47 protein-coding genes and 4 tRNA genes (2 of these 51 cut by a window edge) are annotated in these 57,671 nt (G+C 45.7%); 15 read left to right on the forward strand and 36 right to left on the reverse strand.

Features of this window, described 5'->3' with window-relative positions; genetic code table 11:
* The 3 genes from bamE to EYQ95_RS04820 all read left to right on the forward strand — a co-directional run.
* A protein-coding gene (gene bamE / locus EYQ95_RS04810) for an outer membrane protein assembly factor BamE (RefSeq protein ID WP_111913843.1) crosses the window boundary here: on the forward strand, positions 1-76 show its end. Its footprint begins 272 nt before the window's first position; only the last 76 of its 348 coding nucleotides appear in the window; its start codon lies off the left edge, out of view; the stop codon is at positions 74-76.
* A 57-nt stretch (positions 77-133) separates the two neighbouring features.
* Positions 134-2,875, forward strand: a complete 2,742-nt coding sequence (locus EYQ95_RS04815) for an insulinase family protein (protein ID WP_111913842.1) — start codon at positions 134-136, stop codon at positions 2,873-2,875.
* A gap of 167 nt (positions 2,876-3,042) precedes the next feature.
* A complete protein-coding gene (locus EYQ95_RS04820) occupies positions 3,043-5,223 on the forward strand; it encodes a bifunctional diguanylate cyclase/phosphodiesterase (RefSeq protein ID WP_207801065.1) in 2,181 nt (726 codons plus the stop codon).
* A gap of 326 nt (positions 5,224-5,549) precedes the next feature.
* Here the strand turns inward: EYQ95_RS04820 and fadJ are convergent, their stop codons facing one another.
* Together fadJ and fadI are read right to left on the reverse strand one after the other, a co-directional pair.
* Positions 5,550-7,676, reverse strand: a complete 2,127-nt coding sequence (fadJ, locus tag EYQ95_RS04825; protein WP_111913839.1) for a fatty acid oxidation complex subunit alpha FadJ — start codon at positions 7,674-7,676, stop codon at positions 5,550-5,552.
* Positions 7,676-8,989 carry an acetyl-CoA C-acyltransferase FadI gene (gene fadI / locus EYQ95_RS04830; RefSeq protein WP_111913838.1) on the reverse strand — a complete coding sequence of 438 codons (1,314 nt, stop codon included), beginning with the start codon at positions 8,987-8,989 and terminating at the stop codon, positions 7,676-7,678. The genes fadJ and fadI overlap by 1 nt, the downstream gene beginning before the upstream one ends.
* 239 nt (positions 8,990-9,228) lie before the next feature.
* Here fadI and EYQ95_RS04835 point away from each other — a divergent pair, with 239 nt between their 5' ends.
* The 6 genes from EYQ95_RS04835 to EYQ95_RS04860 are packed head-to-tail and all read left to right on the forward strand — an operon-like array spanning position 9,229 to position 16,161.
* Positions 9,229-10,188, forward strand: coding sequence for a MoxR family ATPase (locus EYQ95_RS04835; protein WP_111913837.1), 960 nt, complete (start codon positions 9,229-9,231; stop codon positions 10,186-10,188).
* Positions 10,185-11,138 (forward strand): DUF58 domain-containing protein, encoded by a 954-nt coding sequence (locus EYQ95_RS04840; RefSeq protein WP_111913836.1) that lies wholly within the window; start codon positions 10,185-10,187, stop codon positions 11,136-11,138. The genes EYQ95_RS04835 and EYQ95_RS04840 overlap by 4 nt, the downstream gene beginning before the upstream one ends.
* A complete protein-coding gene (locus EYQ95_RS04845) occupies positions 11,135-11,614 on the forward strand; it encodes a DUF4381 domain-containing protein (RefSeq protein ID WP_165831904.1) in 480 nt (159 codons plus the stop codon). Before EYQ95_RS04840 ends, EYQ95_RS04845 begins: the two co-directional genes overlap by 4 nt.
* Positions 11,607-12,590: a VWA domain-containing protein gene (locus EYQ95_RS04850; RefSeq protein ID WP_165831903.1), complete on the forward strand. Its 984-nt coding sequence runs from the start codon at positions 11,607-11,609 to the stop codon at positions 12,588-12,590. Before EYQ95_RS04845 ends, EYQ95_RS04850 begins: the two co-directional genes overlap by 8 nt.
* Positions 12,590-14,425: a tetratricopeptide repeat protein gene (locus tag EYQ95_RS04855; protein ID WP_111913833.1), complete on the forward strand. Its 1,836-nt coding sequence runs from the start codon at positions 12,590-12,592 to the stop codon at positions 14,423-14,425. Before EYQ95_RS04850 ends, EYQ95_RS04855 begins: the two co-directional genes overlap by 1 nt.
* Before the next feature lie 14 nt (positions 14,426-14,439).
* A complete protein-coding gene (locus tag EYQ95_RS04860) occupies positions 14,440-16,161 on the forward strand; it encodes a BatD family protein (RefSeq protein WP_111913832.1) in 1,722 nt (573 codons plus the stop codon).
* A gap of 56 nt (positions 16,162-16,217) precedes the next feature.
* Here EYQ95_RS04860 and EYQ95_RS04865 read toward each other — a convergent pair whose 3' ends face one another.
* The 6 genes from EYQ95_RS04865 to tig form a co-directional block, all read right to left on the reverse strand.
* The gene (locus EYQ95_RS04865) at positions 16,218-18,083 is read right to left on the reverse strand and encodes a SurA N-terminal domain-containing protein (RefSeq protein ID WP_111913831.1); all 1,866 of its coding nucleotides are present in this window, start codon (positions 18,081-18,083) and stop codon (positions 16,218-16,220) included.
* A gap of 164 nt (positions 18,084-18,247) precedes the next feature.
* Positions 18,248-18,520: a nucleoid-associated protein HU-beta gene (gene hupB, locus EYQ95_RS04870; RefSeq protein ID WP_111913830.1), complete on the reverse strand. Its 273-nt coding sequence runs from the start codon at positions 18,518-18,520 to the stop codon at positions 18,248-18,250.
* A 261-nt stretch (positions 18,521-18,781) separates the two neighbouring features.
* The gene (gene lon, locus EYQ95_RS04875; protein ID WP_111913829.1) at positions 18,782-21,136 is read right to left on the reverse strand and encodes an endopeptidase La; all 2,355 of its coding nucleotides are present in this window, start codon (positions 21,134-21,136) and stop codon (positions 18,782-18,784) included.
* Positions 21,137-21,252: 116 nt separating this feature from the next.
* Positions 21,253-22,530: an ATP-dependent protease ATP-binding subunit ClpX gene (gene clpX / locus EYQ95_RS04880; protein WP_111913828.1), complete on the reverse strand. Its 1,278-nt coding sequence runs from the start codon at positions 22,528-22,530 to the stop codon at positions 21,253-21,255.
* Between the two features lie 4 nt (positions 22,531-22,534).
* Complete coding sequence (gene clpP / locus EYQ95_RS04885; protein ID WP_111913827.1) at positions 22,535-23,155, reverse strand: ATP-dependent Clp endopeptidase proteolytic subunit ClpP; 621 nt, start codon at positions 23,153-23,155, stop codon at positions 22,535-22,537.
* An 83-nt stretch (positions 23,156-23,238) separates the two neighbouring features.
* Positions 23,239-24,543 (reverse strand): trigger factor, encoded by a 1,305-nt coding sequence (gene tig, locus EYQ95_RS04890; protein WP_111913826.1) that lies wholly within the window; start codon positions 24,541-24,543, stop codon positions 23,239-23,241.
* A 336-nt stretch (positions 24,544-24,879) separates the two neighbouring features.
* Here tig and EYQ95_RS04895 point away from each other — a divergent pair, with 336 nt between their 5' ends.
* Positions 24,880-26,457, forward strand: coding sequence for a diguanylate cyclase (locus EYQ95_RS04895; RefSeq protein ID WP_111913825.1), 1,578 nt, complete (start codon positions 24,880-24,882; stop codon positions 26,455-26,457).
* Positions 26,458-26,518: 61 nt separating this feature from the next.
* On the forward strand, positions 26,519-27,223 hold the full coding sequence (locus EYQ95_RS04900) for a hypothetical protein (protein WP_111913824.1): 705 nt from the start codon (positions 26,519-26,521) through the stop codon (positions 27,221-27,223).
* Here EYQ95_RS04900 and EYQ95_RS04905 read toward each other — a convergent pair.
* Entirely contained in the window at positions 27,220-27,825 is a 606-nt protein-coding gene (locus EYQ95_RS04905) for a YigZ family protein (protein ID WP_111913823.1), read from the reverse strand. The two genes, EYQ95_RS04900 and EYQ95_RS04905, sit on opposite strands and share 4 nt — an antisense overlap.
* Positions 27,822-28,985: a PLP-dependent aspartate aminotransferase family protein gene (locus EYQ95_RS04910; protein ID WP_111914817.1), complete on the reverse strand. Its 1,164-nt coding sequence runs from the start codon at positions 28,983-28,985 to the stop codon at positions 27,822-27,824. Before EYQ95_RS04910 ends, EYQ95_RS04905 begins: the two co-directional genes overlap by 4 nt.
* Positions 28,986-29,089: 104 nt before the next feature.
* On the opposite strand from EYQ95_RS04910, the gene EYQ95_RS04915 reads away from it, so the two are divergent.
* Positions 29,090-29,644: a DUF1415 domain-containing protein gene (locus EYQ95_RS04915; protein ID WP_111913822.1), complete on the forward strand. Its 555-nt coding sequence runs from the start codon at positions 29,090-29,092 to the stop codon at positions 29,642-29,644.
* 20 nt (positions 29,645-29,664) lie between these two features.
* Here EYQ95_RS04915 and EYQ95_RS04920 read toward each other — a convergent pair.
* From EYQ95_RS04920 to EYQ95_RS04935, 4 genes are all read right to left on the reverse strand, one after another.
* Positions 29,665-29,741 (reverse strand) — tRNA-Pro (locus tag EYQ95_RS04920).
* Positions 29,742-29,762: 21 nt separating this feature from the next.
* Positions 29,763-29,838 (reverse strand) — tRNA-His (locus tag EYQ95_RS04925).
* A gap of 26 nt (positions 29,839-29,864) precedes the next feature.
* Positions 29,865-29,941 (reverse strand) — tRNA-Arg (locus EYQ95_RS04930).
* 42 nt (positions 29,942-29,983) lie between these two features.
* A tRNA-Pro gene (locus EYQ95_RS04935) sits at positions 29,984-30,060 on the reverse strand.
* A gap of 232 nt (positions 30,061-30,292) precedes the next feature.
* On the opposite strand from EYQ95_RS04935, the gene folD reads away from it, so the two are divergent.
* Positions 30,293-31,156 carry a bifunctional methylenetetrahydrofolate dehydrogenase/methenyltetrahydrofolate cyclohydrolase FolD gene (gene folD / locus EYQ95_RS04940; protein WP_111913821.1) on the forward strand — a complete coding sequence of 288 codons (864 nt, stop codon included), beginning with the start codon at positions 30,293-30,295 and terminating at the stop codon, positions 31,154-31,156.
* Here folD and EYQ95_RS04945 read toward each other — a convergent pair.
* The 11 genes from EYQ95_RS04945 to topA are packed head-to-tail and all read right to left on the reverse strand — an operon-like array spanning position 31,153 to position 42,187.
* Positions 31,153-31,704 (reverse strand): TadE/TadG family type IV pilus assembly protein, encoded by a 552-nt coding sequence (locus tag EYQ95_RS04945; RefSeq protein WP_165831902.1) that lies wholly within the window; start codon positions 31,702-31,704, stop codon positions 31,153-31,155. The genes folD and EYQ95_RS04945 overlap by 4 nt on opposite strands.
* A 26-nt stretch (positions 31,705-31,730) precedes the next feature.
* Positions 31,731-32,651, reverse strand: a complete 921-nt coding sequence (gene pilV / locus EYQ95_RS04950) for a shufflon system plasmid conjugative transfer pilus tip adhesin PilV (RefSeq protein ID WP_111914816.1) — start codon at positions 32,649-32,651, stop codon at positions 31,731-31,733.
* Entirely contained in the window at positions 32,638-32,865 is a 228-nt protein-coding gene (locus EYQ95_RS04955; RefSeq protein WP_111913819.1) for a hypothetical protein, read from the reverse strand. The genes pilV and EYQ95_RS04955 overlap by 14 nt, the downstream gene beginning before the upstream one ends.
* 2 nt (positions 32,866-32,867) lie before the next feature.
* Positions 32,868-33,308 (reverse strand): type II secretion system protein, encoded by a 441-nt coding sequence (locus EYQ95_RS04960; protein WP_111913818.1) that lies wholly within the window; start codon positions 33,306-33,308, stop codon positions 32,868-32,870.
* Positions 33,309-33,337: 29 nt separating this feature from the next.
* Positions 33,338-34,396: a type II secretion system F family protein gene (locus EYQ95_RS04965; RefSeq protein WP_111913817.1), complete on the reverse strand. Its 1,059-nt coding sequence runs from the start codon at positions 34,394-34,396 to the stop codon at positions 33,338-33,340.
* Positions 34,393-35,916, reverse strand: coding sequence for a GspE/PulE family protein (locus tag EYQ95_RS04970; protein WP_111913816.1), 1,524 nt, complete (start codon positions 35,914-35,916; stop codon positions 34,393-34,395). The genes EYQ95_RS04965 and EYQ95_RS04970 overlap by 4 nt, the downstream gene beginning before the upstream one ends.
* Positions 35,916-36,470, reverse strand: a complete 555-nt coding sequence (locus EYQ95_RS04975; protein WP_111913815.1) for a hypothetical protein — start codon at positions 36,468-36,470, stop codon at positions 35,916-35,918. Before EYQ95_RS04975 ends, EYQ95_RS04970 begins: the two co-directional genes overlap by 1 nt.
* Positions 36,463-37,608 (reverse strand): hypothetical protein, encoded by a 1,146-nt coding sequence (locus tag EYQ95_RS04980; protein WP_111913814.1) that lies wholly within the window; start codon positions 37,606-37,608, stop codon positions 36,463-36,465. Before EYQ95_RS04980 ends, EYQ95_RS04975 begins: the two co-directional genes overlap by 8 nt.
* Positions 37,605-39,110 carry a hypothetical protein gene (locus EYQ95_RS04985; protein ID WP_111913813.1) on the reverse strand — a complete coding sequence of 502 codons (1,506 nt, stop codon included), beginning with the start codon at positions 39,108-39,110 and terminating at the stop codon, positions 37,605-37,607. The genes EYQ95_RS04980 and EYQ95_RS04985 overlap by 4 nt, the downstream gene beginning before the upstream one ends.
* Positions 39,107-39,475, reverse strand: coding sequence for a hypothetical protein (locus EYQ95_RS04990; protein WP_111913812.1), 369 nt, complete (start codon positions 39,473-39,475; stop codon positions 39,107-39,109). The genes EYQ95_RS04985 and EYQ95_RS04990 overlap by 4 nt, the downstream gene beginning before the upstream one ends.
* 24 nt (positions 39,476-39,499) lie before the next feature.
* A complete protein-coding gene (gene topA, locus EYQ95_RS04995) occupies positions 39,500-42,187 on the reverse strand; it encodes a type I DNA topoisomerase (RefSeq protein WP_111913811.1) in 2,688 nt (895 codons plus the stop codon).
* A gap of 306 nt (positions 42,188-42,493) precedes the next feature.
* On the opposite strand from topA, the gene astB reads away from it, so the two are divergent.
* The gene (gene astB / locus EYQ95_RS05000) at positions 42,494-43,834 is read left to right on the forward strand and encodes an N-succinylarginine dihydrolase (protein ID WP_111913810.1); all 1,341 of its coding nucleotides are present in this window, start codon (positions 42,494-42,496) and stop codon (positions 43,832-43,834) included.
* Positions 43,835-43,857: 23 nt separating this feature from the next.
* Here astB and EYQ95_RS05005 read toward each other — a convergent pair whose 3' ends face one another.
* From EYQ95_RS05005 to fabB, 11 genes are all read right to left on the reverse strand, one after another.
* Positions 43,858-44,721: a TraB/GumN family protein gene (locus EYQ95_RS05005; RefSeq protein ID WP_111913809.1), complete on the reverse strand. Its 864-nt coding sequence runs from the start codon at positions 44,719-44,721 to the stop codon at positions 43,858-43,860.
* 30 nt (positions 44,722-44,751) lie between these two features.
* On the reverse strand, positions 44,752-46,263 hold the full coding sequence (purF, locus tag EYQ95_RS05010; RefSeq protein ID WP_111913808.1) for an amidophosphoribosyltransferase: 1,512 nt from the start codon (positions 46,261-46,263) through the stop codon (positions 44,752-44,754).
* Positions 46,264-46,272: 9 nt separating this feature from the next.
* The gene (locus EYQ95_RS05015) at positions 46,273-46,767 is read right to left on the reverse strand and encodes a CvpA family protein (protein WP_111913807.1); all 495 of its coding nucleotides are present in this window, start codon (positions 46,765-46,767) and stop codon (positions 46,273-46,275) included.
* A gap of 61 nt (positions 46,768-46,828) precedes the next feature.
* Entirely contained in the window at positions 46,829-47,497 is a 669-nt protein-coding gene (locus EYQ95_RS05020) for an SPOR domain-containing protein (protein ID WP_111913806.1), read from the reverse strand.
* Positions 47,490-48,764 (reverse strand): bifunctional tetrahydrofolate synthase/dihydrofolate synthase, encoded by a 1,275-nt coding sequence (gene folC / locus EYQ95_RS05025; RefSeq protein ID WP_111913805.1) that lies wholly within the window; start codon positions 48,762-48,764, stop codon positions 47,490-47,492. Before folC ends, EYQ95_RS05020 begins: the two co-directional genes overlap by 8 nt.
* 14 nt (positions 48,765-48,778) lie before the next feature.
* The gene (gene accD, locus EYQ95_RS05030) at positions 48,779-49,654 is read right to left on the reverse strand and encodes an acetyl-CoA carboxylase, carboxyltransferase subunit beta (protein WP_111913804.1); all 876 of its coding nucleotides are present in this window, start codon (positions 49,652-49,654) and stop codon (positions 48,779-48,781) included.
* Between the two features lie 120 nt (positions 49,655-49,774).
* Complete coding sequence (truA, locus tag EYQ95_RS05035; protein WP_111913803.1) at positions 49,775-50,569, reverse strand: tRNA pseudouridine(38-40) synthase TruA; 795 nt, start codon at positions 50,567-50,569, stop codon at positions 49,775-49,777.
* Between the two features lie 81 nt (positions 50,570-50,650).
* Positions 50,651-53,482, reverse strand: coding sequence for a FimV/HubP family polar landmark protein (locus tag EYQ95_RS05040; protein ID WP_165831901.1), 2,832 nt, complete (start codon positions 53,480-53,482; stop codon positions 50,651-50,653).
* A gap of 192 nt (positions 53,483-53,674) precedes the next feature.
* Positions 53,675-54,691, reverse strand: coding sequence for an aspartate-semialdehyde dehydrogenase (locus tag EYQ95_RS05045; RefSeq protein WP_111913801.1), 1,017 nt, complete (start codon positions 54,689-54,691; stop codon positions 53,675-53,677).
* A 45-nt stretch (positions 54,692-54,736) separates the two neighbouring features.
* Positions 54,737-55,870, reverse strand: coding sequence for a 4-phosphoerythronate dehydrogenase (locus EYQ95_RS05050; RefSeq protein ID WP_111913800.1), 1,134 nt, complete (start codon positions 55,868-55,870; stop codon positions 54,737-54,739).
* Between the two features lie 46 nt (positions 55,871-55,916).
* Positions 55,917-57,131, reverse strand: coding sequence for a beta-ketoacyl-ACP synthase I (gene fabB, locus EYQ95_RS05055; protein ID WP_111913799.1), 1,215 nt, complete (start codon positions 57,129-57,131; stop codon positions 55,917-55,919).
* Positions 57,132-57,256: 125 nt separating this feature from the next.
* On the opposite strand from fabB, the gene mnmD reads away from it, so the two are divergent.
* Positions 57,257-57,671, forward strand: the beginning of a protein-coding gene (gene mnmD / locus EYQ95_RS05060; RefSeq protein ID WP_111913798.1) for a tRNA (5-methylaminomethyl-2-thiouridine)(34)-methyltransferase MnmD. 1,409 nt of this gene lie beyond the right edge of the window; only the first 415 of its 1,824 coding nucleotides appear in the window; it begins with the start codon at positions 57,257-57,259; its stop codon lies beyond the right edge, outside the window.

Below are 57,671 nucleotides of genomic sequence, written 5' to 3' on the forward strand. Positions count from 1 at the left end.
TGAAAATGGGCGTGTAGTAAGTATTTCAGGAGATTTCGAGACACCCGAAGATTTTAACGTACCGTTAGACGCCTAATTTAAGCAGTATTAACACCGGCGACTATATACTTTTCTGCTTAGCGAGGCTCTTCTCATGGTCACTACCAACAATTCTGAGGCGCAAAGCCAAGAATTTGTGATTGAGAAGAGTCCTTCTGATGAACGGGACTACAAATGGGTAACCTTACCGAATGGTCTTCCCGTTCTCTTGGTACATCAGCCAGACACCCCTCAATCAGCAGCTTCCGTCACGGTTAAAGCAGGACACTTTCAAGACCCGCCAGACACTCCTGGCTTAGCCCACTTTCTTGAACATATGCTGTTTTTAGGAAGTGATGCTTACCCAGAGGCAGATGCATATTCAGACTTCATGAGTTACTCCGGCGGCCACCATAACGCGTGGACAGGCACTGAGCACAGTAACTTTTATTTTGAAGTTCCTAATGAGCATTTCCACGAAGCATTAAAAAGATTCGCGCGAATTCTTATTGCCCCACAGTTGCATGAGGACTGGATAGAACGTGAACGCCAAGCTATTGAGTCTGAATTTAGGCTTAAGTTAAAAGACGAACTACGCCGATTATATGATGTGCACAAACAAACCAGTAACCCGTCGCACCCTTTCTCAAAGTTTTCTGTAGGCAACGCAGAAACACTACAAGACAAACCTGGGCTCACCATTCAAAATCAACTGCGCCAGTTTCACCAAGATTATTATCATGCTAGCAATATGGCGTTAACTTTGGTGAGTAGCGAGTCTATTGAAACCATGCAAGGTGACGTTGAACTGCTTTTTTCTGAGCTACCAAGCCAAGGGGTTGCACCGCCCGAAATCAGTGAACCGTTATACTTGAGCGACAACACCAGCCAATGGATTTACGTTAAACCGCTAAAAAATGCGAATCGTTTGTTTATAACGTTTGGCTTGGAAGAAATTAATAGCGACTACCTATATAAAACAACGAGTTTCATTGCGCATTTATTAGGTCACGAAGGAGAGTCTTCATTATGTGCGCAGTTACGCCACAAAGGCTGGATTCTTAACCTTTCTGCCGGTGGTGGCGCAAGCGGTAGTAACTTTAAAGACTTCACGATCAACATTCAGCTTACGGAAGATGGTCAGTCGCATATACAGGACATTATCCAATGGTGTTTTTCCTACATTCGGCTAGTCACAGCTGAGGGGATCAACGCAGCTCTATACAAAGACCGTGCTTCTATTGTAGGTTTGGCGTATCGCTTTCCTGAGCCTATTCAAGCCGTTGATTTAGCCTCACAACTCTCTGTAAATATGCTTCATTACGCACCTGAACATGTGGTTTCAGGTGACTACCGCATGGACGAACTGAATACTCTGTTTGCGCAAGACATTTTGGCTCGATTTATACCCGAGAACGCGCGCATTACTGTCGTTCATCCAGAGGTAGAAACTGACCAACATAGCCGTTGGTACGGTACCGAATTCTCAGTACGTAACATTACAGATTCAGAGGCAAAATTTTACATTCGAGAGCCAGAGCAAGTTACATTTAAACTTCCTAGCCGCAATGCGTTCATTCCGCAAAGAGACAAACCACTCCCTTTAGAAGGGCAAGCTGAAAGATACCCACAGCAAGTGGTACTAAATGAGGCATTTGACTATTGGCATTTACAAGACCGGGATTTCAGAGCTCCGAAAGGACACATCTATTTGATGTTGAAGCTTCCGTTTGCCAACGCTAGTGCACGCAATTACGCCTGTAGCCGTATTTGGTGCGAGTTAGGGCTAGAAACATTAAATGAACGCTTCTACGACGCTGAAATAGCGGGGGTTCATATTAACTTGTTCCCCCAACACGGGGGAATTACCCTTCACCTCACAGGTTTCTCGTGCCAACAGCCCAAGGTATTTAAAGAAGTAGTTAAAGCATTAAGTGAGGTGCGCGCCGACGAAGCTACGTTCGAGAACATTAAGCACTCGTTATCCAGCAATTGGGCTGCGGTTCACCAAACCAACCCGATTAACCACATGGTTGCCCTACTCCATCATCATGTTCAGCAAGGGGCACACACATCCAAACAGTTAGCCGAGAGTGTCTCCGACCTCGACTTTGACCATTACACCAATTTATTACCCGGCTTATTCAGAGACGCTCAAGCGACTTTGCTTGTTCATGGCGACTGGCCAGAAGATGAAGCTCGCAGCATGGCGCGTTACGCATCGTCGGTGTTACCTATAACCACAACACCTTCAACTACTTTGAGCCGATACGTTCGACGTATTTCTGAAGGCGTCGAGCGCGTAAGTTTTCCAAGTAGCCACCCAGACCACGTTGCAGCGTTTTTTATTCAAGGTGAACATACAGCACTTGCAGAAAAAGCTAATTTTCTGCTGCTTAATCATCTTGTGGGGCCTTTATTTTTTAACGAATTGCGAACTCGTCAGCAGTTAGGTTACTTAGTCGGAAACAGTTATATCCCTATGCATGGCTTACCCGGAATTTTGTTTTATGTGCAATCTCCACAATATTCCCCTGACGTTTTAGAAGGGAAAATTGTTGAGTTTTTACAAGAGTTTGCAGAGCAGGTTCAGCACATAAACAACGAGGAATGGCGCCGAGCCACGCAAGCTATTGCAGGGCACTTAGAAAATAAAGATCCAAGTTTACGCATTCGAGCTCAACGACTTTGGCAGTCAATAACCAAAAACCAAGCCGATTTCGAGTTGGCAAATACCCTTGCCCAAGAAGTCAGGAACGCACAACGGTCAGACTTCCTAGAATTTGTGCAACATCGCCTCACACAAGGGCTAGCCGCTATATCTTTATGTACGATAGCTTTGACAGAACCTGAATAATCCGTTAATTTTAGGTTCATAAATGATGCTATCCGTAATGGATAGTCTAATTCGAGGTGAGCGTGCGCTTCACAATAATAAATAAAATTAGTAGACGCATAACAACTCAATTCCCAATGTGGCTCACAAGCTGTTCTTTGCTCCTCTTAGCAACGGCAAGTTTACCTGTGTCTGCTACACAGCTCCCTCAAAACCTCGCGCCATGGTGGCGTTCAGGTTGGTCTATTGCAATTTTCAGCTTCTTTATTATTGTCTTACTTGGTTTGGGCTTTGAGATTTTCCGTGCACGACGAGAAACCATTCGGCACATAAAAGCCAGTGAGGAGCGCTTAAAGCTCAGTTTATGGGGAAGTGGCGATCAGCTTTGGGACTGGGAAATATCAAGCGGTGAGCTCTATTGTCAAAATGATTGGAATACCATTAAAGACTTTCCTCAAGACGGCATTCGTAACAAAAACGCCTCAGCCATTATTCATGAAGACGACCAAAGCAGAGTTCGAGACGCATTAATTCAGCACCTAAGTAATCATGTCGATCATTACGAGGTAACTTACCGCGTTAAAGACAAAGATGATGAATGGCGCTGGCTTCTTGACCGAGGCAAAGTTGTAGAAAGAGACGCAGATGGCACCGCGATTCGAATGACAGGTACCATCAAAGACGTTCATGAGCTATTTATGGCGCAAGAGCGAGTACGTTTATTCGCAGCCTCTTTCACCAATATCTCAGACGGTGTGTGTATTTACGACCGAGACTTCAAAGCGGTAGAAGTAAACGACGCCTTCGTTAGAATCACTGGAATTTCGCGAGAACAAACCACAGGTCGCCCTTTCAGGTTGGCGCTGTATTCCGATCAATTTACTGCTCATGTAAAAGAACAGCTTTCCTTAAGCGGAAGCTGGCGTGGTGAAGTGGACGACTTAAGAGCGTCTGGCGAGCGATACACCATCGATATTAGTATTGACGCCATCAAACGTGATGACGGTGTTATTACGCACTATGTGGCAAGCTTTGCAGACATTACACAACGGAAGGTTACCGAAACCGAACTGAGGCGTTTAGCCAACACCGATACCTTAACCGGATTACCTAACCGCTCCTACTTCCAGGTGAGTCACTCCACCCTTGTTCGAAAACGCATTCCACACGCACTTTTAATCTTTGATCTCGATAACTTCAAAAAGATTAACGACTCGCTTAGCCACGATATCGGTGACGTTCTACTTTGTCAGGTTGCAGAGCGCATTAATGAGTTAATTTCTCGCCAAGACTCACTTTACCGTTTGGGTGGTGACGAGTTCGCGATTGTTTTAGAACAAATATCCGACCTCAGCAGTGTGGCTAATATTGCAGAGGAGCTGGTTTCAGCCTTGCACGAACCTTTCTTAGTTGAAGAGCACGAGCTCGTGGTGAATGGCTCTCTAGGCGTAGTAGTTTATCCAGATGACGGCGACTCATCCTTAGAGTTATTGCAAAACGCAGACACCGCGATGTACCACGCCAAGTATAGGGGCGGAAACACTTATCAATTCTTCAGTGAGTCTATGAACGAAGCTGCGGTAAATCGCCTACAAATTGAAAACCAGCTTCGCCAGTGTCTGAAAGATGACCACCTACGTGTGCACTACCAACCGAAGCTGAATATTGCGACGGGCAAAATAGAAGGTTTAGAAGCGCTAGCACGCATATTTGTGCCGAATCATGGTGAAATGAGCCCTGCGGAATTTATTCCATTAGCTGAAGAAACAGGACTTATTTTAGAACTTGGTGAGCGGGTTTTAGAAAAAGCCTGTTTAGATGCAAAAGAGTGGCTACAGCGTGGACTGTTTCATGGCCGCGTTGCGGTAAACCTTTCTGCGAGACAGTTTAACCAACCTAACCTAGTACACAGCATTCTCGCTATTTTAGATAAAACAGGGTTACCTGCAGAAGCGCTAGAACTAGAAATCACTGAAGGGATGGTTATGACCAATCCCGAAAAAGCTATTCAAATCATGACCGAGTTAGCCAACTGTGGCATTCATTTGGCACTCGACGACTTCGGCACAGGCTATTCGTCACTAGCGTACCTGAAACGGTTCCCTATTCACTGCTTGAAGATCGATAAAGCCTTTATCGACGACATTCACACAAGTGCGCGAGAGCGTAATATGGTGGCGTCGATTATTTCTATGGCTCACAACCTCGACTTGAGCGTAGTTGCAGAAGGTGTAGAGTATGCGGAGCAACTCATGGTACTCAGCACCTTGAGATGTGAAACAGTGCAAGGCTTCTATTTTGCTAAGCCTATGCAAGGCGCCGACTTTGAAGTGTTCGCCGAAGAAAAAACTGCACTAAGCGTTAAATAAAACCCCTTCCCTACCCAGCGCTTTCAATAATCTAAATTGTTGATGCGTGCGAAACAGCGGCCATGCTAGTGGCCCTAAACATAAACCGATTAAACTCCACCGTCTTGGGCCCATAGCATACTGGTAAGCTTTAACGTAAAACATCACAGCGAAACACGCGCTTATCAAGAAGAACCAAAGCATGGCTTATCCTCATACAACTTAACTAAGGTAATTGTGGTTATTATAGCCAAAGCTTAAAGAAGGGTCATTTGCACGCTTGTTATGCAAAAAAGCCACGGAATAACAAATTCGTTACGCCGTGGCTTTGTTTCCAAAGGTTTTAATTAATCTTTGTAAAATTTCTGGTTTTCTTGTGCCATCGTCACTAGCAGTTCACAAGGTTTGAAACGCTCGCCCTCACTTGCTGCTAGAGCTTCAAGGCGCTCAACAATATGCGCTACACCGAGTGCATCCATGTATCGGAAAGGACCACCTCTGAACGGAGGGAAACCAATACCAAAGATCGCACCAATATCACCGTCGCGAGGCGAGCGGATAATATTTTCTTGTAAGCACCATGCCGCTTCATTCAGCATCGGCAATACGCAACGCTCTGAGATAGCTTTGGCGCTTGCTTGGGCATTAGGTTGAATACCTAAGACCTGATACACCGAGCTATCAACTTGCTTGCCCTTTGCTTTGCTATCGTAACGGTAGAAGCCTTTCTTGGTTTTGCGGCCTTTACGTCCGTCATCAATAAGTTTGCTAAACGCGTCTGGAGCTTCAAAGCGTTCGCCAAGTTCGTTACGCAAAATAGGCGCAACCTTACTAGCTACATCGATGCCTACTTCATCAAGCAACGCAACTGGTCCCACAGGGAAACCAAATTGAACCAACGCTTTGTCGATTGCTTCGACAGGCTCTCCGGCAAGTAACCAACGCGCAGCTTCATTCATATATGGCGCTAGAATACGGTTCACGTAAAAACCTGCACCATCTGCAACCACAATCGGCGTTTTACCTTGCTGCTTAGCAAACTGCACTGTCGTTGCAATTGTTTCTGGCGTAGTGCCTTCATGGGTAATAATTTCCGCCAACGGCATTTTCTCTACCGGAGAGAAGTAATGCAGCCCGATCACTTGTCCTGGACGCTTTGCTTTCGCTGCAATTTGAGTAATCGGTAACGAAGAAGTATTGGTAGCAAATATGGTGTGCTCAGCCGCATTTTGCTCGATGTCTGCAACCATCTTTTGCTTCAAGTCTAGGTCTTCGAATACTGCTTCTACAACGATGTCTGCGTCTTTGTAGCCACTGTAGTTTAAGCTTCCCGTAAGCATAAGTAACTGCTTCTCATAGTCCGCTTTCGTAATGTGACGTCGCTTTAACCGTGGTTGCAGTAATTTATTGTGATAAGCCATGGCGTTAGAAATACCGTCATGGTTAATATCTTTCAAGCGAACCGGTAACTTAGCTTTATTAATGGTGACATGCGCGATGCCGCCGCCCATTAAACCACCGCCTAGCACGCCAACTTTTTTCACTTCACTTGGTTTAGTGCCTTCAGCGCCAGTTTCTTTCTTCATCTCTGTGGTTGCGAAGAAGATATTACGAAGTTGCTGAGACTCTGGCGTCATCGCCAACTCACCAAACTTCTTAGCTTCAAACGCCAAGCCAGCTTTCATACCCTTTGTCACACCCGTTTTAATGGTGTCAATGATGCAATCAATAGCTGGGTAATTACCTTTCGCTTTCTTTTGAGCTTGTTCGCGAGCTTTACTAAACACCACACCTTTCATTGGGCCTTCAAGTACTTTACCCATGAAGTTCAATTTAGGTTTTGGTGTTGCAGGTTTGCCTTTCAGCGCCATTTCCATAGCCGCATCAAGTAATATCGACTCAGGCACAACCTCGTTCGCTAACCCTAACTTTTTCGCTTGTTTTGCACGTAACTGTTTGCCGGTCAGCATTAGCGTTAAACCTTGCTGAATACCTACAATACGCGGCAAGCGTTGCGTGCCACCAGAGCCAGGAAGTAGGCCTAGCTGTACTTCAGGAAGTCCAAGTACCGTTTTGGGTGAGTCTGATAGAACACGAGCATGACACGCCAGTGCCAACTCTAAACCGCCGCCTAAAGCTGGTCCATGGATAGCCGCAATCACAGGGATTGTCAGTGCTTCTAACTCATCAAATAAAGCCTGTCCTTGACGCGCTAAACTCTCGGCGTCTTCTGCGGTGCGGCATTCATTGATCATGCGAATATCAGCACCAGCGACAAACGAGCTCGGCTTACCGCTAATAAACACCAAACCTTTAAGGTCTTTATTGCCCTTAATTGCTGACATTAATTCAGAAACTTCTTCGACGAATGTCGCCTTAAGCGTGTTCATAGACTCGCCAGGAACATCGATTGTGACGACACCAATGCCGTTGTCGCGAATGTCTAAAGAAAATGCTTTCGCTGTATCAGTCATTATTCTGCCTCCACAATTACTGCTGCACCTAAACCACCTGCGGCACATGCTGTTGTTAGTCCTACACCACCGCCACGACGCTGAAGTTCACGAAGGGTTTGGGTTAGCATGCGTGTACCAGTTGCGGCAAAAGGATGCCCATAAGCGATAGAGCCGCCAAGTACGTTAAATTTACTTTCGTCAATTTCACCGATAGCTTCACTACGACCTAATTTTTCTTCTGCAAACTTTTTACTTGCGAACATCTTCTTGTTCGCCAGTGTCTGCGCTGCGAAAGCTTCGTGCATATCGATAAGATCTAAATCAGAAAGCTTCATTCCTGCACGGTCGAGTGCGATAGGCGTTGCGTACGAAGGTCCCATCAACATATCGGTATGTACATCTATTGCAGAGAATGCATAGCTCTTAATGTAACCCAATGGCTTATAACCTAACGCTTTAGCTTTACTCTCTGTCATCATGAGTACTGCAGACGCACCATCGGTTAGCGGCGTGGCATTTGCTGCAGTCACACTACCGTGCTTGCGATCAAACACCGGGCGTAATCTTGCGTAACCCGCTAAGTCAGAATTTTCGCGAATGTTGTTGTCTTTCTCATAATACGACTTATAAGGAGGCACATGAGCAGTCATCACTTCCTCGGTGAGCTTCCCTTCTTCCCACGCTTGGTGCGCTAAGGTATGTGAACGGTGCGCTAATTCGTCCTGTGCTTCTCGCGTAATACCATGCGTTTTAGCCATTTGTTCAGCGGTTTGTCCCATACTCAACCCTGTTGAATATTCTGCAACCGCTGGTGGCACAGGTAATAAGTCTTTCAGTCCTAAACGACGGAAAATAGCGATACGCTGACCTAAGGTCTTCGCTTTAGTCAGATCGACTAGCGCTCGCGCAAGCTTTTTAGACACGCCAATAGGCAACACCGACGACGAGTCTGCACCACCTGCGATACCAACATCGATAGTGCCAGCAAGCATCGACTCTGCAATATTTACAGCAGACTGGAAACTTGTAGCACAAGCTCTAGACACACTGTATGCATCGGTGCTTACGGGTAAACTCGTTCCTAATACAATCTCTCTGGCGATATTAGGAGCTTCTGGCATTTGTACGACTTGCCCAAAAACCAACTGTTGCACCCATGCTGGGTCTACGTCGAATCGTTGGATAAGCTCTTGAACTACCATTTTCCCCATATCGAGCGCAGGCACACCATGAAAAAAGCTCGCTTGTTTAGCGAACGGTGTACGTAAACCTGCCACGATTGCGATACGATCGCCGTTAGGCGTAATCAATCGTTGTTGCGGTGCTGACATATAAATCCCCTATCGAATACTGGTCTGACCACGAATTTCATCCCGATTCTAACGAGATCTGAGTCAGAAAGAAACCTTGCAAAGCAGATGAATAACCCCATTGTAAGAGTTACTATAAATCAAAATAACGAAGCCATTAGCATTTCCCTGCAAATACTTACTGTTGACGGGAACTGTAGAATGCATTCATGGTCGTAGCAAACGCCTTAAAAAATTATAAGAATCTGGGAGTCTTACAGATGCAACACGCAGCTCCATTTCAACAATTGCGCAAGTATTTAGAACAACAAGTATTGGGACAACCCGAACTTGTTGAGCACTTGCTTGTTACCTTACTTGCCAATGGTCATATTCTTGTTGAAGGTCCACCAGGCTTGGCTAAAACTCGTGCAGTGCAGGCACTCTCTCAAGGTATAGAGGGGGACTTTCACCGAGTCCAGTTTACCCCCGACCTCCTGCCTGCTGACCTCACAGGAACCGATATTTATCGACCTGAAACCGGCGAATTTCAATTTCAAAAAGGTCCTTTATTCCACAATTTAGTACTTGCGGACGAAATTAACCGTGCGCCTGCCAAAGTTCAGGCAGCATTACTAGAAGCCATGGCAGAGCGTCAAATTACAGTGGGCCAAACCACTTACCCATTACCCGAATTATTTACGGTTATGGCAACGCAGAACCCACTGGAACAGGAAGGTACTTATCCACTTCCAGAAGCTCAACTCGACCGTTTTTTAATGCACTTAGTGGTGTCGTATCCAGACAGTGAAATTGAAACCCAAATTCTGCGACTGAATAGAAATGAGTCGTTAGGAACACCTACCGTTGAGCCGCCTAAAATTTCGCAAACTGATATTTTCTCAGCGCGCCAAGAAGCATTAAATGTTCACATGGAAGAAAATGTGGAGCGCTATTTGGTTGCCCTTATTGTAGCTACCCGACAGCCGGGTGACTACGACGCTGAACTTGCACAATGGATAGAAATTGGCGCTAGCCCGCGAGCGACTATTGCACTAGACCGCTGCGCGCGAGCTAGAGCATGGTTAGACGGTCGCGACTTTGTAACTCCCGACGATATTCAAGCGATGCTGCACCCAGTACTTCGTCATCGTCTTATTTTAAGTTACGAAGCCGAAGCCGACGGAATTCAAAAAGACCAAGTTATCGATCAATTATTATTAAAGGTGCCTGCAACGTGAAGTCCACCCTTAAGCCGGAAGAATGGCTAAATAAGTGGAAATGTAATGGTGTGTCTTTGCAAGTCAAAGAGCTTCTCTATTACCGTTCGCGCCCGTTTACGCCTCCGTTTCGAGGTAAGCAAGGCAGCCATACCCAGCAAGGCTCTAAGCTAAGTAAACAACGTGGCAGAGGCATGGAGTTCGATGAAGTTCGCCATTACCAACCTGGAGACGATATTCGAGCTATCGATTGGCGCGTGACCGCTCGTACGGGAGACACCTACACAAAGCTTTTTCGAGAAGAGAAAGAGCGCCCTGTTTTTGTATGCGTCGACCTTTCTCACTCTATGCGGTTTGGTAGCCAGCTTCTTTTTAAGTCTGTGTGCGCAGCTCACATTGCCGCAGCAATCGGCTGGGCAGTAGCAAAACGAGGCGATAGAATTGGAGGATTAGTATTTACCGACTCTATTGCCCATGAAATGAAACCACAAGGTCGCGAAAAAGGTGTACTGCGCTGGTTGAAAATGATGATAAGAACAGAGCAAGAGTCAGCCTCTGAGGCGCCCGCTCAGCAAACTCTCTATAAACAATTACAACGGCTGCAAACATTGGTAACACCAGGTTCAGACGTTATTTTAATCAGTGATTTCTCGCAACTCGACCAAGCCTCTTTAACCCTTATACGTGGGCTACGAAGACATAACAGAGTTTTAGCCATCAACGTATATGACCCTCTCGAGATATCGCTACCGGAATTCAAAGGAGAGGCATTACGAGCTACCGATGGTGACTACGAAGTAGACTTTGACTTTTCCTCACCTCAATTTAAACAGGCCTATGAAGAAAACAGCTTACAGCTACAAGAGCAGCAACTTGAATACTTTAAATCGGCTGGCGTTCCTATCTTGAATTTTTCAGCTGGTTCTCCACCGGAAGAGCAATGGCAAGAGTCGAAGAGGCAATATGCATGAATAATCCTCTCGCTCAACTCAATGATATCCATGAGATTTCTACTGTAACCTGGTGGCCTTTAGGCTGGGGCTGGTGGGCACTTATAGCACTTTTAATCATTGCGATTACTGTAAGTATTTTAGTTTCGCGTAAACGTAAGCGCGACCAATGGGTATGGAGACAATGTTGCCAAACACTGCAGACGCCCCAGAACAGCATGGGTGACATTACGACCGTTTTGAAATTAGCCTGCCGTCGTTACCTTTCTGATGCTAACAACAGCGATGCAAAAGCTTTACATACGCTTACAGGCAAAGCATGGCTAGTGTATTTAAACAACCAGTTGCAAGAGCCCCTTCGCGCATCTGAGCAACACGTTGAAGCCTTGGCACTTAACATGTATCGGCAAACCGACGCGCAACATGTCGAGCAATACCAGCAATTCGCTTTAACTTGGCTTCATCATGCGTGTCCACGGAGGCCAAACTATGTTTGAGTTTGCTTGGCCATGGGTGTGGGTTCTTTTACCTGTACCGGTAATTTACTGGTTCATTAAGCCTTGGTCTCGTTCAGGTCAACGTTTTTCTTTTCCTAACATTAAAAAACGTGCTTTAGGAATCGAACACAACGTTGCCAGCCGCAAAATCAAATATCTCTTTCCATTATGGGTTTGGGCGTTACTCGTAGCGGGTATGTCACAGCCTCGATGGGTGGGAGAACCTATTCCAGTAGAACAAGAAGCGCGAGAGATTTTAGTCGCCATGGACTTGTCCGGCAGCATGCAAGTCGACGATATGGTTATGCAAGGACAACGCGTTACCCGACTTTATGCAGCGCACTCTATTCTCGCTGACTTTATTCGAAGACGTACAGGAGATCGCGTAGGTTTGGTGCTATACGCCGACTCGGCTCACTTATATGTACCCGTCACTTCAGACTTGGAAACGGTTGCTGAACTAGCCGAAGAAGCAGAAATTGGCTTAGTTGGGCAGCGCACCGCTTTAGGCGACGCAATTGGTATTTCTATTCGTTATTTCCTAGAAAGAGAAGCCGAACAAAAAGTTGTCATTATGCTTACCGACGGCATGGTAAATTCCGGCAACCTTGACGCTGAAGACGCCATACAATTGGCTCAAAGTAATGACGTGAAAATTTATACCGTCGGTATCGGCGCCGACGAGATGTTAGTGTCGGGGCTTTTTGGCAACCGACGCATTAACCCAAGCCAAGAACTGAATGAAGTATTCTTACAGCAGGTGGCTGAAGTCACTGATGGCGAGTATTTCCGGGCAAGAAGTGCAGAAGACATGGAGCGCATCTACGAAACTTTAGATCAACTCGAACCGGTTCAGTCTGACGAGCAATTTTTCAGACCATTTCAAAGCCTAACGCATTGGTTCATTATTTTAGCGTTAGTCAGCGTGCTTCTATTCGAAATGTTTCGAGCTATACGTTGGCGGAGGTTCAAGTAATGTTTGCCGAATTCCACTTTTTACGCCCACTATGGTTGTTATTACTACTGCCTTTATTTGTGCTCGTTCCGTGGTGGTTAAAACGTTCTTCTCAATCGGGTATTGCACGCCAAGTTATTGCCCCGCATTTACAGCAATACCTCGTGCAGTCCGCAGAGAAAGTTCGAAAATTTCCGTGGAAAATAGCTACTGCAATTTGGGTTATCGCAAGTTTGTCGGCAGCCGGCCCTGCATGGATTGAGCAACCAATTCCAGTAACAAGCCAAGACCGTGGCTATGTTATTTTATTCGACGCGAGCATGGACACACGCGCAACAGATTTAACGCCCGACCGCCATACAAGGCTTAAATATAAGGCTTTAGATCTCATTAATGCCTTAAAAGACGGCCAAACAGGCTTGGTGGCTTATTCAGGCGACGCATTTACCATCGCGCCCCTTACGCGGGATCCAGAAAACCTGCAAAGCATGATGCCAGCACTGACACCAGAAATTATGCCAGTACCTGGTCGTAACCCTTTAGCAGGTTTTCAAATGGCACACGACATGTTGACGCAAGCGGGATATTCACAAGGCGACATATATTGGTTCAGTGGCAGCATTGACCGCGCAGATATGGAAGATATTCGTCAATTCCTTCGAGAAGCCAACCACCGTGTTTCCGTGATCACAGCAGGAACAGAAGATGGAGCGCCGGTAAGAACTGAACAAGGCGAGTTACTTCGCACGCCGCAAGGTGACCTGGTTATTCCGCGCTTGTTTGTCGACTACTTCGAAAACATTGCGCAGCAAACAGGTGGCATACATCGCTCAATTTCGTCGAATAGCGGCGATATTGACGCACTTATATCACTTCCCGAACAAAGTGCAAACGCCACTGAACGCGAGTCAATTAATCATAATCAATGGCTTGATATGGGGCCTTACCTACTTTGGCTAATGTTGCCATTGCTATTCGCACTCGGTCGAAAAACACAAGTACTCAGTATTGCGGGAGTACTGCTTCTTTCACAGTTCCTGACCACACCACCTGTTTATGCTACGAACGCAGAAGATAGCGACTTAGTAATTGAGCGCGTATCTTGGTTCAACATGAATAGTGTGCGAAACGCATTTCGGAACAAAGAACAGAATGCTTTGAATGCATACCAAAGCCAACAATATGACCGTACCGAAGGACTGTCAGACGACCCTATGTTACAAGGAATGGCAGCGTATCGAGCCGGAGATTATGAACAAGCCGCACAATATTTCGGTCAGCAAGAAACCGCAGAGTCTTTTTATAATTTAGGTAACAGCCTAGCCCACTCAGGTCATTTAGAGGAAGCTATTGACGCTTACGATCAAGCCCTACAACAAAGACCTAACTGGCAGTCTGCGTTGGAAAACAAAGAAATTGTTGAGCAAATGAAGGAGCAACAATCTCAACAAGAAAATGAAAGCGGTGACAGTGACCAGAACCAACAAGGCGAAGATCAAGAGTCCAACGATGGGCAGGAGTCGCAAGATAGCAGCTCGTCTGATCAAAGCGACGCCTCACAAAGTGAGCAAGAGAACTCCGATACGTCGCCAAGTGAAGAGCAAAATGCCGACGGACAAAGCCAAGAGCAACAAGAACAGAATGATAGTCAAACGGCAGAGCAGCAACAACAATCCGCTGAAACCGAGGGCAACGAAGAGGCTTTAGAGATTCCAGAGGCTTGGCAAGACTTGTCTGAAGAGGAGCGTGCTGAACTTGAGCAATTATTACGCCGATTACCTAACGATCCCGCTCTATTGTTGAAAAACAGACTGTTACTTGAAGCAGAGCGCCGCCGTCTACAAAGATTTAACTAGGAGTTCAAACATCCATGCTGAAACCTTTCTACCTTGGTTTTGTCGCTGTGATACTCATTCTGACCAGCAGTAATGCTTATGGATTAGAAATTGACGTGTCAGTTGATCGCAATCCCGTCATTGTGAATGAGTCGTTTAACCTCACGGTAACAGCCGACGAAGACTTACCTCGTTGGGCATTTAGCTCTCGCCCGTTAATGCGGGACTTTGTGGTAGGTGCAACTTCCATTGATACCTCTAGCGTGACGAGTCAAGGCGTAACAAGAAGAACCACGCGTTGGACCGTAAGATTAACCGCCCGCGAACCAGGCCGCTACACAATACCCTCGTTCGATATTGAAGGCGCTCAAACACAACCCATTGAAATTGAGGTCATTGAAGTTCAGCGTAATCAGAATGGTGAAAATCGGCCGTTCTTTATTGAAGGTACCGTTAGTGAAGCTTCGCCTTACGTACAACAGCAAGTGACTTATACCGTAGACCTGTTTATTCACAGTGACATACCGCTTGAGAATGGCACTATAGCTCCCCCACTCGCGGACAACGCTAACGTTGAACAAATTACTCAGAACAGAGAGCGACAAGAAATTATAAATGGTCAACGTTACCAGGTGATCACGCAAGTTTATGCCATTACGCCGCAAAGGAGTGGCTCTGTGGAGGTTCAAGGAGTTCAGTTCGAAGGTATTTATCGTCAGCCCAACTCTCGAGGCTTTTCAGGCTTTTCCAGACCAGAACAAGTGTCGCTTATGACACCCAATGTAGAGCTTAATGTGCAGCCCATACCACAGCAATATCAGGGTCAATGGTTTGTGAGTGAACAGGTTGTCATTGAGCGACAAATCTCACCAGCATCGGGTATGGTTGCGGTCGGAGAGCCTATTACTGAAACTGTAACTATTACGGCTGAGGGAGTGCGCCCAGAGCAAATTCCAGAACTCGATATTTCCTCACCGGACGGACTTCGTGTGTACCCGGAAACGCCGCAGCAAGAAGTATTTGCCCGCCGCGACACACGAATTGGACAAGTAACCTATACCACGGTGTATATTCCAAGCCGAGAAGGTCAGTTTGAATTACCTCAAATTAATATACCTTGGTTTAATCCGAGCGCAGATCAAAGCAGGCAAGCTTCCACTGCTGCCGTTCAATTAACAATTACACCTTCTGCGTCTGAGCCTGAGCGTATAAGCCCGGTTGCAGAAACGGAAACAGAAGCTGAACAGCCATTAGATACTGCAACCCAGCCGCAAGTCGACACAGGTATAGCGAGTATTCATGAGCAAGGCGGCGCCAGAACATCGAATAGTTATTTATATGGCGCTCTCGCTGTCTTATTCATAATTTGGCTAGTCACCCTTATATTGCTTATCCGAGCTAAGCGTGGAGCGTCACGCAAGGCCTCTAGTGACGTGCAGAATACCTATATTCCAAACCGTGCTCGTCAGCCTTTAAACAACTTGAAGCAAGCCTGTAATAGCAATGAGCCAGTGTTAATCATGGAGAACTTTAGAGCATGGATGAATGCACGCAAAAATGACCAAGACAACGGAAAGGGTATTCGAGCTGAGCTCGAACAACACCAAGACTTTAAGCAGGAACTCGCTGCATTGGAAGCCGCTTTGTATGGGAAAGAAAAGTCAACTTATACACGCGGCAAAGCGTTTTGGAAAACATTTTCAGGCGCACATAAAAAAGCGCATCAAACGGATGCGCTTAAGTTATATCCTCATTAGCTTTTAATAACGTGAGGGGCGAGAGCCCTTCACTCATTGCTCACTCAGTGCAATGCTTAACGCAAACGTCTTTCGATAGTTGCGTTAGCTTTCAAAGCTTCCATAAGGGCACGATAAGATTGCTCGGTGTATTGACCAGCAAGCTCCTGCGCGAATCTGTCGTTCATGCTTTCGTCAATAGAGCCCTCACCTACGTCGGTCAGCTCAATAACTGCTGCATCGCCGTTACGAAGCTCCACCGTTGCAAAGCTAGACTCACCTTCTACGAAAGGCATTTTGAAAAGCTCAGTGCGCACAGCGCCCGGCAATTCCGTTGCAAAACGTTTCGTTGCTTCGATGTAGTTAAAATCGATACCCGCAGTGTCACCACTCTCGATACGACTTCTCAGGTCAGACGCAGCTTGTAAAGCTAAATCTTGCGCACGCTCAGTGGTCAATGTTGCAACGATTTGGTCGCGAACATCTGCCAATGGTTGAGTTTGCGCCGGCTGATAAGATTCCGCACGGACCACAACTGAACGCTCCGCTAACTCCACTAGCTCACTGTTTAAGCCTCTCTCAGTAACGTCACTAGAGAAAGCTTGAGCTAGAAGGTCAGGTGAATCGAACCCTTCTGGTGGATTAGCTCTGGAAATAACTGGGCTAGTTTGAATGTCTACGCCTAGAGCTTGTGCAGCAGGCTCTAATGTATCAGGAACTTCGAAGCTAATACGCGCCAACTCTTGCTGTAAACGGAAGTACTCGTCTTCAGCGTTAACACGCGCCAACTCAGTACGGATGTTGTCAGCAACTTCCTCAAACGGCGTTTGAGTAGCTTCATTAAACTCTGTCAGCTTAATGATATGAAAACCAAACTCTGAACGCACGACGTCAGACACTTGACCTTGCTCGTTTAACTCAAAACCCGCATCTTCAAATGTTGGGTCAATCAAGCCACGCTCTAATGTACCTAAGTCACCGCCGTCTTGAGCACTAAACATATCATCAGATACGTCAGCTGCAACTTCGGCAAAGTCTTCACCAGCTTCAATACGGGCTAGTGCAGCTTCGGCTTCAGCAAGTGCAGCAGCTTCATCATCACCAAACTCAACGAGAATATGCGCTACTCTGCGGCTCTCTTCTGAGCTATAAGCTTGCGGGTTTCTGTCGTAGTAATCTCGAACTTCTTCTTCAGACACATTCGTTCTTTCTACGATATCGTCTAGATCTAGCGCTACATACTGAAGTTGAATCTCTTCTTGCACCTGAAAACGTGACTCGTTGTCGTAGTAATAAGACTCAATGTCCGCGTCTGTAATTTCTACCTGGTCAGCGAACGCACTACCTTCTAATACAGAGTAACGACCACTTCGCGTTTGATTCTGTAATTTCTGAAGCGCATCAACTTCATGGTCTAGCGAGAAGTCGGTAGCAAATAAACTAGTCAACAGAACTTCACGGTTCACTTGCTCGTCCATGTAGTTTCTGAACTGCCCTGCGCTCATGCCTAAGTTCATTAACGCACGAGTATATAGGTCATTGTTAAATGTACCGTTGAAGTTGAACTGCTCCATGTTGCGAATAATATTACGCAAGCCTTCGTCAGACTGACGTAGACCTAGTTCATTCGCAAACTGAATGCTTAACTCTTCTTCGATAAGCTGCTCAAGCACGTCGTTACGCAAAGACTGCACGTAAGACTCGTCGGCAAGCAACATGGCAAACATTTCGCCATATTGAGATTCCATCTGACTGCGTTGGCTTTGGTATGCGCGGTCGAATTCGGCACGGGAAATTTCTTTGCCGTTTACAGATGCGACATAATTGTCTACTCCGCCGCCTAAATACGCATTCACACCTGTTAGAGCAAAAGCTACAACAAGTACTCCCAAAACGACTTTTACTATCGGGCCCTGCGCGCCCTCACGGATCCTTTCGAGCATAAATAATCTCTTTTATGAAAAATACTTCGATTCTACTTCAAGACAAAGTCGCAAACTGCAACTTCAAAACGCTGAGAGTATACCACACTAATTGATTAGATTATGAGTCCCCATGAACAACAAAGGCGCCTTACGGCGCCCTCGTGTAGCACTACTGTAAGTTTTTAGTTTACAGCGTCTTTAAGTGCTTTACCTGCTTTGAAAGCTGGAACTTTCGCAGCAGCGATTTGAATTGTTTGACCCGTTTGTGGGTTACGGCCAGTGCGTGCTGAACGCTCACGAACTGAAAAAGTACCGAATCCAACTAGAGCAACTTGATCACCGCTTTTCAATGCTTCTGTTACTGCGTCGACCATAGAGTCTAGAGCACGACCGGCAGCGGCCTTTGAAAGTTCTGCGTCTGCTGCGATTTTGTCAATTAGCTGAGACTTGTTCACAGTATCATCCCCTTAGATTGTTATTATGGAGTTTTCTGGTTCCATTTAGAAATGGGCCAGCAAAGTTTATAACAAGCTTATATCTTTAGTTCAAGTACTCAAGATGCTTGCTAAAAAGTCTACCGAATCCCTACGACCCTTGGCCTGCATGGCTTCGGATAACTTCCTTAAGGCTATCACAGTCGGCGGCGATGAAAAGTCTTTTTCGCTAAAAATTAACAATTTTCGTCGCAGCCGCTGCTTTCAAGCCCTAAGAAAAAGCTATTTTTTCTTATTTTTCATTGATTTAAATGGATCATTAGTCAACGCTAACTTCAACACTTCATCAATCCATTTTACTGGATGAATCTCTAAATCAGCCTTAACATTGTCCGCAATTTCCTTGAGATCGCGCTCATTTTCCTTTGGAATTAATACTCGACGGATGCCGCCACGGTGGGCTGCCAGCAATTTTTCTTTTAAACCACCAATAGCCAGCACTTCACCACGCAAGGTAATTTCGCCCGTCATGGCCACATCAGCGCGTACTGAATTACCTGTAAGCGAAGATACCAAGGCCGTTACCATGCCTATACCAGCACTTGGTCCGTCTTTAGGCGTTGCCCCTTCAGGAACATGGACGTGAATATCTTTTTTCTCGTAAAAGTCTTCTTCAACACCCAAAAGTTCCGCGCGACTGCGTACCACGGTCATAGCAGTACTAATCGACTCTTTCATGACGTCGCCAAGAGAGCCGGTACAAACCGTTTTGCCCTTACCCGGTACAGTTGTCGCTTCAATGGTTAGCAAATCACCGCCTACTTGCGTCCACGCAAGGCCGGTAACTTGACCAATTTGGTCATTCTCTTCTGCTTTACCAAAGTCGAATCGACGAACACCCAAGAAGTCCTCTAACGAGTTCTCGTCAATTTTCACTTTTTTCAATTTCTTGTCGAGTAAAATACGGCGTACCGATTTTCTACATAGCGTCGACAACTCACGCTCAAGGTTACGAACACCTGCTTCACGTGTGTAATAGCGGATTATTCCGAGAATAGCGTCGTCAGAAATATCAACTTCGCCCTTCTTCAAGCCATTGCGTTCCATTTGTTTATCGAGCAAGTGCTTACGCGCAATATTCAGTTTCTCGTCTTCGGTGTAACCCGACAAACGAATAACTTCCATACGGTCTAACAGCGGCGCAGGAATGTTCATACTGTTTGAAGTTGCCACGAACATTATGTCTGAAAGGTCGTAGTCCACTTCTAGATAATGGTCGTTAAATGCACTGTTCTGCTCTGGATCTAGAACTTCCAACAAAGCAGATGCTGGGTCGCCACGCATGTCCGACGACATTTTGTCGATTTCATCAAGCAAGAACAGCGGATTTCTAACATCTACCTTCGCCATTTTCTGCATTAATTTGCCCGGCATAGAGCCAATATATGTACGTCTGTGACCGCGAATTTCAGCTTCATCACGAACGCCACCGAGAGCCATACGCACATATTTACGTCCTGTCGCTTTGGCAATCGACTGTCCTAACGACGTTTTACCTACACCAGGAGGACCAACTAAACACAAAATAGGACCACGTACCTTTTTACTGCGCTGCTGTACAGCAAGATAATCAAGAATACGCTCTTTAACTTTTTCTAAACCGTAGTGGTCTTCGTTCAAAATAGCTTCGGCTTTCGCTAAATCTTTCTTCACACGGCTTTTCTTATGCCATGGAACCGAAGTCATCCAATCGATATAGCTTCTTACTACGGTCGCTTCAGCAGACATTGGCGACATCATACGAAGCTTTTGTAACTCAGCGCGCGTTTTGTCTTCCGCCTCTTTCGTCATTTTAGCTTCTTGAATGCGCTTCTCTAGGGCTTCAAATTCGTCTACGCCGTCTTCAGATTCACCAAGCTCCTTTTGAATAGCTTTCATTTGCTCATTCAAATAGTACTCGCGTTGGCTTTTTTCCATCTGCTGTTTTACACGGCTTCGAATTTTGCGCTCCACCTGCAAAATATCGATCTCACCTTCCATAAGCGCCATTAAATACTCAATGCGCTCACGAATATCAATAATTTCAAGTACGTGCTGTTTGTCAGCCAACTTCAGCGGCATATGAGCAGCCATGGTGTCAGCTAATCGGTCCGCATCGTCGATTCCGGAAAGTGAAGTAATAACCTCTGGTGGAATCTTCTTGTTCAGCTTCACGTAGCCTTCAAACTGATTCATCGCCGAACGACTTAAAACTTCTTCTTCCTTTTCAGGAAGTGCTTCAGACTCCACCGTTTTAATATCAGCGGTGAAAAAGTCTTCATCGTCGTTCCACTTTTCAATGTTGGCGCGCTGAATACCCTCGACCAGCACCTTTACGGTTCCGTCTGGGAGCTTCAGCATTTGAAGAATCGTCGCAATTGAGCCAACTTCATATATGTCGTCGGACGTTGGCTCGTCTACGCCTGCGTCTTTCTGCGCGACGAGAAATATTTGTTTATCTTGCTCCATTGCAGCGTCTAGGCAGCGAATAGATTTTTCACGGCCAACAAAAAGTGGAATCACCATGTGTGGGTAAACCACGACATCGCGCAATGGAAGTACTGGCATTGTATAGCTTTCAACGCTCGAATCTGTCATTACTTTCCCCATGTGGAGCGTACCAAATAGTTTGAATAGTTATATATATGCGGGTCGTGAAGCAAAGTTCAATAACAGGATGCAAAAAAGGGGCGAAATGCCCCTTAATTGGATGTTTATTCGCCAGATGCCTGAGCGTCTTTGTTGTTTGCGTAAATAATAATGGGGTCAGACTCACCGTTAATCACGGTTTCATCTATAACCACTTTACTTACGTTGTCCATCGAAGGTAGCTCATACATTGTTGACAGAAGCACGTCTTCCACAATAGAACGAAGACCGCGCGCACCTGTTTTACGTTGCATTGCTTTTCTAGCTATGGCTCTCAGTGCGTCTTCTCTAAATTCAAGCTCTACGTCTTCCATAGCTAACAGCGCGCCATACTGTTTCGTTAACGCGTTTTTAGGCTCTTGTAGAATTTGCACCAACGCATCTTCGTCTAGCTCTGACAAGCTCGCCACAACAGGTAAACGACCAATAAATTCAGGAATAAGACCATATTTTACTAGGTCGCCAGGTTCTACCTTGGTAAGCACGTCTATTTGAGACTTCTCTTTCTCTGAACGTACTTCCGCACCAAAACCAATGCCAGTGCCCGTAGCAAGACGTTGTTGAATCACTTTCTCAAGCCCTGCGAATGCACCACCACAAATGAATAGAATTTTCGAGGTATCGACCTGAACAAACTCTTGTTGTGGGTGCTTACGCCCGCCTTGAGGAGGAACTGAAGCAACTGTGCCTTCAATCAGTTTCAATAACGCTTGCTGCACACCTTCGCCCGACACATCGCGAGTAATTGACGGATTGTCAGACTTACGTGAAATCTTATCGATTTCATCAATGTAAACGATTCCGCGCTCCGCTTTTTGCGGATCGTAGTCACATTTTTGCAGAAGCTTTTGAATAATGTTTTCAACGTCTTCACCTACGTAACCAGCCTCGGTTAGCGTAGTAGCGTCGGCAACCGTGAAAGGTACGTCGAGGTATCGTGCTAAGGTTTCAGCAAGCAATGTTTTACCACTACCCGTTGGACCAATCAGCAAAATGTTACTTTTACCTAGCTCAACTTCTTCTTTCAGGCCCGCATTGCGTAAACGCTTGTAGTGATTATAAACCGCTACTGCAAGCACTCTTTTAGAGCGATCTTGACCAATCACATAGTCGTCCAAGTGCGCACGAATTTCTTTCGGCGTAGGCATATGGTCGCGCTGTTCTTGCGTGGCCAACTCTTTAATTTCTTCTTTCAGAATGTCGTTACACAAGTCAACGCATTCGTCACAGATGAAGACAGAGGGTCCTGCAATCAGTTTTTTTACTTCGTGCTGGCTTTTCCCACAAAAAGTGCAATATAAAGACTTGCCACCTTGAGAATCGCCACCTGTTTTATCTGTCATCGACTTAACCTTTCAATTCTCGTTTAGTCAATATATCGTCAACCAATCCATATTCAACAGCACGTTCTGCGCTCATGAAGTGGTCACGATCTGTATCTTTTGCAATTACATCAAGCGGTTGACCCGTATGGTCCGCCAACATTTGATTCAATCTTTCTTTAATATACAAAATTTCTTTTGCATGGATCTCTATATCCGACGCTTGGCCTCTAAACCCACCCAATGGTTGGTGAATCATTACGCGAGAGTTAGGCAAACAAAAACGTTTCCCTTCTGCGCCACCAGCTAGTAAGAATGCGCCCATACTTGCTGCTTGTCCAATACACACGGTAGAAACATCGTTACGAATAAACTGCATCGTATCGTAAATGGCTAGTCCAGCAGTTACCGAACCACCAGGAGAATTAATATAAAGATAGATGTCTTTTTCTGGATTTTCTGACTCAAGGAACAACATTTGCGCGACAATAAGATTTGCCATCTGTTCTTCCACAGGTCCAACGAGGAAAATCACGCCTTCTTTCAATAGGCGAGAATAAATGTCAAATGAGCGTTCGCCTTTCGACGTTTGCTCGATAACCATAGGGATCAATGCTGACATTGGATCGGTGATAGAATCCTGCATCTTTTACCAACTCCTTAAAATGAAATGGCTCGAGTGAGCACACTCGAGCCATTAAACCAATTCCTGACGAATTCAGCAAACAGTTATTGCTTAGGAGGGTTCATAACCTCGTCAAAGCTTTCTGTTTTGTCAGAGACTTTAGCTTTCTCAAGAATAAGCTCAATTGCTTGCTCTTCAAGTGCAACGTTACGTACTTGCTGCATCATCTCTTCATTCTGCTTGTAGTAAGAGATCACTTGCTGTGGATCTTCATACGCAGAAGCTGTGCTTTCGATCAGTGCGTCAACTTTCGCATCGTCAACCTTAAGCTCGTTTGTACGAATAACTTCGCCCAATAACAAACCTACTTTAACGCGCTCAATTGCTTGCTCTTCAAACAATTCAGCTGGAAGCTCTGGCATGTTTTGGCCTTGACCGCCGAAACGTTGCATAGCTTGCTGACGTAGAGCTTGAATCTCTTGCTCTTTCATAGCGTTCGGTACAGCAACGTCGTCGTTTGCTTCAAGCAAGCCTTTGATGACTTGTTGCTTCACTTTGCCTTTTACCGCGTTCTCTAGCTCACGCTCCATGTTCTTACGAACTTCAGCTTTCAAGCCTTCTAAACCACCTTCAGCAACACCAAACTGTTCTGCAAAAGCGTCGTCTAGTTTTGGTAGGTCAGGTGCTTCAACCGTTTTGATAGTTAAATCAAACTCTGCGGCCTTACCTTTCAAGTTTTCAGCGTGGTAATCTTCAGGGAAAGTGACTTCGATAGTTTTCTCGTCGCCAGCTTTTAACCCTTTAACACCGTCTTCAAAACCCGGAATCATGCGGCCTTGGCCCATTTCAAGTGCGAAGTTTTCAGCTTTACCGCCTTCAAACTCTTCACCGTCAACACGACCTAAGAAGTCCATAGTTACACGGTCGCCGTCTTTAGCACCACGTTTCACTGACTTCCAGCCTGCGTTCTGTTTACGAAGGGTGTCTAGCATATTGTCTAGATCTTTGTCCGTAACTTCAGCCGAAGGCTTTTCAACTTTTACTTTATCCAAGTCTTTCAGTTCGATCTCTGGATAAACTTCAGCAATCGCGACAAATTCTACGTCTTTACCTGGTTCGTCTGACTTAGGTTCAAAACGAGGCGCACCTGCTGGATTAATTTTTTCCTGCATGATGGCTTCAACATAATGGCGCTGCATTTGCTCCATGACTACGTCTTGACGAATCGCAGGTCCGAAACGCTTCTCTACCATTGACACTGGAACCTTACCAGGACGGAAGCCGTCCATACGTACAGTGCGTGCGCGTTGCTTGACTTGATTCTTTACTTCTTGATCAATTTTTTCAGCAGGAATAGAAATCGTAATGCGACGCTCTAAACCTTGAGTTGTTTCTACAGAAACCTGCATTGCGTTGTTACCTCAGTATCACTTGAAGGTATATAAACCGATAAAAACCGCGCCGTATGGCGCACTTGAACAGTACTTTATACACGAAAGTACTGTCTCATACTTAAAAAAGACGCGACATTATAGCGAGGCTTAAAGCATGAGTCGACCCGTTCCCCAAAATTTCCCTTTGCATTAAAATAACTGGTTGGCGTTGACATCAAATACTAAGCACTGCAATCTTGAATAGACTATTGTTTAATTAATACTTTTCCGATCACTGAACACATTGCCACGTATAGTGTAGTAACGGTTGCTGATGTCATTCACGAAGGATCGATACAACTGGATTTCTAGATGTCAGATAAAGGCTCAAGCCAACCATTGTTACCCACAGAGGTGTTAGAAGGTTATTGCACAGCGCTGCTCGAGCAATTTCCGGTAGCCATTATTTCTTCGTTTGAGCCAATTACCGGCAACGCAAGTTCGCTCTACGCGAACGAGGCCGCATGTAAGCTGCTTCAATTAAATAGCCAAAATCCAGATTTTGACGAAATTGAATCTCTACCCTTTTCCTTGGATGCTGACTTAACCGGATTTAGCGAAATGCGGCGACCCAAAGACCCGCCCATAACTCAAGCCTTGCAAGGTTTTCCAGTTGAGCGCAGAGACTTACTGATTCACGAGCGCGCAATTAACATTAGAAGCCATGCTATTGAGTTCAAGGGAAAAGTTATTCATTCCGCGTTGATCATGGAGCGCGACCACCGTTTGTTTGTTGTGCAACGAGACGCAGCAGACCTGCTCTCAAGCGAATTTAGTTTGCGTGACATGATTGCTTTCGACAAATTGATGTCGCAACTGTCCTCACAGTTGATCAATGCTCAGGGTGAAGAAATTTTCTCGCACATAGAAAACGCATTAGAGGCTGTAGGCGAGTTTTGTCAGTCTGACCGTGCATATATTTTCGAATTCAGTAACGAAGGTGAAAGCTTCAGCAACACGTTCGAGTGGGTTCGTGAGGGAATTACAAGCCATATAGACGAACTTAAAGATATTCCTCGAGAAGCACTTCCTTGGTTTTTCCAATGTATGGAACAAGAAGGTTTGTTCTTAGTACATGACACAAGCCTTATTCCTGAACAAGGGCAAGCAGAACGAGAAGAATTCGAAAATGAAGATATTCGCTCTGTAATTTGTGTGGGTATGTATGCACACAATAAACTTATTGGCGTAGTGGGTTGTGACATGGTGGCTCGCCACCGCCATTGGACAGAAGCTGACACCCGTCGACTAAAGCTTGTGGGTGAAATCATTGCCAATTCGCTGCAAAGCGAACAATACATGCGTTCATTAAAAGCGACCCAGCAAGAGCTTATCGAAGCCAACGAAAGCTTAAAAGAACTCGCACATAAAGATGGTTTAACGGGGATAGCGAACCGACGCCATTTCGACTCCCGGTTACAAGAAGAAGTTGCTCGAGCAATTCGACATTCACATTCAGTTACGCTGCTTTTGCTCGACATCGATTTTTTCAAAGCATTTAACGACCATTATGGTCATATTGCCGGTGATCATGCTTTACGTTCTGTGGCGAAGCTTCTTACCGAATATTTCCGACGTAGCGGCGAAGTTGTTGCGCGCTTTGGCGGTGAAGAATTTGCAGTACTGCTACCTGAAGGCACATTAGAACAAGCCCTGGAGCTTGCGCAGAGCTTTCAAGTAGCGTTGAAAGAACTAGCTATACCTCACGACACAAGCGAAGTAAGTAATCATTTATCTGTGAGTATTGGCATAGCCCATAAAACACCTAGTGACATGTCAGACGCCGAGCATGCAATCCTTGAAGCAGACGAAGCTTTATACCAAGCTAAAAAGGTAGGACGGAATCGCGGTTGTTATCGAATAGGTGATGATTTTAAGGAATTGGTTTAAGTTTCTAAAAATTAAAGTGATGTGTTATACCTTTAAGCTCATCAGTAGGAGTCATTTTTGTATGATGCGTGTGTTCACACTTCTAATTTCGGCCACAGTGCTTGCAGCTTGCAGTAACGCTCCGCAAGAGCTGCCCCAAGCGACCATTACGGTTACTGAAAACGCGATTGAAATGGTAGGTGAGACAAGCGCAAGTAGCGTAGAACAACTCCTCGAAATATCTAACGCAAACCCTCAAATAAAGACCTTCAGAGTGACCAGCAACGGCGGTGACCCAATGTCAGCGATGCAGTGGGGTTATCACCTCTACCGCAACCAGTTCACGATTGAAGTGATGGACTACTGCCTAAATAGTTGTGCTAATTACTATTTCACAGCGGCCCATAAGCGCGTACTCAACAACGACGCTGTAGTCGCGTGGTCTGGGGGCGCACAAAACGAGAGCTGGGTGCAAAACTGGAGCTTTTATATTTTCCCTGGATTTCGAAATGTTGTGCAGCATTACTTAGATGCCTTTTTGCGCAGAGAAACACGCTTCTTTAATAGAATCAATGTGGACCAAGACATTACAGAGTTCGGCTTCGACGAGTCCGTTGGGTGTATGAATGAAGGCGATTTCGATGGGTTCTATTACAGTGTTGCCGATTTGCTCATATTGGGGGTCAGCAAAACTTCTAGGAAGAATGTGAGTTGGGACAACACCTTTAACCATTACCCAAGCAATTATTGCCAAGTTGAACTCGACCCCGTACAAATGCTTCGTTAGTTCTCAACCTCAACTTCAAACTCAGGTCGCTGAGACAGGTCTTCTAGAGCGCCAGCAATTCGTTCTGGCGCGTTGAATTGAATCGTTACTACATGACTATACTGACAGTCCCGAACACTAATCCCCTGCTCTCCTAGCCAATGACGCACATATTGCTCTTGTGAAAAATCACACGAGATAGAAGCCTCTTTCGTGACTTCAAAATGGGTTAAGGCGAGCTCTGAAACGGCTTGCTCTGCGGCTGCTGAATAAGCTCTAACTAATCCTCCGGCGCCTAGCTTAATCCCACCAAAATAACGCGTAACCACAACCATAATGTGGCCTATATCTTTATGCTGGATAACGTTCAGAATAGGCTTACCAGCAGTTCCACTGGGTTCACCATCGTCGTTCATAGCCGCCATTCGCGGTGAAGCTGGAGAGCCAATTTGGTATGCCCAGCAATGGTGACGAGCGTCAGGATAACGTTGCTTTTCTGCTTCAAGCACCTTTTGGACATCCGATTTCTTGTCCACACGAGCCGCAAGCCCAATAAAGCGGCTTTTCTTGATCTCTAGTTCTACTCTACTACTTCCGTCAGGAACGAAGAATGCACTACTCAAACCGTTTTTGTCGCCTCTATTGCCTGTAATAAGTCCTTAAGCAAATCATCTTTTCCTTCTATTCCTACGGACAGCCGCAATAGATTGTCCGGAACAGGTGTTCCTTCCCCTTCGATACTAGCTCGGTGCTCAATTAAACTTTCAACCGACCCTAACGATGTTGCCCTGCGCCAAATTTGTGTTTGTGCGGCTATGGCAATCGCGCGCGGTGCACCACCTTTGACACAAATCGACATCATCCCGGTAAATCCGTGTTTAAACTGCGATTTAGCAACCGTGTGACAGGCTGAGTCAATGAGACCTGGGTATAACACCTCCTCAACTTCGGGGTGCTGGCTTAACTCATGTGCCAAAAACATCGCATTTTCCGATGATTTTTCGACCCGAATCGACAGCGTTCTCATACCCCGTAAAAGCTGTGAGGCATCAAATGGAGAAAGCACAGCGCCAGCTTGCTTACGATACCTTTTCACGGTTTCCCAATACTCGTTAGAACGCTTACAAACAAGCGCTCCGGCAATTACATCTGAATGGCCATTCAAATACTTAGTAGCCGAATGCATCACAATGTCGGCCCCCAACGCCAGCGGCTGGCATATAATTGGCGTTGCCACAGTGGAATCTACTGCAAGTAAAATAAAGTGTTTTTGACAGATTTCAGCGACTTTCTTGATGTCTGTGACGCCCCACATAGGGTTTGCGGGCGACTCAACCCATATCAGACGGGTTTCGTTTGGTTTTACAGCGCTGGAAAGCTCATCTAGGTTGCTCATGTCTACAAAATCTACACTTACCCCATATCTGGGAGCGTCTGTTTTCAACCAGTTTCGTAAAGACCAGTACATTATCTTCGGTGCGATAACGTGACTGTTGGCAGGTAAGCTCATAAAAACGGCCACAGCAGCCGCCATTCCAGAAGCAAACAATAAAGCTTCTTGCCCACCTTCTAGGTCCGCTAATAGCCTTTCTGCCGGTAAATAGGTCGGGTTGTTGTCACGACTATATACTCGGCCTGTTCGATATTGGTTATCAGCGTCTCTATAATAAGTTGTTGCCGAATGGATAGCAGGAACAACACCTTGCGTAAGCTCATCATAAGCACCTAAGGCTTGGGCAACCTTAGTGTCTGCAGACCATTCACTCGTAGCTTTAGATTTCATGACAAGCTCTCTCTCAATAAAAATGTACACAAGTTTGAGCTCTATTGTGCTTGAATTGTCTGCCCAACAGAAGCGGGATCACTTATAATGTTTTGGATTTTATTATGTCTAAGGCCAATATGACACATCAGGCAATAGAAAAGACCGAACGCTGGCTTGAGCATTGGGTGATCAAAGAAAATTTATGTCCTTTTGCGCACAAGGAATGGGCTAAGAAAACCATTCGATACGAAGTGCTTAAGACAACAGACGACGGTGAGGTTTTCGACCACTTTCTGCATGAATTGCAGTATTTAAAAGACAACCCAAGCATCGCAACAACGCTAATCATTTGGCCGAACTGTAACGATTTCGATGACTTTCTAGGGCGCGTTGCCATGCTAGAAATGGCATTGCAAACGCATCGACTTGATGCAACCTTCCAACTCGCCCACTTTCACCCAAACTATACATTTGAAGGCGCCCAATCGAGCGACGCTGAAAACTATACCAACAGAAGCCCTTACCCAATGCTGCATATACTTCGTAGTGAAGACATGGAGAAAGTACTCAGTCGTTACCCCAACCCCGAGTCTATTCCTGAAAACAACATTGCACGCATGAACGAAATCGGTGAAGAGCGCCTAAAAGCGATACTTTCAAAGCTCACATCTGATTGATAAAAATATTAAAACGAAGATGGTCGGCGAGACTGGATTCGAACCAGCGACCCCTTGGACCCAAACCAAGTGCGCTACCAAGCTGCGCTACTCGCCGAACTAGGATATTTAAGAAAGATGGGGTGGATGATGGGACTTGAACCCACGACAACCGGAATCACAATCCGGGGCTCTACCAACTGAGCTACACCCACCACTGATAGGTCTGTTCTATTCACACTGGCACGCCCGGCAGGATTCGAACCTGCGACCGACGGCTTAGAAGGCCGTTGCTCTATCCAGCTGAGCTACGAGCGCGCGGTATGAAGCGATATTCCTGCTAAGACTTCGCAGTGTAAATGGTCGGCGAGACTGGATTCGAACCAGCGACCCCTTGGACCCAAACCAAGTGCGCTACCAAGCTGCGCTACTCGCCGACTTTTACATTTTTATTGTCCCAACATGCAAGACGCTGGTGACAACGGAGGCGAATATTACAGTTACGCTGTTCTTCCGTCAAACCTTTTTTCAAGCAAACCGCGTGGTTGCTTATTTTTACGCCAACATAGCGTAGAAAAGTTATGATTCACTCATTTATCTGTTAATTCAAGTGGAATTTTGCGAAAATATAGCGCCATCTAATACATCAATTCTAGTGGAATAAAATTCATGGTCACGAGCGCCCAAATTATCGATGGGAAAGCCATAGCTGCGGGTATCCGAGCTGAAGTTAAACAAGGTGTTACACACCGTGTTAAAGAAGGTTTGCGTGCGCCTTGCTTGGCAGTCGTGCTTGTAGGTGAAGACGCAGCATCCAAAGTTTATGTGGGAAGCAAGCGTAAGGCATGTGAAGAAGTAGGCTTCAAATCTAGAGCATACGATCTTCCTGTCACGGTATCTCAAAGTCAGTTAGAAACTTTAATTGACGAACTCAATGAAGATAAAGAAGTTGATGGTATTTTGGTGCAGCTTCCCCTGCCAGCAGGAATTGACGCGACTCGAATTATTGAACGTATCGTACCCCATAAAGACGTAGACGGATTCCACCCATACAATATTGGTCGCCTCGCGCAGCGGATTCCAGTGCTACGCCCATGTACACCATGGGGGGTAATGAAACTGCTCAACCACACTGGGCATGACATGCACGGTAAGCATGCGGTTATCGTTGGAGCTTCTAATATTGTTGGACGCCCCATGAGCTTAGAGCTTTTAATTGCAGGCGCCACCACTACAGTTTGTCACCGTTTCACGAAAGATTTACAACAGCACGTAGAGCGCGCAGACATTGTTATTGTGGCTGTGGGTAAAGCTAAATTCATTCCAGGTGAATGGATTAAAGAAGGCGCAATCGTGATCGACGTTGGTATAAACCGTCAAGCTGACGGCACCTTATGTGGTGATGTTGACTATGACGTTGCAGCGCAACGGGCAAGCTGGATAACCCCTGTCCCGGGTGGTGTAGGCCCCATGACGGTAGCATGCCTAATGGAAAACACACTATTTGCCTGCAATAAGTTTCACACCGATTAATCATTATTCGGCATCTGAAAGTCAGACTTCATCGTAAATCGAGTCTGGCTTTCAAGACGAATATAGGGCACTCCGTTACCTCCATATAATGCGCACTCATTAGCATCCTTTAGCGCCAATTCAAAGAGTTGATTTATCACCGGCACCCGCAACGGAAAGCACCATTCAACCCTCAACGTGGGCGTATTAGCACGCAGCCACTCTTCTCTTTCTTGTTCACTCAATTTAGTTAAACGAGCTATAACAAAATCGGATTTGAGTACCTTTACCCCATGTTCTGTATTTTGCCAAAACGAGCTGTCTTCTAAGTCTTTATCCACGCTTAGCTCGAACTTAGGTATAGCTAAACCTCCGTGAGGTAGCTGTTTCATTCGATCAACAAAGATACTTATGAACTCGGTTTGAGCTTTCTGATTTGCAGCTGCATAGAGGGAAATATGCTGAGTGGTCGCGTGCAATAAATGCTGAGCTAAAAACAACCACCCCAATTGAATCAGACCAGCAAGAAATAAGAGTACTAATGGAAAGGCTACGATAAATTCCACCATACCTTGGCCATGTTGCCGCAAATACCTTATTGGCAGCCCCCTTCTTGTACACAGGCGCTCCATAATACCTCTAACGTATCTAGTCGCTGTATAAAGTCATTAAAACTTCCTTGTGGAGTAATAAAGTCACTTGCGAATATTTCGTCGGCCTCAAGTGTCTGGGTTTCAACGCTGTTTGCTACAACCTCATCTACTGTAAGTTGTTGGGCGGTTAATTGGTGAACATCTAGTTCATCAGCAGACAGTTCATCCACTAATAAATCCTGTATTTCCGCGTAGTCTGTCGTCATGTTTGTAACGGTCAACTGCTCTCCAGTTAAATTATTTACATCTAACTGGTTTAGGGTTGCCGTATTTCGCACAAGTAAACTATCTGAAGTGTAAGTATGAGCATTCAACCTGTTCGTTGTCAGAGTGTTGGCTTGCACCGAGGTAGTATCTAACATGCCCACATTTAAAATATCGAAGTTATTCATATCTAAATGCGTTTGCATTTGGTTTAGTTCTGGTCGTCCAGATATCGGATAGCGATAAAGTGCAAAATCCCACACAACGTCAGTCACCGGCTTTTGCACAGCAAAAGTAAGTGTACTTCCGGAAATATCTGTAGAACCCAACAACCGAGATACTCTTTGAGCTGCCGTTTCACTTGGAAATTGAGTCCGTACATTTAACGTTTCGCCTTGTTGTTGCATGTTAAACGTCAAGTTCCAGGGCACTTCATTAGGCAAGTTCGGTAGTTCAGTAACAACCTCTGGAAAGTGACCATGTAAAGTAGCAAACCGATTAACCTCTTGCTTCAATTTCACCATGTATTCAGCAGCATGTTGCACCATTTTACTTTGATGCAATGTCGACTGAATCTGCATGCCAACTAATACCAACCCACTCAGAATAGCCATACTTATGGTGAGTTCGAGCAAACTAAAACCGTTAATTGCTCTCATGACAATTCACGCTCGTTTCGGTTACCGTTTCATTGAATACCCACTGTTCCTCAAGCACTCTTTGCTGTACTTGCGAGGAAAATACACATTCACTCGCCTTTTTTCCTATATCGTCTAATGCAAGGTTAGGTGAGGCGTGATACAAGGCAAAACTAGCAGCAACTCCACTTGCTAGAGCAATTACAATAACGGTTTCCATCAATGTTAAAGTCACAGCTAACCCTGAAATCCAATTTCGACGCTGTCGCCGGAGAAGGAAACGTCTTCAGAAATCTCCGAATAGTCGCGCACCAAGCGCTCACCTTCTTGCTCCAAGCTAATATTCGTTATGGTCACCCGATACTTGGTTGCATCGCTACTATCCACTTCAACCTCAATATCGCCTCCCCAGGGATTAATTGCAGAACCGTCGTCCCAAGAAACCGGAACTGCGGCTATCGACGACAGTTCCTCCACTGAAATACCGGTATAAATGCCATTTCGAGGACGCCATTGCTGTACACCAGACTGTAAAGTGGCAATCTGCCCTTTCGCCTCTGATATTCGAGCATTACTAGCTGCCCAATCTCTGAGTGCGAGCACTCCCATGGTTGACAATGCGATGATGCTCAACACCGCAAGCACTTCAATAAATGTAAATCCTTTTACGTTCTTCATGTCATTTCCTTATTAGTTTTCTGTTTGCCTTAACTCCATTGTTCAAGCATATAAAATACCGTTTGTGCTGTTGCTACTACCGTAGCAACCACTAACAAAAACGATATTGAATACAAACTCCACACCACAACTTTCAGTCGCCTTCTCGTAATTGACTCAGCTTTCCGACTTAAGTTAATGGCGAGTTCGTAAATTTGTTGACTGCGCTCACTCTGTCTACCCGACGACATCCGCAACCGCATGAGAGATGACGACTCCAAAAGTCCTGAATTCATTACATCGGAAAGCTCGGTATAGCCATTTGCGTAATGCTCGAGCATGACTTGGTAATGATGTTTAACCAGTCCTTGCGCATGGTTTTTCAGAATCACACATGAGCGCGCCAAACTTCTTGAGTATTTAGCCATTAAGCTAAGTTGGTTAAGTACGCTTACGGCACAAAACAACCGATAAACTTGGTAGAAAACCGTGGTACTAACCAGCCTATGAAAAGTCGATGTGTATACCTTACGGTTGCTCAATACCCAAATAATCAGCGAAACAAGCAATAGAATACAGGGGACAAACAACAGCTGAATAAGATTTGCCATTTCCGACACAGCGACAGCCACAGGCAGCATTTCGGCCTGTCCATAACCATCCAATAACCTAGGAAGAATTTGAGTTCCAACAAACCACAGCGCCACTAAGCTAGTCGCAAATAGTGATATTGGGTATATAAGCTGCCGCACAATCGCTTGTAGTAATTTGCGCTTTAACTGAACATTTCTCTCGAGCTCCTGAATTGCACCAATTAAATTGTCAGCTTTTACCCCAGAATCTAAAATCACTACAAGTTCAGGGTTTGCCCAACCGTGAAAAGCCTGACCTAAACTTTTCCCTTCCGATAACTCCGCAAGAAGGAAGCGGGATGCAGTTTCTAATTTAGCGTCACCTAACTCACGAGACGACACCAAAACCATATTGAGCCCTTGCCATACGTTTACACCTTGACGCATCCAATTCATTAAATCTAAAGCAAGTTGTAATTGTTCACTATCAGTAAGCCTAGGCACCTTACCTACTTGTTTGCTACCCCACCAACTCACGAACAAAGTGCTTCTCCCGTAAGTTTCGACAGATTAATGTTCGCGCTTGTTTCAAGCCCAGGAACCAATTCATAAGCATGGTGAGGATCAACAAGTTGCTGTCGCACCAACAGCATGGCATCTACAGCCATTGCGTCCCAACCACTCTTCGCTAAATTTCGCTTCCAAGTATCCCAGTCGCCTTGCTTAATCCAAACGGATGCGCGTTCGTCTGGAATAATCAATTCACTTACAGCTACGCGACCCGTTAAACCGGTGAAATGACAAGCTTTGCACCCATTTTCAGATTGTACGGCGTGTTTACCCCATTGGGGGGAGTGATGTTCCTGTTTACATTGGGTACACAGGCGAGGAAGTAACCGCTGTGCGAGAAGTCCAGCGAACAAGCCAGGTTGACTCAATTTTTCTAGCGATACGCCCAAGTCATGAAGTCGACTAATAATACCCACAGCATCTGTTGCGTGTATCGTGGACGCAACTAGGTGCCCAGTTAAAGCCGCTGAGATACTAGCATTCGCTGTTTGTAGATCCCGTGTTTCGCTAATTTCTACTAAATCCGGATCTTCTCTCAACACAGCTTTTATCATGTTCGCAAAAGCATGGATGTCTTGTTCACTGGAAACAAATTTCTGCTCAATTTCTGGCTGTATAATTTCTATGGGGTCCTCGAGCGAGACAATCTTACGAGACGCGGGAATGCAGCTATTGATGGCAGCAAGTGTGGTTGTTTTGCCATGTCCGGTTGGCCCCGAAATAAAAAACAATCCGCTTGCTTGTCCAACAACTCGTTTTATTACATCAATTCGCGATGGCGAAAACCCCAGTTGGTAGAGTTCAGGCAAACTCCTTTGCTCACTCGGCTGCAACCTAAGCGTTACCGAAAAGCCGTCCCTACACGGCGACTTTTGTGTTCGAATTCTCATGGTCTGACCGCTATCGGGCATTACCAAAGAAATGCTTGCTCCACTCAAATGGCGCTCATCAAATACTTCTCGAAAATCCTCTGACTGGGTATTTAGCGCGGCTGCGATAGCCTCTGTAACTGACGTTCTGCTTCGGGACGGCTGTCTATAGAGCTGACCATGAATTCGGTATGCAATACGAGCCTCTCGCCCAACCATACGAAGGTGAATATCGGTAGCTTGCTGCCTATGAGCATCCATAACAATGTCTATGAGCGCTTGTTTAGCCATAGACTGGTTGCTTTCATCAAAGCTTAAAGACTCAGAACGCTCTCTTCGTATAGCGTCCGACTCGGTTAAAGTTTGGCGAATTAATGCACTTTCACACTTGGCCCAGTGCAATGTCGGATAGTGAAGGCGAGCTTGCGCATCTATTCGCGTGATGAGCATTTGCTCAGACGACCAAACCGATTCTGAAGCAAGCAAGTAACCATTGTCTAACACCACGATAGCTAAGCTTGAGTCAGACCACTTGTGGGTTGCTTGCAGGCACATATTCAATAGCTTTGGGCAAGCTTGAGTATGCAAAAGCTGCTCCTTGGTAAAAACAGTAAGCATTAGAATCCTCCCATAGAAAGTTCATGACGCTTACCATCTATGTTCAGAACGACTTTATGAGTGTTTACGTGCACAACTATGTTGCCTAGCAGCCGGTCACCATGCTTTACGGTGAACAAATGTTCGCCGTAAGCGAGTTTTGCACGAACACCATTAGAGCGACGCCATATTCCAAGTAAACGGAAACGCTTTAAATCTGTTTGATACGAAACTTCATTATTAGACTCGTCACTGGTTTGTAATTCACTAGAATCCACCACAACAGAAAGCTGGCGAATAGCATGCAGCGCTTGAGCCGCCTGTAATTGAAATTGCAATTGGCGGGCACGAGACTCCGCCTGGGCTTCTAACAATCTTTGATTACGAAGAGATAATGCGAGTTGCTGATGTTGTCTCCCTTCTTCAGGAAAAACCGCATGTTCGGTCAGCAATTGACGTTGCTCTTCAGGCGTACGCAAATACGACTCTTTCTCTTCGTCATCCTCAGCATACGCCTCAAAAGCACATATTAAGCAGAGTAAGACGACTAAAAGTGTATGCTTGCAGTTATTCATCTTTGCCTACTCCTATCAGTTCTATATGACCTGAAATCTGAGTTTTATGGCGCTCTACCTCCCCACTTTGAAACTGTACAGGAAGCTTTTCCAGAATAGCCGCTAGAGTGAGTAGATCCGGTAGGTACTGCTTTTCAAACAGCAAAACAAACCTATGAATACGATAGTCTCCATGCTGCTTTTCGGGGACAGACAAAAGCTTTGCTCCGGGCATCCACAATTCAAGTTGATAATCTATCCAGTCCGACAAGGCTTCAATATCGACCCAGTCGAGCTTTTCTATTTCCTCAATTGGTGCCGGCAAGGCAACAGGTTGAGACGCTAACCACTGACCATTTTTCTGCTCAACCTTCATATTCAAAGCGGAAAGCTTCTTGCGCAAATACCTCAAATTGCCACCGTCTCTCACAAGCTCGTAGCGAAGTGAAGATGTAGTCATTGAAGAGCTTTTAAGGCGCCAGCCGTGAATCTGAGTTAAAGCAGTCTGATTGTTGTAATCTAAGCGTAATAGCGGCGTCACTTTACCCGGCAAATGTTCCAGTATTTCTGCTATCTTATCTTTATCAGACGGAGGCTTTGCTACCGGCACAGTCTTGTCCGGCAGAAACATATAGCCCATCGTGCATACAGCAGTAATGACGATCAAAGCACTTAAAGGCACTGATTGTTGGTGACGACTTAACCGCTTGTAGTTGACTGCGACTCGGCCCAGATCATTATTTTCAGGCTTCTTCAGGGCCCCTTGGGCGGTTAATGCATTGATCTTATGCATGAGTGGGTGAGAGTTCTTAACTTGTTTAAACGTCTCAAGCGCCGGCTGCTTCACTGAGCATCCGTTGGTCATAAGCACTTCTGCGTGTTCATACGAGCCTAAATAAACGACTTGCAGCTTCGAATCTCGCACCACAACCCATAAAACTTGCGGTCCATAGGCTTCTATATATGCACAGTTGCTGGTCAGTAATGATTTCCACCACATAAGAAATGTGCGACTTAACGGAAAATCAGTCGCAATAAGCCATTTTTCCTGAGGTAAGCGAAATACACCTCCAACACCATCTGGAAAGTGCGCTTTGGCTTGTTTAAAAGCCTGTGAGCTTTTCATTCTCTTTATTGGAATGGCGATAGCTGCGCTCACAATATTGCTCCCGTAGGTAAGATTCTGGGCGTAAGCAATACAATAGTTTCCGTGCGCTGGCTTTGGTCGGTTTGACTGCCGCCAAACAGCCAAGGCAAAAATCCCTGTTTACTTTGCCAATGTCGCTTTCCACTTTTTAAACCGGAGATAAGCAGTGTTTGTTCATTGCCAACAAGAGACTTCATGAAGAATTTCTTACGCGTTGTTTGCGGCGTTTGAATGGTGGTTTCACCCGAGGTGATTTCTTCAATACCCAACAAATCACTCAAGCTGGTAGAGACCTGTAATAACACCTGTTGGTTAGAAATTTTAGGCAGTACAAATAATTCGAATCCAGTGCGAACCACACCAGGGATAAGCAAGTCGCTTGAGCCAACATTTGCAGTTGAACTGCTTCCAGCCGAAGCCAAATAGGTGACATTTTCTTCCAACACGACTTTAGATATTTGATTGTTTATAGAAACCATCCGAGGGTGGTTATTAACCTCGACCACGCCTTGTTGACGAAGGGCACTTAACAAAACCTCTGAGCCCGCATAGCGTCCCGAATTTCGTGTTATAGATAAACCTTGTTGCTCACCAATAAATTGATTCAAACCATTTTGAAAGAGGTTTAGAACCTGTTCTCCCCCTGTCGCTTCATACACCAGAGACCAATCAATACCTGTCTGATTATCATTGGTAAACGTGACATCAATCACTTGGATGTCGATAGCGACTTGCCGCGTGAGCCGCTCATTTTGTTGTAGCAAGTACTCGCGCACAAGTTGGACGTGTTGCGGCAGATCCCGGACAAGAACAGAGGTGGAGCTCTGATTAATAGACAAAGATCCGTCTTCGGAAAGCAGCAACGTAAGCGCATGTTCTAAGTCTTCCCATACCGACAACGCCTCGCTAGTAAAATTTAGATATTGAGCGCTATCGTCATTAACGCCTGCTCCGGAAACAACAACCTGATTACCGGAGGTATTATTGGTGGAGCTTGAAGAGGAATCGTCCTCGCCCAGGAAAAAGTTGGTTACGCCAGCTAAAAAAGCCACATCAAACTCTGCTATTTCGTATTGCCGCCAAGTCACTAAACGGTCCTCTGCCACATACGAAAAGCCGGTCATTAATCCAATTTGCTGCAATGCTTCTCCGACCGTACCTTCATGCCGAAGGGAAATAGGCGTGGTGACATCAATGTCATCCAAGAGCCTTACACTCACCCCTTCTGGTGCCAGTAAGTCGTTCAATGCTCGTCCTAGAGGATATCCATCAAAGACAAATTGAACCGGTAAGCCCATCCACGACGGTCCTTCACGTTCCGGTAAATTCAAAGGAGGAACGAAATACCCTTGCGCACGCACCACATTGGCAGTCTCAGGAGCTGAAGATTGTGTCGCCCTAGCCTGGGCTATGCGCTGTGAGGATTCACTAGCGGCCTCTTGATAAGAGTCGCCAAGCTGAGCACAACCAACCAAAGACATTACTCCGAAAATGAGTATGAAAACGTATCTCATAAGCTCACCGCATCGGGCATATAATCAACAACGGCGGTTCGATTCTCGTGTATTGCCACTCTTAACTGATAGGGCTCCAACACCTTTGAAAGTAAAACGTCCCAGCTTCTTTCAACCAACTCAAAATCAGTAGGCCACACATGATGAGGATCCGCGTACCAAACCACTTTTTGAATATCCCAATGGGCGAATAGCAGAGACTCAATCTGCGGTTTTAGGCGGTCAGCTTTAAGTTCAAAACGAACTTCAGGTATTGACTCCGCGCTGACTTGAGGGGGTTCTTGAATGAGGTAGAGGCATTGTTCTGAAATATTCGCTGGCAGCGAGAGGTTCGCTGCCAGGGTTCCTACGACAATCCATGTCATACCGGCTTCCTTTATCCATAAAGTTTAACTTTTCTTGCTACGACTCCCTTTTTTGCTAGCCGCGCGCTTACGAGTGGTTGAAGACGACTTTCCTTCGACTTCCTTCCATTCGCCATTCTCATAGTGTGCTTGCCAACCGGTAGCTTTTCCACCTTCTTCAGACATAACGTACTGACTTTTTGTTTTCCGGCTGTAACGCACAATAGCCTCATTCCCTTTCGAGTCCTCTGCAGGGGCCTCGGCTAGGTAATAAAACTTTTTCGGCAAGCGGTCTTTGAAACGCTTCAACTCGCTTACCTTAACTGCTCGGGTTTCTCTTGAGCGTGGGAACGTATTCGCAGACATGAAAATACCCGACGCACCGTCACGAAGCACAAAGTATGCGTCCGAGTTCTCGCAAGGTAACTCAGGTAACGGAACAGGGTCCTCTTTTGGTGGAGCGGGCTCACCATTTTTCAATAATTTACGGGTGTTCTTACAATCGTCGTTAGTACATCCAAAGTACTTACCGAAACGACCTGATTTCAGCTGCATCTGCGACCCACATTTATCACAATCGATAATGGGTCCGTCATACCCCTTAATTCTGAAACTACCCTGCTCAATTTCAACACCGTCGCAGACAGGGTTGTTACCACAAACATGTAATTTTCTTTTCTCATCGATCAGGTAACTGTCCATCGCTGTACCGCATTTACTGCAACGCTTACGCGCCAGCAGCGCAACAGCTTCGGCTTCACTATCCTCGTCACCCTCTTCAATTTTTACCGCTTCATCACCCGGCAACAAATTAAGCGTTTGCGTACACTTATCTTCGCCTTCCAGGTTATAGCCAGAACAACCTAAGAACACCCCAGTACTGGCGGTTCGAATTCCCATTTTGCGTCCACATTTCGGACAGTCAACATCGGTAGGAACGGCCACGTTGCTGCGCATTCCACCCGAAGCTTCTTCGGAACCAGCGGTCTCTAAACGTTCTTTAAACTGGGCGTAAAACTCATCTAACGCTCGCTTCCAGTCTTGCTCACCGTCAGCGATGTCATCTAGGCGTTGTTCCATTTGCGCCGTGAAGTCATAACTCATTAGGTTTGCGAAGTTCTCGGTAAGTCTATCTGTGACTATTTCACCCATTTTCTCCGCATAAAATCTGCGGTTCTCGACACGAACGTAACCTCGATCTTGAATCGTAGAAATAATGGAAGCATAGGTAGACGGTCGGCCGATTCCTCTTTTCTCCAGCTCTTTCACCAACGACGCTTCAGAGAAACGTGCGGGAGGCTTCGTAAAGTGTTGCTGCGGATTCAACGCCTGCAGCGCCAACACTTCACCTTGTTGAATATCGGGAAGAGAAGCGTCTTCTGCGCCTTTCTTCTGTACCTGAGGTTGTACTTTTGTCCAACCATCAAAACGCAATACACGACCACGAGCTTTTAATTCAAAGTTACCGGCTTGTACCGTTAAACTTGTGGAATCGTATTGGGCTGGTGTCATCTGACATGCCACAAATTGACGCCAAATGAGCTCGTAGAGACGTTCCGCGTCTCTTTCCATACCCTTGAGTTGATTAGAACGAATAGAAGCGTTAGAGGGCCGTATCGCTTCGTGAGCTTCTTGCGCATTTGCCTTCGAGCCGTAGAAGTTCGGTTTCTCCGGTAAATATTTTGCGCCAAAGTCTTTTTCAATGAGCTGACGACACGCTTGTATAGCATCTTGGCTTAAGTGCGTAGAGTCGGTACGCATATAAGTAATGTAACCCGCTTCATATAAACGCTGGGCCATCATCATGGTTTTCTTCACACCGAAGCCTAAACGCGTACTTGCAGCCTGTTGCAACGTCGAAGTGATGAATGGCGCACCAGGGCGGCTTGAAGTTGGCTTATCTTCACGCTTAACCACCTCGTAGCGTTCATCTTTAAGAGCGCTTAATGCCAGTTCCGTTTCTTGTTTACTCTTTGGCTTGAAGGTTTTGCCGTTTTCTTTAGCAACCTGAAATACAGCTTGGCCCTGTTTCGCCGCCAAGTCTGCATGCACATCCCAGTATTCTTCTGGGTTAAAAGCCTTAATTTCACGCTCGCGTTCCACCACCAATCGCACGGCTACAGACTGAACACGCCCAGCTGAAAGACCTCGTGCAATTTTTTTCCAAAGTAGTGGCGACAACATAAAGCCCACTACACGGTCTAGAAAACGTCGTGTTTGTTGCGCGTTAACGCGGGAGATATTTAAGTTAGCAGGCTCCGCAAAAGCACTCTTAATGGCTTTTTGCGTAATCTCATTGAACACTACCCGCTGAAAATTCTCGTCTTCGCCTCCAATTAATTCGCGAAGGTGCCAGGCGATAGCTTCTCCCTCACGGTCCAAATCGGTTGCGAGATAAACTTTGTCAGCTTTCTTCGCCAGAGACTTTAATTCTTTAACCACCTTTTCTTTGCCGGGAAGCACTTCGTAATGAGGTTCCCATCCATGCTCTGGGTCGATACCCATGCGCATCACAAGATTTTGGTAATCTCGTTGCTGTTTATACGCTGCTTTTTCCTCGGGCGACATTTTGCGCACTTCAGCCGCAGGTTTTGCAGGAGCCTTTTGCAGTGCTTTAGTCGGCAAGTCACGGATATGCCCAACACTAGACTTTACGATGAAGTCGTTACCGAGGTACTTATTGATTGTTTTGGCCTTTGCAGGAGACTCAACAATAACGAGCGATTTTCCCATGTGGTCAATGATCTCTATTTATAGAATGTATAGGAGGTGTAGGCCCTGATATAAGCGCTTAATTCCTTATCTTCAAGTCTAAACTCCGGCTTTCTCTTTTTTTAACATATATAGATTATCCTCCCCAGTGACAACCCATGAGCGATATTAAGCATATAAATAAAGTTCTTATGAATAGCTAATCAAATCTCGCATATCGCTTTCTAGGCCACGGAAAATAAGGCTTTTATTGGTCAGCAAGGTGCGTATAATTAAGTTTCAATTAATTTTCAAATTAAGACATCTGCGGTAGGAGCGTTGCGCAAAATGAAGCACTTTGAGGTGAATTTTGACGGCCTAGTAGGGCCTACACACAACTATGCTGGTTTATCATTTGGTAATGTTGCTTCACTAAGCAATGCCCGAAGCGTGTCTAGTCCACGCTCTGCTGCCAAGCAAGGCCTGAAAAAAATGAAGGCCCTGCAAGAAATGGGTATGGTTCAAGGAGTGTTAGCTCCACAAGAGCGTCCAGATATTTATGCACTTAGACGTATTGGCTTCACAGGGAGCGACGCAGAAGTTCTTGCTAAGGCTGCAAAAGAAGCCCCAGCTATCTTTCAAGCATGTTGCTCGGCATCGAGTATGTGGACTGCAAATGCCGCAACGGTGTCGCCAAGCGCAGACACTCATGACGGCCGTGTGCACTTCACACCAGCTAATTTAACTAACAAGTTTCACCGCTCTTTAGAACCGACTACAACCGGTCGCATTTTGAAAGCGATGTTTAATAACGAAAAATATTTCCAGCACCACACGCATTTACCTGACAACGAACACTTCGGTGACGAAGGTGCAGCGAACCACACGCGGTTCTGCGACGAGTATGGTTTCTCTGGTGTAGAAATGTTTGTATTCGGTCGTTACGCATTTGATGCTAGCAAACCTGCACCTACCCAATACCCTGCGCGTCAAACTTATGAAGCCAGCCTTGCCGTTGCTCGTTTGCATGGCTTAAGTGAAGAAAACACAGTATTTGTACAGCAGAATCCAGGTGTTATCGACCAAGGCGTATTCCACAACGACGTAATCGCAGTGGGTAACCAAAACGTACTGTTTTATCACGAAGAAGCATTCCTCGACACGCAAGCTAAGCTTCGCGAACTTGAAGAAAAGTTAGATAAGCCTATGCACTTTATCGAAGTGCCAACAGCTAAAGTTCCGGTTGCAGAAGCGGTTAAAACATACTTGTTCAATACGCAGCTAATTACGTTGAGCAAAGACCACATGATTATTGTTGCGCCTACCGAGTGCCAAGAAAGTGAAGTCGTTTCACGATACTTAGAAGAGCTGACGAGTGCGAATAACACGCCGATTAAAGAAGTGCGCTACTTTGATGTGAAACAGAGTATGAGAAATGGTGGCGGTCCTGCATGTCTTCGTTTGCGCGTAGCATTGAATGACCAAGAAGTTGATGCGGTGAACCCTGCATGTATCATGAACGACGACCTTTTCGCCAAACTCAATACTTGGGTTGATAAACATTACCGTGACGAGCTAAGTAGCGATGATCTTGCAGATCCTCAGCTGCTGATTGAATCGCGCACTGCACTAGACGAGCTTACTCAAATTATGAAACTTGGTTCAGTGTATCCATTCCAGCAAGACTAACATCACATTTTACCCGCTGCTTTTTAGTGGCGGGTAATTTCTGCTCCAGCGCGTTCAAACAAGTCGAGCAGCCCCTGCTCTCCACCTAAGTGCGCGGCACCAACACCAACGAAAACGGTGTCATCTGCAGCGATCTCTTGCCTAATTTGGCGAAACCACTTTTGATTGCGCTCAACCAAAAGCACATGCTTAGTGCGTTCGCTCATCTCTGCGGTAGCTGAGGTCAGAAGCTCTGCAAGTTCACCTCGTTCCCACATGGCTTCCAAACTACGCATATCTTGCACCGCTGACTCGCTATCGCCAAGAATCAATTCAATATGCTCTATAAGCGGCATCTCGTCGCGAGCATCCATAAGAACCGATACTTGGTCTTCTGCGTCCTCTAAACCTCGTAGCGGCTTCTCCAGGGCTTCTGCTGCACGAATTAGCTGCATATCTATGCCTAGTTGCTCATCAAAACCTTCTTTACGTAGTGTCAGCACGAGTACAACATACTCTAACAACCAAGGCTCCATTCGACCCACCACCGAAGTGGCTAAACCTAGTCGTGATGTGACGGCAGCGAGTTTTGCCCATTGCTCTGGGTCAAGCTGTTCTTGAAGGTAAGGTTCGGAGCGAACGCCCTGTTCGAAAAGTAACGTGGAACTTCGAGATAACTCTTGCGGGGTCATTTCCAACCACACAAAACGACTCTCTTGCAGAGCCGATTGTGCAGTGTCACTCAGGCGAGTTTCTTCATTACTCACCAAATGTATAGTGCCCAGTAACCATACGGTTTTATTATCCCAAGTTACTTCATAAAGCAATTCGGCCTGTAAAGTTGTTGGCAGCCATGCTGCCAAAAGTAACCATACTGCGGTGAATACTTTTAGCTTTAACCTTTTCAATTCAAGCTCCTTGGGACACTAGAGCATGAATCAATCCTCTTCGTTATAAACCTCGAGATTCGACTCATCTTGCCCTTGTTGACTGCGCGCGTCGTCATTTCGCGCTTCATGTAGACGATCTAAATACTGCTGATTCACATCGCCAGTGACGTACTGACCATTGAACACTGAAGCTTCGAACTGCTCAAGTGTTGGGTTTTCGCTTTGCGCTGATGCAATCAAATCTTCCAAGTCTTGATAAATGAGTGCATCGGCTTTAATCAAACTACAAATTTCATCAGACTCACGGCCGTAACCAATCAATTCGTTCGCGCTTGGCATATCGATACCATAAACATTCGGGAAACGAATTTCTGGAGCTGCAGAAGCAAAGTAAACTTTCTTCGCACCCGCTTCTCTAGCCATTTCTATGATTTGTTCCGATGTAGTGCCTCGAACAATTGAGTCATCTACCAATAATACATTCTTGTCTTTAAATTCGGCACTAATTGCATTTAATTTACGTCGCACCGATTTTCTGCGTTGCGTTTGTCCCGGCATAATAAATGTGCGGCCAATGTAACGGTTCTTCACAAAGCCCTGTCGGTAAGGCACAGATAGTACGCGTGAAATTTCCAAGGCAATGTCACAAGCGGTTTCAGGAATTGGAATAACTACATCTATGTCCAAATGCTCATACTTAGCTTTAATTTTTTCACCAAGTCTATTTCCCATGTTAATGCGGCTTGCATACACAGAAACACCGTCAATAAACGAGTCTGGACGCGCAAAATAAACATATTCAAAGATACATGGGCTATGTACGGGGTTTTCTGCGCACTGACGGCTAAATAATTCACCGTCTTCTGTGATATAGATTCCCTCACCCGGCTCCACGTCACGCACAAACGTGAATCCCGTACCGTCAATCGCCACACTTTCAGACGCGATCATGTACTCTGTTCCTTGCGGAGTTTCGCGTTTACCTAATGCTAGAGGGCGAATTCCATGTGGGTCACGAAACGCCACCATACCGTGGCCGATAATCATACCAACAACACCGTATGCACCTTTAATCTGCTCATGCACACGACTAATCGCACTGAAAATATCCTCAACTTCAAGGTGAAGCTGGTCTTTTTTCAATAATTCATGGGCGAATATATTTAATAAGATTTCAGAATCTGAAGAAGTATTGATGTGGCGTTTTGCAGTTTTAAACAGTGTTTCCTGCAGGACATCGGCGTTAGTTAAATTACCATTATGAGCCATGGCAATACCGAAGGGAGAGTTCACGTAGAATGGCTGCGCTTCTGCCGAGCTAGAACTCCCTGCAGTAGGATAACGAACGTGGCCGATACCGATGTTGCCACTTAGACGACGCATATGGCGCGTGTGGAAAACATCACGAACCAGCCCATTACCCTTTCGAAGTCTCAGGTGATGACCATCAATCGTCATTATACCTGCAGCATCCTGACCACGATGTTGTAGCATCGTCAGTCCGTCGTAAAGAGCTTGGTTAACAGGTTGATTTCCAACGATACCGACTACACCACACATAAATAAACCTCAGACTTCGTTAGGTTGAATAAAACTGGACGCATCCTGCATGTAATTTAGGAACCACTCTATATAGGGTCCGAAATGAGGAATAAGCAATGACTGTTGCCACCACTCCTCATTTGAAAATTGGGTAAATGAATCTATTGCAAACAATATTCCGCAAACCAACAATAAACCTCTAAGCGCCCCGAAAACTGCGCCGAGCACTCGGTCTGTGCCACTTAAGCCGGTTTTCTCTACAAGCTGGCTGACTAAGTATGTCACCATCGCGCCCACAATTAGGGTCGCCACAAAGAGAGCTACAACCGCTAGAGCGTTTCGAATTAAAGGGTCTTCAAAATGAGTAAAGTAAACCGCTACATCGGCATAAAACATAGCCGAAACAAACACTGCACCAATCCATACAGCAAGAGACAAAGCCTCCCGAACGAAGCCCCGAATCAAGCTGACAACAACCGACAACCCGATAATTCCGATAATGACAAAATCAATCCATTGCATGATTTGCGTTCCACCTCATTTTGCGGCGCATTCTACCAGAAAGAATACACAACGTGATGTTTTAATTATCCGCCGGGCGATAAGGCATCACCTTACCTTCTAAATTTGTCAGTTCTTGCAGGGGGGCAAGTTGTTGTTCCAATGCTTCTTTGCTCATGTCTGGGCCTACCAACACTAAATGTAATGGACCAGCATCTCTTTGATAAACACGGCTATAGGCGTTGTAGCCAGCATCTTCTAGTTCCGCTAAAAGACTGACAACTGTATCTTGGTTTTGAAACGCACCCAGTTGAATAACCCAAGCAGCCTCCGCCTGCACATCAACTTCGTCGGCTTCTGAAGTTACGTTCTCACTGGGTTCAGAGTTACTGTCGTTGTTAGCTTCAGGAGCTTCAATATCAGTATTTGTAGTTTGATTTGCTGGGTCTTCTGTAGCGGAAGAGTCTACTTCGCCCAAATCCACTGAAGCTGGTAGTTCACGAATCTCAATTTGATCTTCAACGATAGGAACGGAAACGGTGTCTCGTGAGCTTTGATCTTCGACACTGAACTCGTCAGGAAATGAGGTAGAACTCATGCGTTGCTCGACATCTGGGCGAGCGGGGGTGCTGCGAAATTCTTGCTCAGAGCCTTCTGAGTTACCGCTAAAGAAGTCGGGAAGAAAAATGACAGCGATAGCCACCACGACTAGGGTTCCAACAATTCGATTCTTCAAAGTCGAGCTAGCCACGAATAATTTTTCCTTCTGTTTTATATATTTCAGAAACGGTCAAAAACGAGCCAAAACATAATATCACATCCGCGTCTTCCGCTTCACGCAATGCTGTATTATATGCGTCCGTAATCGATGAAAAAACATCGAATGCAGCAGAAGTTGATAAAGATTCTGCAAGTTGCTGTGATGAAGCTCCACGTTCGGATGGTAAGGAGCCCAAGTACCAATGGTCAACCTGCGACTCCATTACTGAAAGCGTACCCTTAATATCTTTGTCTTTTAGCATTCCGCAAACCGCAAGTACCTTTTTGGCTCCAGTTTTAGCAAGTTGCTGTGCCAGATAATTAGCCGCATGAGGATTGTGCCCTACATCGAGAATGACGCGCGGCGAATTGTGTAACGTTTCAAAGCGCCCCGTTACCTGCGCTTTCTGTAAGCCATCGATTACCGATTCTTTAGTCAATTTCAGACCACTTTGTTTGAGCGCCATAACAGCTGTTGCTGCGTTCACTAAAGGCAAATGAGGTTTAGGTAATACCCAGGTCTCATCCATACCTGTCATGTAGAAAGCCCAGTTTGAATTATCTTGAGACTCGATACCGTAATCTGTGCCGGCCAGAAATAAATGCGCGTCCGTTTCTTGTGCGTGTTTAATCAATTTTAATGGCGGATTTAAATCTCCGCATACGGCTGGGCAATTCGCTCTGAACACACCAGCTTTCTCGTAGCCAATAACTTCACGATCTGATCCCAAAAAGTCGACATGGTCAATCCCCACCGAAGTCACAATGCTTACGTCTGGCTCAACTATATTTACTGCATCTAACCGCCCTCCTAGCCCTATCTCTAGAATGGCGATGTCCACGACCTTTTTCTTAATTAAATGAAGCGCAGCCAAGGTTCCGAATTCAAAATAAGTCAGTGTAGTATCTTCACGTGCATCTTCGACATCTTGAAACGCCTCACAATGTTCAGACTCTGCTAGCCACTCCCCATTAACTTTTACGCGTTCGCGGTAATCGACAATATGGGGGCTGGTGTAAGTTGCAGTGCGATATCCTGCGCTGGTCAAAATGGCGTCTAACATGGCTACGGTTGAGCCTTTACCATTCGTGCCAGCTACAAGAAATACAAAAGGTGCAGGCTTCAACACATCTAGTGTTGCAGCGACCTTACTGACACGCTCTAATCCCATGTCTATAACTTGGCTATGAATTTTTTCCAAATAAGAAAGCCACGTCTCTAGGGAACGTGGCTCTTCATTATGTTTCAAAATGCTCATCTGCTTTTTTATGCTTAATCAGTCGATGTGATTTCCTGTTCTGGCTCCGGCAGACCTTGTAGCTTTGTTAATACCGATGCCAACTTATTTCTCATTTCACGACGGTCGACAATCATGTCTATTGCGCCGTGCTCCAGCAAGAATTCGCTACGTTGGAACCCTTCAGGAAGCGTTTCGCGTACAGTTTGTTCAATAACTCGCGGTCCAGCGAAGCCGATTAGCGCCTTAGGTTCAGCAACATTAATATCACCTAGCATTGCCAAACTTGCTGACACACCACCCATTGTCGGGTCAGTTAATACCGAAATGTAAGGTAAACCTTCCTCACTCATACGAGCTAGCGCGGCGGACGTTTTCGCCATTTGCATCAGTGAAAGCAATGCTTCTTGCATTCTCGCGCCACCCGAGGCTGAGAAGCAAACGAGCGGGATTTTATGCTCTAAACAAGCTTCAACCGCTTTAACAAAGCGAGAACCCACTACCGTAGCCATAGAGCCGCCCATAAAGTTAAATTCAAAAGCAACAGCCACTACGGGGTTACCTTTTAGCTTACCCTTCATAGCAATCAACGCGTCTTTCTCACCCGTTGCTTTTTGAGCTGCTGCGATACGGTCTTTATAGCGCTTCGAATCTTTAAACTTTAATAAGTCTTGCGGCTCTAATTCAGCTCCTAGCTCCTCATGCCCTTCTGAATCTAGGAAAGTTTGCAGACGCTCGCGCGCTGTTAACCGCATGTGATGTCCACATTTGGGGCAAACATGCAGGTTTCTTTCTAGATCTGCACGGTAAAGTATCGCTTCACAACCACCGCACTTACTCCACACCCCTTCAGGAATGTTTTTACGTTTAGTTGCCTGTGGTTTTGCAAGAATTTTCTCAATCCAGCTCATAAATACCTGTCGATGACCTTGCGGTAAGCCGCATATTTGAAAGTATAGGAAATTTCCGACATTAAAGCACAAATCGACACGCGATTGCAGCAGTAAGTGGTCTAAGCTCTAGTCAGTTCATCATACTAACTCGTCTGGGAAAAATAATGGCCCCATAGGATGCTTCGGCAGTTCCCATGCGTCTGGGTAATAAACATTCACCAAATATAACCCGTTAGGCTTCGCTGTAGCAGCCGCTTGCGTGCGGTCTTTTGCCGCTAAGAGTTGTTCAATCCATTGCTCAGGTTGTTCATTCATCCCTACAATGGTCAGCGAACCGACAATATTGCGAACCATGTGGTGTACAAAAGCGTTCGCCTGTATGTCGACCACAACATAATCACCAAACCGTTTAACCGCTACAGACTGAACATTTCGAAACGGAGAGTTCGACTGACATTGAGCAGCTCGAAAGGAGGTAAAGTCTTGCTCACCTAGCAGGTATTGTGCGGCGCGATGCATTTTTTCGTGATCTAACGGATGATAAATATGAGTCACGCCCCCGCTCAGAACAGCGGGCTTCATTGCTGCATTGTAAATAACGTAACGATAACGCCGAGCGATAGCACTGAATCGAGCGTTAAAGTCGGGGGCGACTTGTGTAACCCATTTTACCGCTATGTCATCAGGCAAATTGGCATTGACGCCTAAGGACCAAGCGCGATCTGGACGTTCCGCTTCAGTATCAAAATGAACGACTTGCTGGGTGGCGTGAACGCCAGCATCAGTTCTTCCGGCACAGGTTACATTAACGGTATGGCAGGCAACTTTAGTGAGGGCTTTCTCTAACGCTTCTTGCACACTCGGTACTTCTTGCTGACGCTGCCAGCCAAAGTAACGTTCACCGAAATATTCAATACCGAGTGCTATTCTCATGCGGGGACTGCTCTTGTGGAATTACAAAGCGCGCAAGTATACCAAGGTTCTAGTGAAGACCGAAGTCTTCACTTTTAATCATTAACCTTGCTCGTTAATGCGAGAGAGTAACGACTGCGCCTCGTCTTTTAACGTGTCGTCGTTCGAGTCTAATACCTTTTGCAAGGCTGCCTTGGCATCTTCAAACTCTTCCATTTCGATGTAAGCTCGGGCTAAGTCAAGCTCGGCTGCAAGTTCATCTTCGCCACGCATACTGTCGTCTTCATCATCTTCAGATTCCGACGCTTCGGTTTCTTCAGCTTCTGCAAGAATATCTTCAATATCTCTATACTCTTCTGAGGCTTCCTCAGGGCTATCTAGTTCGTCAGTAGGCTCTAGTTCCTGTTCAGACTCTGGTTCTTCTGAGAAATCATCCTCTTCACCGAACAATGCGTCTAGTTCATCTTCAGCTTCTTCTTCCGCTTGACGCATTTCATCTTCATCAAGCTCAAAAAGCTCTTCGTCGATTTCTTCTTCTGAAGCAATATCTTTTAATTCATTGTCTGCAATCTCAATATTGTCCTGCTCCGCGACATCTTCTTCTGCAGCCAACTCTTCGCCGTCATCATCCGAATCGTCCGACAAATCAGGAACTTCATAGTCTTCGCTCGGCTCTGGAAGTTCTGGGTCTTCTTCTTCGTCAATGTCTAAAACATCTTCTAGATCTTCATCAACATCGTCGTCTTTTTCATCAGGAAGCTCGCCCCAATCATTTTCATCGACAGCGTTGGCTTCTTCTGATGGCTCAACATCTTCAAGATCAATAACATCTTCGTCATCTTCAACATCAGAATCTTCGTCAATTGCGGTCTCTGGGTCGTCTTCACTTTCCGATAACTCGCTATCACTGTCGGTGGTGCTATCGATGCCATCTTCCAAAGCTTCTTCATCGCCGCCAATAACGTCGTCATCAACGTCTTCATCTTCGTCTTCTTCAAATACCAACTCATCAGCGGGTTCAGCTTGCTCTTCGGGCTCTTCTTCAGACACTTCGCTGTCTTCAAAATCTTCGCCAAAGCTTTCGGCATCAAAGTCTTCGTCGTCGGCTTCTTCACCAACTTTCTCAAGTAGCGAATCGATATCACTAGGATCTAAATCTTCGTCTTCATCCTCAATCCCTAGTTCATCAAACAGTGAATCCATGTCGAAGTCTTCATCGTCTTCGCTTTCACTTTGCTCCGACTTTTGTTCTTGTTCTGACTCTAGCTCTGCTTCGGGTTCTTCTTCCGCTTGCTTATCCGCAGAATCATCAACGTCTTCTATATCTTGTTCAACTTCTGTTTCATCTTCATCAAAGTCGGACTCAGCGCTATTATCTAGATCCACATCTGGGTCTAGCGGGTCAGGTTGCTCGCCCTGTTCTTCCGGCTGTGCGGATTCTTCCCCAGGTTCGTCAGCCCCAAACTCACCGAAAATATCGTCGATATCGTCATTGCCCATGATATCTTGGCTATCATCGTTTTCTGGCTCTTGTTCGTTAGACTCTTCAGTATTAACATCATCGTCGTCGGTAGAAGTAAATAAGTCGTCGTCATCATCGCCAGCGCCCTGAAGTAGCTTATCAAGCTCGTCCTGGTCCATTTCGCCGCTGCCGCCCGACTCTTCTTCATCTTCTGATGAGTCATCACTTTGAGGCTCATCCATCACCTGCGTTTCTGTGCTGGAGTCTTCCTCGTCCTCATCTTCTAACTCGCTAAAGCTATCGAGGTCGTCTTCACCGTCTAACTGTACCCCAGAGAAGTCATCCTCTTCATCGTCTGACTCTTCTCCAGGCACCAGCATTTCATCGGTTAGGCTGTCGAGGTCATCGCCCTCCTCATCGTCCTCAAATCCATCAAATGCTGTATCAGACAAGTCATCATCTTCTTCAAAGCCACCAAGAAGTTCTTTATCTAGCTCTTCGCGCGCTTCGTCGTCTGTTAAATCTTTCTCTGGTTTCACAGACTCTGGCTTAGAACCGCTTCCCGAAACTATGGCGTACTCAGCAAGATCAGACTGGCGTTTTCTTAAGAGCCAAGTGGTTAACAGAATCAGCAATAACGCTGGAATCGACGCAAGCGCAGCCAAAGCAATAGGATGCTGAAGTAATTGTTCTACGGTAGAAAGCTCTTCTGAACGGGCAATCGCTAAGTCTTGTTCACGTCTTAGTTCAGCTTGTTGCTGACGAATGTCCTGAATTTCGGCTTCATATTGCTCTGCACTTACAATCCCCTCTTGCAAGCCTTCTAATAGCTCTTCAAGGCGCACTAAACGCTCTTGCAATTGATCGTTGTTCTCTACTACACGCTCGGTATTTTGAATGGAGCGAACTAAGTCGTCTCTTAAAGTAACAAATTCTTCTTCATACTCTGCACGCACAGCATTAATTTGTTGCTCAGTCATCCTGCGTGTTTGGTTGACGATTCGGTCTTGTTGCTCAACACGGCGTTCTAATTCTTGTTGTTGACGCGCAAGTGTTTGATTTTGTGCGTCAATCGTTTCACCTAACTCAATACTTCTTCGAGCTGATTCTGGGTTAAGCATTTGAATTTCTTGCAGGCTGGGGATTCGCAAGTAAAAGCCATTGAGCATTTCGTTAGGATTACCGTCTCTGAATGCTCTTGGATTTGCTTGAACAATAGCCGCCATCACCTGATGAACAGACACAGAAGAATGAGGTCTCACTCCAGAAGCTATTGACCAGAGCGTATCTGTAGGTTGAATTGGCCCATAACGTTCTGAGCCTTGACGAACGTCAGTCTGTTCTGAACCTGCTGGCCCTAAAACGACTACGGGGTCCTCTTCCTGTGCAACCGCCGTATGCATACTCAACAACAACGCAACTGCGACAACCCAAGCACGGCCAAAACCAGCCTTGCTTATCAATTGAAACAATTTACTTCCCTGACATCGTAGAGTCATTTCAAATTTCCCGAAATCGCACGCTCGTTTTGTTATTGAATAGACGATACTGTCTAGGTCGTAATTGACGAGCTTTTTTTACGACCTTAGAACAATATAAACCATTTATGTAGTTAACGGCAGTGCGCCGTTAACCTTTATATAAAGCTAACAGAAAACCGATACTTACCAATAGTTTTCTATCAAATACTCTGCAATTTGAACACTATTTGTTGCAGCGCCTTTGCGTACGTTGTCAGCCACAACCCATAAGTTAAAGCCTTGCGGGTGTGTAATGTCTTGTCGAACGCGCCCCACGAACACCTCATCGCGGCCGGCGGCGTTACTCACTTGTGTAGGGAAGTCTTCTCGACTATCCATCAAAACAACACCTTGCGCATCAGCTAACGCGTCTTTAATCGCTTGAACATCAGTAGGCTGTACGGTTTCTAAATGAATTGCTTCAGCATGACCGAAGAATACAGGAACTCTAACCGCAGTTGCGTTTACTCGAACATCTGGATCGCCCAAGATTTTCTGAGTTTCCCACACCATTTTCATTTCTTCTTTGGTGTAATCGTTATCTAAAAACACGTCAATCTGAGGAATACAATTGAACGCAATTTGGCGTGCAAATGCTTCATGCTCAACAGGTTTTGCATTCAATAGCGCTGCTGTTTGCTGGGCAAGCTCTTCGACACCAGAAGCGCCAGCACCGGAAACCGACTGATACGTTGCAACGTTGATTCGATCAATTCCAAACTTGTCATGTATAGGTTTCAACGCAACCAGCATCTGTATTGTGGAACAGTTAGGGTTGGCAATAATGTTACGGTTCCTAAAGTCAGCTAACGCAGCACCATTGACCTCTGGAACAACAAGAGGGATGTCCGGTTCATAACGAAAATGGCTAGTGTTGTCGATGACCACGCACCCTTCGTCTGCCGCCAGCGGAGCATATTTCGCGGAAATACTTCCTCCGGCAGAAAAGAACGCAATATCAACTTGGCTCCAGTCGAAAGTATCGGCGTCAATAACTTCATACGTTTCACCAGAGAACTCAACTTCTTTACCCGCCGAGCGACTGCTCGCTAACGGATAGAAGTTACGCACAGGAAACTTACGTTCTGCCAAGCACTCAATCATTTGCTTGCCTACAAGTCCCGTTGCTCCAAGAACAGCTACATTTAGTTCTAACGCCATGTTTTCCTCTAATTCATATAATTCAATCGGTGTATTTTACTGGCGTTATTCGCCAAGCTCTACCCCAAAACCTAATGCTTCAACTTGAGCGGCTATTGCTTTTTTCGCTTGAATACGAAGCGACGACAATTCGCGACGAATAGGGTAATTTTGTCGGAGCGCGTCAAAACCACTCGCTGTTAAACCTTCTTTTCTAAAGTGCCAGTCGTCTAGTTCAATATTGTAGACACTAGATACGATATTTTTTAGCCCGTTAAGTTCGGGAATTCTAGACCATTGATAATCGGTCGTGGTGACAGGCGGCGCTATGTTTTGCCAGCTACGTTCGGAAAATTGCTCAGGAAAATAACTACATAGAGAATGGTATAGCTGTAAACTTGCTCTAAGCTTACCCTCTAAACTATGTCCAGCAATATGCGGCGTCGCTATCTCGGTGAAATCCACTAACTCCTCTAGCACGTGAGGCTCACCTTCCCAAACATCTAAAACTAAATGAAAGGCGTTTGAGTTGCTTCGAAGATGGGCAAGTAATGCACGATTGTCTATCGTTGCACCGCGGCTCGCATTAATTAAGATGGCGTTCTTTTTAACGCGCTCTAATTCAGCTTGAGCCATTAAATGAAATGTAGGATTTGGTTCATCTTTGACCAACGGCACATGAATGCTTATAACATCTGCATGCTCCAAAAAATCCCAACTCACAAACGTTTTTGTAGAATCTTCAATTACCGGGGCAGGATCAATGTAGTAAACCTCTAAACCCAATGCTTCTAGTCTGCGCCCTGCTTGGGTTCCGGTATGGCCGGCACCCACTACGAGTGCTTTCTTTCCCTCTAAGGTCAAGGAGTGCTTACTGGCCACATGAAGTGTTGCCGCAAGTACATACTCACCAACAGATACCGCATTCGCTCCTGGCGTACTTACAAAAGAAATACCCCGCGCTTTACATGCTTCAATATTAACGTGATCAGTGCCTATGGTTCCCGTACCAATCAGCTTCACATGAGCAGCTAAATCTAATAGTGACTCATCGACTCGAGTTATAGAGCGCAAAAAAATCACGTCTGCTTGGCGTAATTGGTGTGCTAAAGGTTGTCTTCCTGAGAATACTTCGACATCACCTTGAGATGCCAAAAGTTCCGGGAGTTGAGGTAAGTTTTCGTGGACTAAAAAATTCATGCGCACAGGTTATTTGGAAAGCCTGTGCGCAGTGTATCAGAAATGATTATTTCTCGAAGCGTTTAAACACTAAAGAAGCGTTCGTTCCGCCAAAACCGAAACTATTCGACATTACAACGTTCAAATGTTGCTCGCGAGGCTCACGAACAATATTCATACCTTGTGCCTTTTCATCTAATGTTTCAATGTTGATTGAAGGTGCAATGAAACCGTCTCTCATCATCAACAGTGAGAAAATAGCTTCGTGTACACCGGCAGCTCCTAGTGCGTGACCCGTCATAGCTTTAGTCGCACTAATCGCAGGCGTGTTGTCACCGAAAACTTCGCGAATTGCTTCAAGTTCTTTTACGTCACCAACAGGAGTACTTGTTCCATGGGTGTTGAGGTAATCTATTTCACCTTCAACGTTAGCCATCGCCATCTTCATGCAGCGCACAGCACCTTCACCAGAAGGGGCAACCATATCGAAGCCGTCTGACGTAGCACCATAACCGATAATTTCCGCATAGATAGTTGCACCGCGTGCCAGAGCTGTTTCTAACTCTTCAATCACTAACATGCCGCCGCCACCAGAAGGTACAAAGCCATCACGATTTGCATCATAAGTTCTAGACGCCTTGCTTGGGTCTTCATTGTACTTCGTGCTTAGTGCGCCCATTGCGTCGAACTCCATACCCAACGTCCAATGCAACTCTTCACCGCCACCGGCGAATACACGATCCTGTTTACCCAGCTGAATAAGCTCTACGGCATGTCCAATACAGTGCGCACTCGTAGCACAGGCTGAACTAATCGAGTAATTCACTCCTTTAATTTTTTTCGGAGTAGCCAAGCACGCTGACGTGGTAGAAGCCATGCAGCGCGGCACCATGTATGGACCTACACGTTTAACACCTTTTTCCCGAAGCGTGTCGGCAGCTGCAACTTGATGTTCTCCAGAAGCGCCACCAGAACCAACCACTAAACCAGTTCGTTCGTTAGAAACTTCTTCGTCGGTTAATCCTGCGTCTGCTATCGCTTGCTCTAAAGAAATATATGCATATGCCGCTGCGTCACCCATAAACCGCAATGCTTTTCGGTCGATATGTTCGCTTACGTCAATTTTAAGGTCGCCCCATACTTGGCAACGCAGTCCCATTTCAGCAAAGCTTTCTGAACGGGTAATGCCTGAACGGCCATGTTTTAAAGCGTCAAGAACCTCGTCTGAGTTGTTACCAATACTAGAAACAATACCCATCCCGGTTATCACTGCTCGTTTCATTGTGTCTGTCCTATTTATAGATTTGTGCGTATCATATCGCGTCAACAAGCAAACTAGAATCCATCATTAAAGTGGTCTGCTTTGCTGACCATTACCAAAGTCGTTTTTATTAGGGTCTTTATCTAATGGCTGCGCCACAAGTTCAATATGCAGATCTGCACATTGATGAGCAATACAACCCAGAGTCAACGCGCCACGGCGACGTTTATTTCTCTCGTAGTGAAGGTATCGCCGAGAGCAAATACGTATTTCTTGAGCAAAATGATTTCCCTTCTCGCTGGTCACGGCAAAAAAACTGGTGTGTCGCTGAAACAGGATTTGGTACGGGCCTTAACTTTTATTTGTGTGCCCACTCCTTTTTGCAGCAGGCAAGTAGCGACTGCCAGCTGCATTTCGTGAGCTTTGAGAAATACCCCATCGCCCCAGAGCAGCTCGCAAAAATTCTCCCTGAGATAACAAAACAGTTTCCAGAGCTTCAAGCTCTAGCCGATTCACTTTTAGCACAATATCCTCTTCCTTTTGCGGGACTGCATCGAATTC

The organism is Lysobacter sp. N42, assembly GCF_004344885.1.

Excerpts from the sequence above, each read along its gene's own strand:
- EYQ95_RS04815 (WP_111913842.1), top strand. The coding sequence starts at position 134 with ATGGTCACTACCAACAATTCTGAGGCGCAAAGCCAAGAATTTGTGATT.
- fadJ (WP_111913839.1), bottom strand. The coding sequence starts at position 7,676 with ATGACTGATACAGCGAAAGCATTTTCTTTAGACATTCGCGACAACGGC.
- fadI (WP_111913838.1), bottom strand. The coding sequence starts at position 8,989 with ATGTCAGCACCGCAACAACGATTGATTACGCCTAACGGCGATCGTATC.
- EYQ95_RS04835 (WP_111913837.1), top strand. The coding sequence starts at position 9,229 with ATGCAACACGCAGCTCCATTTCAACAATTGCGCAAGTATTTAGAACAA.
- EYQ95_RS04845 (WP_165831904.1), top strand. The coding sequence starts at position 11,135 with ATGAATAATCCTCTCGCTCAACTCAATGATATCCATGAGATTTCTACT.
- EYQ95_RS04850 (WP_165831903.1), top strand. The coding sequence starts at position 11,607 with ATGTTTGAGTTTGCTTGGCCATGGGTGTGGGTTCTTTTACCTGTACCG.
- EYQ95_RS04855 (WP_111913833.1), top strand. The coding sequence starts at position 12,590 with ATGTTTGCCGAATTCCACTTTTTACGCCCACTATGGTTGTTATTACTA.
- EYQ95_RS04860 (WP_111913832.1), top strand. The coding sequence starts at position 14,440 with ATGCTGAAACCTTTCTACCTTGGTTTTGTCGCTGTGATACTCATTCTG.
- EYQ95_RS04865 (WP_111913831.1), bottom strand. The coding sequence starts at position 18,083 with ATGCTCGAAAGGATCCGTGAGGGCGCGCAGGGCCCGATAGTAAAAGTC.
- lon (WP_111913829.1), bottom strand. The coding sequence starts at position 21,136 with ATGACAGATTCGAGCGTTGAAAGCTATACAATGCCAGTACTTCCATTG.
- clpX (WP_111913828.1), bottom strand. The coding sequence starts at position 22,530 with ATGACAGATAAAACAGGTGGCGATTCTCAAGGTGGCAAGTCTTTATAT.
- clpP (WP_111913827.1), bottom strand. The coding sequence starts at position 23,155 with ATGCAGGATTCTATCACCGATCCAATGTCAGCATTGATCCCTATGGTT.
- tig (WP_111913826.1), bottom strand. The coding sequence starts at position 24,543 with ATGCAGGTTTCTGTAGAAACAACTCAAGGTTTAGAGCGTCGCATTACG.
- EYQ95_RS04895 (WP_111913825.1), top strand. The coding sequence starts at position 24,880 with ATGTCAGATAAAGGCTCAAGCCAACCATTGTTACCCACAGAGGTGTTA.
- EYQ95_RS04900 (WP_111913824.1), top strand. The coding sequence starts at position 26,519 with ATGATGCGTGTGTTCACACTTCTAATTTCGGCCACAGTGCTTGCAGCT.
- EYQ95_RS04910 (WP_111914817.1), bottom strand. The coding sequence starts at position 28,985 with ATGAAATCTAAAGCTACGAGTGAATGGTCTGCAGACACTAAGGTTGCC.
- EYQ95_RS04915 (WP_111913822.1), top strand. The coding sequence starts at position 29,090 with ATGTCTAAGGCCAATATGACACATCAGGCAATAGAAAAGACCGAACGC.
- folD (WP_111913821.1), top strand. The coding sequence starts at position 30,293 with ATGGTCACGAGCGCCCAAATTATCGATGGGAAAGCCATAGCTGCGGGT.
- EYQ95_RS04945 (WP_165831902.1), bottom strand. The coding sequence starts at position 31,704 with ATGGTGGAATTTATCGTAGCCTTTCCATTAGTACTCTTATTTCTTGCT.
- pilV (WP_111914816.1), bottom strand. The coding sequence starts at position 32,651 with ATGAGAGCAATTAACGGTTTTAGTTTGCTCGAACTCACCATAAGTATG.
- EYQ95_RS04960 (WP_111913818.1), bottom strand. The coding sequence starts at position 33,308 with ATGAAGAACGTAAAAGGATTTACATTTATTGAAGTGCTTGCGGTGTTG.
- EYQ95_RS04970 (WP_111913816.1), bottom strand. The coding sequence starts at position 35,916 with ATGCTTACTGTTTTTACCAAGGAGCAGCTTTTGCATACTCAAGCTTGC.
- EYQ95_RS04975 (WP_111913815.1), bottom strand. The coding sequence starts at position 36,470 with ATGAATAACTGCAAGCATACACTTTTAGTCGTCTTACTCTGCTTAATA.
- EYQ95_RS04985 (WP_111913813.1), bottom strand. The coding sequence starts at position 39,110 with ATGAGATACGTTTTCATACTCATTTTCGGAGTAATGTCTTTGGTTGGT.
- EYQ95_RS04990 (WP_111913812.1), bottom strand. The coding sequence starts at position 39,475 with ATGACATGGATTGTCGTAGGAACCCTGGCAGCGAACCTCTCGCTGCCA.
- topA (WP_111913811.1), bottom strand. The coding sequence starts at position 42,187 with ATGGGAAAATCGCTCGTTATTGTTGAGTCTCCTGCAAAGGCCAAAACA.
- astB (WP_111913810.1), top strand. The coding sequence starts at position 42,494 with ATGAAGCACTTTGAGGTGAATTTTGACGGCCTAGTAGGGCCTACACAC.
- purF (WP_111913808.1), bottom strand. The coding sequence starts at position 46,263 with ATGTGTGGTGTAGTCGGTATCGTTGGAAATCAACCTGTTAACCAAGCT.
- EYQ95_RS05015 (WP_111913807.1), bottom strand. The coding sequence starts at position 46,767 with ATGCAATGGATTGATTTTGTCATTATCGGAATTATCGGGTTGTCGGTT.
- folC (WP_111913805.1), bottom strand. The coding sequence starts at position 48,764 with ATGAGCATTTTGAAACATAATGAAGAGCCACGTTCCCTAGAGACGTGG.
- accD (WP_111913804.1), bottom strand. The coding sequence starts at position 49,654 with ATGAGCTGGATTGAGAAAATTCTTGCAAAACCACAGGCAACTAAACGT.
- truA (WP_111913803.1), bottom strand. The coding sequence starts at position 50,569 with ATGAGAATAGCACTCGGTATTGAATATTTCGGTGAACGTTACTTTGGC.
- EYQ95_RS05045 (WP_111913801.1), bottom strand. The coding sequence starts at position 54,691 with ATGGCGTTAGAACTAAATGTAGCTGTTCTTGGAGCAACGGGACTTGTA.
- EYQ95_RS05050 (WP_111913800.1), bottom strand. The coding sequence starts at position 55,870 with ATGAATTTTTTAGTCCACGAAAACTTACCTCAACTCCCGGAACTTTTG.
- fabB (WP_111913799.1), bottom strand. The coding sequence starts at position 57,131 with ATGAAACGAGCAGTGATAACCGGGATGGGTATTGTTTCTAGTATTGGT.